Source organism: Serratia sp. 4542 (assembly GCF_016805595.1).
Taxonomy (GTDB): domain Bacteria; phylum Pseudomonadota; class Gammaproteobacteria; order Enterobacterales; family Enterobacteriaceae; genus Serratia; species Serratia nevei.
The window spans coordinates 228,477-282,897 of record NZ_RXKV01000003.1 but is presented as its reverse complement, the minus strand read 5'-3'; the positions used below and the strand labels follow the sequence as shown (position 1 = coordinate 282,897).

Below are 54,421 nucleotides of genomic sequence, written 5' to 3'. Positions count from 1 at the left end.
AAGCCACCTTCCTGCGCTATCAGCAGCAGGGCCGGCACGACGCGCGCCTGCCGGTGAAAGTCGGCCTGGTGGGCGAAGACGGCACCCCGCATCAGGGGCTGGTGGATTTCACCGATAACCAGCTGAACGCCGGGACCGGCACCATCCGCATGCGCGCCCTGCTCGACAACCGCGATCGCCGCTTCACGCCGGGGCTGTTCGCCCGGGTACAGATGCCCGGCAGCGCCGAGTTCAACGCCATGCTGATCGACGATAAAGCGGTGATGACCGACCAGAACCGCAAGTTCGTTTACATCGTCGATAAAGACGGCAAGGCGCAGCGCCGCGACATCGACGTGGGCCGCATGGCCGAAGGGTTACGCATCGTGCAGAAAGGGTTGGCAAACGGCGATCGGGTGATCGTCGACGGCATGCAGAAAGTGTTTATGCCGGGCATGCCGGTCGACGCGAAAGCCGTCGCCATGAACCCTATCGCCTCCGCACTTAACTAAGCTCCCAGCAGAGACTTCTGACCCATGGACTTTTCCCGTTTTTTCATCGACCGGCCGATCTTTGCCGCGGTGCTGTCGATCCTGATTTTTGTCGCCGGGGCGATCGCCATCCCGCTGCTGCCGATCAGCGAGTACCCGGACGTGGTACCGCCCAGCGTGCAGGTGCGCGCCGAATACCCGGGCGCCAACCCGAAAGAGATCGCTGAAACGGTGGCCACGCCGCTGGAAGAAGCGATCAACGGCGTCGAAAACATGATGTACATGAAATCGGTCGCCGGTTCCGACGGCGTGCTGGTGACCACCGTCACCTTCCGCCCCGGCACCGATCCCGATCAGGCGCAGGTGCAGGTGCAAAACCGCGTGGCACAGGCCGAAGCGCGCCTGCCGGAAGACGTGCGCCGCCAGGGCATCACCACCCAGAAGCAGTCCCCGGCGCTGACGCTGGTGGTGCATCTGGTCTCGCCTTCCGGCAAGTACGATTCGCTGTACCTGCGCAACTACGCCACCCTGAAGGTCAAGGATGAGCTCGCCCGCCTGCCGGGCGTCGGCCAGGTGCAGATCTTCGGCGCCGGTGAGTACGCGATGCGCATCTGGCTCGATCCGAACAAGGTCGCCGCGCGTGGCCTGACCGCCTCCGACGTGGTGAGCGCCATGCAGGAGCAAAACGTGCAGGTCTCCGCCGGCCAGCTCGGCGCGGAGCCGATGCCGACGCGCAGCGACTATCTGCTGTCGATCAACGCCCAGGGCCGCCTGCAAAACGAAGAAGAGTTCGGCAACATCATCCTCAAGAGCGGCGACAACGGCGAGATCGTGCGGCTGCGCGACGTGGCGCGCATCGAAATGGGCTCCGGCAGCTACGCGCTGCGCGCCCAGCTCAATAACAAGGATGCGGTCGGTATCGGCATCTTCCAGTCGCCGGGCGCCAACGCCATCGAGCTGTCGGACGCAGTGCGCGGCAAGATGGCCGAGCTGGCGACCCGCTTCCCGGACGGCATGAGCTGGAAATCGCCTTACGATCCGACGGTGTTCGTGCGCGATTCGATCCGCGCGGTGGTGGATACCCTGCTGGAAGCGGTGATCCTGGTGGTGCTGGTGGTCATTCTGTTCCTGCAGACCTGGCGCGCCTCGATCATTCCGCTGCTGGCGGTCCCGATCTCCGTGGTCGGCACCTTTGCCGCGCTGTATATGCTGGGCTTTTCGCTCAATACCCTCAGCCTGTTCGGGCTGGTGCTGGCGATCGGCATCGTGGTGGATGACGCCATCGTGGTGGTGGAAAACGTCGAGCGTAATATCGAAGAGGGGCTGTCGCCGCTGGCGGCGGCGCACCAGGCGATGCGCGAGGTCTCCGGCCCGATCATCGCCATCGCCGTGGTGCTGTGTGCGGTGTTCGTGCCGATGGCGTTCCTCTCCGGCGTTACCGGCCAGTTCTACAAGCAGTTCGCCGTCACCATCGCCATCTCGACAGTGATCTCCGCCATCAACTCGCTGACCCTGTCGCCAGCGCTGGCGGCGCGCTTGCTTAAACCGCACGGCGCGCCGAAAGATCTGCCGTCGCGCCTGATTGACCGGCTGTTCGGCTGGCTGTTCCGGCCGTTCAACCGCTTCTTCGCCAGCGGCTCGCAACGCTATCAGCGCGGCGTCTCCCGCGTGCTGGGCCGGCGCGGCGCGGTGTTCGTCGTCTACCTGCTGCTGCTGGCCGCCGCCGGCGTGATGTTCAAGACCGTACCCGGCGGCTTTATCCCGACGCAGGACAAGCTGTACCTGATCGGCGGCGTTAAGATGCCGGAAGGCGCCTCGCTGGAGCGCACTGATGCGGTGATCCGCAAGATGAGCGCCATCGGCCTGAGCGTGGACGGCGTCACCGATGCGGTGGCCTTCCCCGGCCTGAATGCGCTGCAGTTCACCAATACGCCGAATACCGGCACGGTGTTCTTCGCGCTGGAGTCGTTGAGCACCCGTACCCGCACCGCGGCGCAGATCAACGCCGAGATCAACGCGCGCATTTCACAGATTCAGGAAGGCTTCGCCTTCTCAATCATGCCGCCGCCGATCCTCGGCATTGGCCAAGGCTCCGGCTATTCGCTGTACGTGCAGGATCGTGCCGGGCTGGGCTACGGCGCGTTGCAAACGGCGATCAACACCATGTCCGGCGCCATTATGCAAACGCCGGGGATGGGGTTCCCGATCTCCTCGTATCAGGCCAACGTGCCGCAGCTGGACGCCAAAATCGATCGCGACAAGGCCAAGGCGCAAGGGGTACCGCTTAATGCGCTGTTCAGCACGCTGCAGACCTACCTCGGTTCGTCTTACATCAACGACTTCAACCGCTACGGCCGCACCTGGAAGGTGATGGCGCAGGCCGACGGCCAGTTCCGTGACAGCGTGGAGGACATCGCCAACCTGCGCACCCGCAACGACAAGGGCGAAATGGTGCCGATCGGCAGTATGGTCAGCATCGGCACCACCTACGGCCCGGATCCGGTGATCCGTTATAACGGCTTCCCGGCGGCGGACCTGATCGGCGACGCCGATCCGCGCGTGCTCTCCTCTACCCAGGCGATGGGCGCGCTGACGCAGATGGCCGGCAAGCTGTTGCCGAACGGCATGAACATCCAGTGGACCGATCTGAGCTACCAACAATCGACCCAGGGCAACGCCGCGCTGGTGGTGTTCCCGGTGGCGGTGCTGCTGGCGTTCCTCGCGCTGGCGGCGCTGTACGAAAGCTGGACGCTGCCGCTGGCGGTGATCCTGATCGTGCCGATGACCATGCTGTCGGCGCTGTTCGGCGTGTGGCTGACCGGCGGCGACAACAACGTGTTCGTGCAGGTCGGGTTGGTCGTTCTGATGGGGCTGGCCTGCAAGAACGCCATTCTGATCGTCGAGTTCGCCCGCGAGCTGGAAATGCAGGGCAAAGGCATCGTCGAGGCGGCGCTGGAGGCCTGTCGCCTGCGGTTGCGGCCGATCGTGATGACCTCCATCGCCTTCATCGCCGGCACCATCCCACTGATCCTCGGCCACGGTGCCGGCGCCGAGGTGCGTGGCGTCACCGGCATCACGGTGTTCTCCGGCATGTTGGGGGTCACCCTGTTCGGGCTGTTCCTGACGCCGGTGTTCTACGTCACCCTGCGGCGCCTGGTGGCACGCAAAGCGCAGCCGCAGACGGCGTAATCATCGTCTTAACATGCAAAAAGGTCGGGCATTGCCCGACCTTTTTTATGCATGCGAACCGCGATTATTTATCGGCGGCTTCGGCCTCTTGCTCGGCGGCGTATTCCGCGCAGACGCGCTTGTCGCCCCGCTCCAGTTCGGCCAGAGAATCGGCCACGGTGTGGCGGGCCAGCACCGCAAGCGAGGCCTGCTCGGCCTCGTTCACCACCGATTTGAAATACCAACAGGCGTTGGCGCTCACCAGGCAGCGGGCCGGCACTTCAGGGCGGGAAGCCCAGATGCGCTTGTCGTCGATCACCGCCAGATAGATGTCCCGCAGGGTGATCTCTTCCGCCGGGCGGCCGAGATGGATAGAGCCGTTTCGGCCCAGGGTGGAAACGATGATGCCGTCTTTGGTCAGCGGGACCATCAGTTTGCGGATAAAGCTGGGGTTGGCTTCCAGAGCGGCGGCGAGGGTGGCGCTCGTCGAACGCATGCCCTGCTTCTCAGCTACGGCGACGCTAAGGACCATTTGCAACGCTGTCGGAAAGCGAAAATCTAACATGTCGTTATCTCTGCGAGACGAAATACTCGGGTTTTACCGGTGCGGCGATTGGCACCGAACACACCGCTTAATTGCACAATAATATAACAAACGCGGGGGCTTTTTTGAAGTTTTGCCCAGTGATATGGCACGCAGACATTAGAACGATCGCAAATTTTTGGGCAGGCAGAAAACAGAAACCCGCGTCAATGTTAACGCCGCTCGCTTAACCGGGTTAAACGATCAGAACTAACACTGCCCGCGGGCTTAATTCGAATGTGGCGATCAGGCTCTGTTCAGCACCAGCTGGCCGTTTTTATCCAACGGGATTTGCGTGCCCGGATCGTGATCCATGCGGATCTTGCCCTGCTGATTACCGATCTTGTAGGTCACGTCATAACCCAGCATTTTCTGAGACTTGTCGTAGACCGTTTTGCAACGCTGCTGAACGCTGGTGCTGACGTCGTTGTTCTGCATCGCCCCTTGCACCTGGTTGCCGGCATAGCCGCCGCCCAGCGCGCCGACCACGGTCGCCACGTCGCGCCCGCGACCGCCGCCGAACTGGTGGCCGATCACGCCGCCCGCCACTGCGCCCAGCACAGAGCCGGCGATGCGGTTTTCATCCTGTACCGGCGCACGGTGCGTAACGGTGACGTTGCGGCATTCCTGACGCGGCGTTTTGATGGTTTCTTTAATCGGCGTTGCGGCGAGCACCTGCGCGTACTGCGGACCGGCAGAAAAGACGTCCAGGCTGGCTACCGCGGCAATCCCCAGAGCGGCAGCGATACCAATCCCAACACCGGCTAACATTGACTTGTTCACAGGAAACCTCCTGAAAGTGTTACCACGCATTTTGTCCGGGGTCTGTGACCGGCTGCACCGCGCTTATTATTTTGCGCATGGGCGGCTTGCGGTATCCCGGTTTACGGCGTGCGCGACGCGCCGTCTGTAAACGAGGTAAAGTCTGCACAATGATTTGAGGGCCCGCAATAAGACAAGGGGACCAAAAATGCGGGAAAACGGCCGTTTCGCCGCTGTTTAGGAGGAATCTTAAGAATTTTACCCATACTAACGACAGCTTATGCTGAAGAATCAAGCAACCGCCGCCGTTCGCCTCGCGCCGCCATAAAAAAAACCCGCGCGGGCGAACCGGCGCGGGTTGGTCGACAAAGGCAGGATCAGTGCATTTTCAGACGCGGGCGGATCACCCGGTTGATGCCGCCTACCAGCATCATCAGGCCGGTTTTGATGTAGCCGTGCAGCGCCACCTGGTGCATGCGGTACAGCGAGATGTAAACGAAGCGCGCGATGCGCCCTTCCACCATCATCGAACCGCGCATCAGGTTGCCCATCAGGCTGCCGACGGTGCTGAAGCGCGACAGCGACACCAGCGAGCCGTGGTCTTTATACACGTATGGCTTCAGCGTCTGGCCGTTCATCAGCGCCAGAATATTGGTGGCGCAGCGCGAGGCCATCTGGTGCGCCGACTGAGCGCGCGGCGGCACAAAACCGCCGCCCTCTTTCGGGCAGGAGGCGCAGTCGCCGATGGCGAAGATGTTCGGATCGCGCGTGGTCTGCAGCGTCGGCTCCACCACCAGCTGGTTGATGCGGTTGGTTTCCAGGCCGCCGATGTCTTTCATGAAGTCCGGCGCCTTGATGCCGGCCGCCCATACCATCAGATCGGCATCGATGAACTCGCCACCTTTGGTGTTCAGGCCTTTGGCATCGGCGCTGGTCACCATGGTGTTGGTCAGCACGCGCACGCCCAGTTTGATCAGCTCCTGGTGCGCCGCAGCGGAAATGCGCGGCGGCAGCGCCGGCAGAATGCGCTCGCCGGCTTCCACCAGCGTCACGTTCAATGCGCTGTTGTCCAGGCCTTCGAAACCGTAGCTGTGCAGCTGCTTCACCGCGTTGTGCAGTTCGGCGGACAGCTCAACGCCGGTGGCGCCACCGCCGACGATGGCGATGTTGACGCGCTCTTTTTGCCCCGGCTGCGCCGAGAACTTCAGGAACAGGTTGAGCATTTCGTTGTGGAAGCGACGCGCCTGATGCGGGTTATCCAGGAAGATGCAGTGCTCTTTCACGCCCGGCGTACCGAAATCGTTCGAGGTGCTGCCCAGCGCCATCACCAGGATGTCGTACGGCAGTTCGCGCGCCGGCACCAGCTCGCCGCCCTGCTCGTCGCAGATCTGCGCCAGCTGCAGCGTTTGCGTCTCGCGGTTGATGTTGGTCAACGACCCCAGTTGGAAGCTGAAATGGTGGTTGCGCGCGTGCGCCAGGTAGCTGAGCGCATCCACGCCGTCATCGAGGGAACCGGTCGCCACTTCATGCAGCAGCGGTTTCCACAAATGGCTGTGGTTGCGATCCACCAGCGTGATCTCCGCTTTGTTCTTGCGGCCAAGTTTATGGCCCAGGCTGGTCGCCAGCTCCAAGCCACCGGCGCCGCCGCCAACAATAACGATTTTCTTCTTTGGCGTTGTCAAAATAACCCCCTAAATGTGAACCATTTGTTATTCCAGGGTAAATAAATAATATCCTTAGAATACATAGGGTTCGCTTAAAATAAATCGGCTCTCTAAGGCCAGAATAACATGCGAGGTTATTTGGTCATACCAAAATTGACGTACATCAAATTTTTTTGGTTAAAGGCTGGACGCGGGGATTTTTTGGGGATTGTGATTCAAATAGTTAGCGCTGAGTCACAGTTTTAAATTTTGCCGATTGCCACGAAAAACTTTACCTTGGCGTACAAAAAAGCCGCACTTTCCGTCGGTACAAAACGGGGAGCGCGGCTCGCGGCGGCGTTATGAAACTGTTAACCCAGCGCCTTGAACGCCTTGAGCCGCTGCAGATGGGGTGAGATGTTTTTGAACTTGTGCGTCTGCTGTTCATCCCAGACGATTTCGTAGTAGTGATGCAGCAATTCGGCGCTGCGCCGGTTATCCAGCACCTCGTCGTGCCGCGACAGCACCACCAGACAGCGGTCGCGGTTCTTCTCGCGGAAATCCTCCACGCACTTGGTGGCAATATCGCGATACTCTTCCGGCCGGTCTATCTTGCCGTGCATGTGCTCTTCCGGGTACAGATTGGGGTTGAACATCGCCTGGCGAATGCCGCACAGGAAGCCGATGCGCTCCGCCCAGAAGCCGCCGAGGCCGACCCCGCAGATCAACGGGTGCGCGTCGCCGCCCTGCTGCACCGCCTTGTCCACCTCTTTCAACAGATGCTGCATGTCGTGACGCGGATGCAGCGTGCTGTAGCTGATGAAGCGCACGTCCGGATCGATAAACTGCAGCTGTAACACCTTTTCATGATTGCCGGGACTGGTGGAATCGAAGCCGTGCAAATAGATAATCATGTGGATCCTCGCAACAAGCCAAGGGCCGCGGGCGCGGCCCTCATCATTTCCGCTCTGCGCCGCGATGCGGCGCCTGGATTCACCCTTGCGAACGCTGCTTGTGCTCCTCCCAGCGTTCGCTCAGCGCGCTGAGCGCCTTGTGCGCCTGCTGCCAGCGCTCGGAGTCGCGCAGTTCCTGACGGGTGAACTGACCGCGATGATATAACCGCTTCACCTTCTCTGCTTTGACCGGGGACAGGTTATCCAGCACGCTGACCGCACCTTCGCGGTGGTTGCACACCAGGATCATGTCGCAACCGGCATCGAGCGCCGCCTGGCCGCGCTCGGCGTAGCTGCCCATAATGGCGGCGCCTTCCATCGACAGATCGTCGGAGAAAATTACGCCGTCGAAGCCCAGCTCCTGACGCAGGATCTGCTGCAGCCAGTAAGGCGAGCCGCTGGCCGGACGCGGGTCCGCTTCAGTATAGATGACGTGGGCCGGCATGACGGCGTCCAACAGCTGGCGGTTGATCAGCTCGCGGAAGATCGCCATGTCGTGCTCGCGGATCTGCGCCAGCGGCCGCGGATCGCGCGGGGTTTCCTTGTGCGAATCGGCGCTGACGGCGCCGTGCCCCGGGAAGTGTTTACCGGTGGTTTTCATGCCGGCGCTGTGCATGCCGAGGATAAAGCGTTCCGCCATCGCCAGCGCCTGCTGCGGATCGCTGTGGAACGAACGCTCGCCGATCGCCGCGCTGCCGTGGCCGATGTCCAGCACCGGCGCAAAACTGATGTCGATATCCTGTGCGATCATTTCCGCCGCCATCAGCCAGCCGGCCTCCTGCGCCAGCCGGCCGCCTTCCTGCGCATCGTGCAACGCGGCGAACGACTGCGCCGCCGGCAGGCGGGTGAAGCCCTCGCGGAAGCGCTGTACGCGCCCGCCCTCCTGATCCACCGCCACCACCAGCCGATCGTGCGAGGCGGCGCGGATCTGGCGCACCAGCTCACGCAGCTGCTCCGCATCGTGGAAGTTGCGGGTAAACAGGATCAATCCGCCAACCAGCGGGTGTTTCAAAATTTCGCGTTCTTCTGCATCCAGCTCGTAGCCGGCGACATCTAGCATTACTGGGCCCACGGGCACCTCACTTCATTATTGTTCGTTCAGAATTCGGATGGTGATAAACAAAGCCGCCGGCGCACCGCCGCGCCCCAGCGCAAAAATTCGGCGTCGCCGCTCTGCTGCCAGCGCACTTCGAACCACAGCAGCATCAGATAATCGACCCACGGCAGCCAGCGGTGCACCTGCGCCTGCAGCCGGGCGACGTCGTGATAGCCCTGGCGCGCGTAGTGCTGCAAAAAGCGCTGCTGCTGGCCGGCCGACCAACCGTTGCCGCGAAACAGCGCGGCGATATCCAGCGCCACGTCGCCGTCGGCGGCATATTCCCAGTCGATCAGCCGCAGCCCTTCGCCGGTGGCGAGCAGATTGCCCGGATGGATGTCCATGTGCAGCGGCGCCAGGCGCAGCGGCCGTGGCGAGGCGCTGCGTAAAAAATGACGCTGCAGGCGCAGCCAGTCAGGGGTTAAACGCCGCCTATCCAGCTGCTGCCAGTAGCGGCGGAACTGCCGTCGCAGATCCAGTCGGTAACCGCTGAGCGGCCGCCGGTGCAGTTCCGCCGCCATCGCCGCCAGCTCGCCGCGCTGATTCAGCGCCGCAAACTCGGCATCGGTGACGACGTCACCTTCGAGCCATTCAAGGATAAGCCACTGATTATTCTGTGTGAAAACCCGTGGCCCCAGCCCCGGCGCGCAGCGGCGCAAGACCCGCGCTTCCCGCCGGCGGCTCACGCCCAGCGCGCGTTTTTCCGCACTGTGCTGCCGCGCCAACAGCGTGATGCCCGCGCCGTCGATGCGCCAGCTCTCGCCGGTCAGCCCCTGCACCGGGCTGAAATGACAACCGGCGGTATTCACCGCCGGCAGTCTGGTTTCCATCAATCGTCGCAGCGCGGCCTCAGCGTTTAACGGCGCCATTGCCCGACCAGACGATCTCGCCGGTTTGCACCAGCATCAGCTGCATATCCAACGCCGGCGACTTCACGTCTCCGCTGACGTCGCTGTACAGCACGTACTGCGCGCCGACGATGCGCGCCAGGCCAATCGCCTTGCTGCGCGAACCGAAGCTGTCATCCGCCGACAGGCCCAGCGTTTGTCGGGCGCTGGTCAGCTTCGCTTCCGGCACCACGCTGAAGGTGGAATTCGACGCCAGCGCCTTGTACAGCGCCGCGGTAGCTTTGCCCATCTGCAGCGAACCGTTGGTATTGTTCTTGACGCTGTCCAGCAGCAGCACGCTGCCGGCCGTGACGCCATCGGCCTTCAGCATCTGCCCCACCAGCGGCTGAACGCTGCCCAGCCAGTCAAGCTGCTGGATTTTCGGCGGCTGCGGCACCGGCTCGGTGGTTGGCGGCTGTGGCTGCTCGACCGGCGGCTTCGGTTGATCTGGCTCGACGGTGACCGGCGGCAGCGGCTGATCCGGCTCAGGCGGACGCGACAGACAGCCGCTCAGGGTTAATGCGGCCAGCGCCACTAAGACGTACTTTTTCATGCTTTTTCTCCAAACCTGGCAAGCGCTTACAGGTACAGATACAGACGCGCGCTTTTGGCGTCCAGGTTGCCGTTAATCGAGTAGATTTTGGCGTCCGAGTCGGGCGCCACGACGATCTCGCGCGGTTTCTCGAAGGGGCGAATATCCAGCCCCTGCGCGTCGTACCAATAGAAACGATAATGCACGGTGACCGGCGTCGATTGGCTGTTGTTGAGCACCGAGGTCGCCATCACCCGCCCGGAGGCGTTCGAAATCGAGGGCGTATCGGCCAAAATGCCGGCGGTCAGCACCGAAGGATCCATCACCACCGTTTGGCGTTGATTGACCGCGATGCCGGACGGCGAGCTGCACCCCATCAGCAACGCGGCGGGCAACGCCAACGCCACCAGACCACGCAGAGTTTTTTTACCGCGCATGATTTCCTCGCTTAACGTGACAACAGCGGCCCCAGCGAGCGGCCACCGACCAGGTGCATATGAATATGATAGACCTCCTGACCGGCGTGGCGGTTGCAGTTGACGATCAGACGATAGCCGTCTTCGGCGATGCCTTCCTGTTCGGCGATCTTCGCCGCGGCGGTGATCATGCGGCCCAGCGCGGCTTCGTGCTCCACGGTCACGTCGTTGACGGTTGGGATCAGCACGTTGGGAACGATCAGCACATGGGTGGGTGCCTGAGGGGAGATGTCACGGAAAGCGGTGACCAGTTCATCCTGATAAACCACATCAGCAGGGATTTCGCGGCGGATAATTTTACTGAAAATCGTTTCTTCGGCCATCTGGCGTTCCTTTTTACACAATTAGCTGTACGCAGTATGAGTGACAAATTCTACTGCTTTCAACCTGATTGCGCACTTTCCGCGTCGAGTGCTGCAGATTCGCGCAGGCCGGCGCCCCGCTTGTGCATCTTTTCACTTTGGTTATTCACTATTGTTGCTTTACTTGCCCCGTGCCGCCGCCAATAGTAACCCCATGATTAACAAAGAGTAGAGGGTGTTATGCCACTGAGGATTTCGGCGCTGTGCGCGCTGTTGCTGAGCGCTGCCGTTCAGGCGGCCACGGCGGGCGGTATCGATCTGCAGGCTAACCGAGAGCCGATACGCGCAGAGCCGAACCCGGCCGCTATCGCACTGATTCCGGCGAATTTTCACTTTGCGGTGCCCGGCAAGCTGACGGTGGCGGTGGCGTTCGAGAACTCCCCGCCGCTGGCGCTGTTCGCCGAAGACAATAAAACGCTGATCGGCAGCGATCCGGACATCGCCCGCCTGGTGGCCGACAGCCTCGGGCTTGAGCTGAATCTGGTGCCCACCTCCTGGGAAGATTGGCCGCTGGGCATCAGCGCCGGCAAATACGATGCGGCGATCTTCAACATCGCCGTCACCAAACAGCGCAAGACCAAATTCGACTTCGCGACCTATCGGGTGGACACGCTGGGCTTTTACGTCAAATCCACCAGCCACATCACCTCGATCAACCGGCCGCAGGACGTCGCCGGGCTGCGGATCATCGTCGGATCCGGCACCAATCAGGAAAACATTCTGCTGGGGTGGGATAAGCAGAACCGCGCCGCCGGGCTGCCGCCGGTGCAGCCGATCTATGTGACCGACGACGCCGCCACCAACCTGAGCATTCAGTCTGGGCGCGCCGACGCGTTCTTCGGCCCCCACTCCACCGGCGCCTACAAGGCGGCGCTGACCGGCAAGACCAAAATGGTCGGCATCGGCCCCAGCGTGGCCTACGTCGCGGTCACCACCAAAAAAGGCAACGGGTTGGTGAACGCCATCAACGCCGCCATCAACGGCGTCATCGTCAGCGGCGAATACGCGCAGGTGCTGGAGCGCTGGGGCGAAGGCGACGAAAAGGTCGAGCGCTCCGCCATCAACCCGCCGGGCATCGGCGACTAGCCGCCGATCAGCTGCGGCGCGTGCCGACGCATCCACTCGGCCAGCGAGTCCAGCGTCGGCCGCAGCGATTTGCCGAGCGCAGTGACCTGATACTCCACCCGCGGCGGCACTTCGGGATACACCTGCCGCGTCACCAGGCCGCGCTGCTCAAACAGCCGCAGCTGGCGCGTTAGCTCTTTTTGCGCAATGGGCGCCACCGCCCGCTGCAGTTCGCTGAATCGTACCGGGCTGTCGATCACGATCAGCCGGTACAGGATCGGTATCGCCCACTTGCCCGACACCAGATTGACGAAGTCCACCATCGGGCAAGGTTCGCCCGCCGTCGGCAACGCCGCCAAATTATTTTCCGCCGCTAATGGCGCTTGCGCCGTCATTTCATCCCACCTCGCCCTTTAGTATCCAAAAGGTGCCTACTATGCAAAAGGAACTATAGCGCAAATAATGCCGCAACTGACGCTAAAGAGGAATCGGTTATGTCACGACTGCAAGGCAAATACGCATTGATTACCGGCGGCACCAGCGGCATCGGGCTGGAAACCGCCCGCCAGTTCATCGCCGAGGGCGCGACGGTAGCGATCACCGGGCGCAGCCAAAGCGCCCTGGACGCGGCGGGCCAGGCATTGGCGGGCAAGGCACTGTTGCTGCTGAGCGACGCCGGCGATATCCCGCAGCAGCGCGAACTGGCGCAGCGGCTGGGGCAACGGTGGCCGCGGCTGGACGTGCTGTACATCAACGCCGGTGACGTTACGCATCGCCCGCTGCAGGAGTGGGATGAGCAGAGCTATCAGCGGCTGATGGACATCAACCTGAAGGGGCCGTTTTTTCTGATCCAGGCTTTGCTGCCGCTGCTGGCCAACCCGTCTTCGGTGATCCTGTGCGGTTCGGTCAGCGCCCATATCGGCCTGCCGCAGAGCAGCGCCTATGCCGCCAGCAAAGCCGGCTTGCTGTCGCTGGCCAGAACGCTGTCCGGCGAGCTGCACGCGCGCGGCATTCGCGTCAACGGCCTCAGCCCCGGCCCGACCGAAACCCCGGCGTTGGGTAAGCTGGGGTTGGCGGAAGCGGATGAGCAGGCATTGCGCGACGATATCCGCGCGCTGGTGCCGATCGGCCGCATGGGCAGCGCACTGGAGCTGGCCAAAGCGGCGGTGTTTCTGGCGGCGGACGAGTCGGCATTTATGGTCGGCGCCGAGCTGCAGATGGACGGTGGCGTGGGGAATTTATAATTTAATTTAGCGACGCGGCCGCACCCCGCGCGGCCCATAAGATCACCCCAGCCCAGGGATCTCGACGCCGAAGGTCTGCAACAGCAGCACCACGTTGAGCAGCACGATCACCACCGTGCCGACCACCGCCGCCAGGCTGGTCCAGCGGCCGTTGGCGAACTCGCCCATGATGTCGCGGCGGCGGGTAAACATCACCAGCGCGATCATCGGCGCCGGCAGTGCCAGGCTCAGCACCACCTGGCTGTAGACCAGCGCGTCGGTGGCGTTGACGCCCATCGCCACCACGATAAACGCCGGCACCATGGTGACCAGGCGGCGCACCCACACCGGAATGCGGAAGCCAACGAAGCCCTGCATGATCATCTGCCCGGCCATAGTGCCCACCACCGAGCTGGAAATGCCGGAGGCGATCAGCGAAGCGAGGAAGATACCGGCGGCCGCCGCACCGAACAGCGGCGTCAGCGTATGGTAGGCGGTGCCAATTTCGGCCACGTCGCTGTTACCGGCGTGGAAGGCACTCGAGGCCATGATGACCATCGCGATATTCACCAGCCCGGCGAGCGCCAGCGCGATCACCACCTCAATATTGGAGAAACGCAGCAGCTTACGCCGCTCGCCGTTATCGCTGGCCGGGCTGCGGTGCTGGGTCAGCCCCGAATGCAGGAAAATGGCGTGCGGCATCACGGTGGCGCCGATAATGCCGACGGCGATGGTCAGCGCCTGCGCGTCCGGCAGCTGCGGCGTCACCATGCCGATCCCAGCCGCCTGCCAGTCTACCGGTACGATGAACATCTCGACCAGGTAACACAGCGCGATGATCCCCACCAGGCCGCCGATCATCAGCTCGACCGGGCGGAAACCTTTTTTTTCCACCATCAACAGCGCATAGGTGATCACCGCCGTCACCCCCATTCCCGCCAGCAGCGGCATATGGAACAGCAGCGCCAGCGCGATCGCCCCGCCGAGAAACTCTGCCAGATCGGTGGCCATCGCCGCCACTTCGCTGAGCAACCACATGCCGATCACTACCGGCCGTGAAAACTGCTCGCGGCACATCTCCGCCAGATTGCGGTTGGTGACGATGCCCAGCTTGGCCGACAGCGCCTGGAACAGCATGGCGATCAGGTTGGCCATCACCACCACCCACAGCAGGCTGTAGCCGTATTTCGCCCCGGCCTGAATGTTGGTGGCGAAGTTGCCGGGATCCATATAGGCAATAGAGGCAATCACCGCCGGGCCGGCGAACAGCAACGGCGTAAAGGCGCCGCGCTTGCGTCCGGCAAGGGCGGCGCCAATCGCAATGTTGGTCCGTTCGGTTAACGATGGAGTGGTTGCCGCATCACGCATGAAGTACCCTCAATCTTTCACTGGTTATTTTTCCACCTATCATGCTGACAATGTAGCATCGGCTACACTTTATGCAACAGGCGAAATTCATTGGCTTTGTGTAGAGATATTTCTAACTACCACAATGCGTGGCATCGAATTGATAATGTGTGCTATTTGGACTAACTTAGGGCAACCCTCCCCGCATTGCCGGGAGATGCCATTTTTATGCTTACAGGACGCCCCACGCTATGGTTACCCGCGCGCCAGATAACGCCGACCGCCACGCCCAGACCGACATGCCGGACGAGGCCGAGCACGCCCTGCGTTTTAGCCGCGCCCGCGAAGCGCAGTCCAATGCGCTGATCGAAGATTACGTTGAGCTGATCGCCGATTTGCTGCAAAGCACCCGCGAAGCCAGAACCACCGACATCGCGCGCCGCTTCGGCGTGTCTCACCCGACGGCGATCAAAAATATCGCGCGGCTGAAAAGCGCCGGGCTGGTGGAATCGCGCCCTTATCGCGGGGTGTTTTTAACGGAAGAAGGCGAGCAGCTGGCGCAGAAGGTGCGCCGCCGTCACCGCATCGTGGTCGATCTGCTGATGTGCGTCGGGGTGCCGAGCGAAACCGCCGAGCTGGACAGCGAAGGGATTGAGCACCATATCTCGGACGAAACGCTGGCGGTGTTCGAGCATTACCTGCAAAAGCACGCCAAACCCTGACTCCTGGAGCGCCGATGAGCTACGCCGTGCGGCAAATCCATGATCTGCGCCTGGTGGTTTTCGCCGAAGCCGGGCCGCCGTTGAAAGACGAAAACGACGTCAGCCTGTTTATCGCGCCCGCCTTTGAACACGATGCCGGGATGATTGCCCTCCCCGTCAACCGCCTCGACGCCGCCTTCTTCCAACTCAGAAGCGGCGTGGCCGGCGCCGTATTGCAGAAATTCATCAACTACCGCCTGCGCGTGGCGCTGCTGGGCGATATCACTCCCTGGCTGGCACAAAGCAACGCGCTGCAAGATTTTGTGCGTGAAGCCAATCGCGGCGAACAGGTCTGGTTCCTCCCTTCTCTCGCCGAGCTCGAACAGCGGCTTGGCGCCTGACGGCAGGCAATAAAAAGGGAGGCTTTCGCCTCCCTTGGTAACTCCCCTGCCTGAATCAGTGATTACGGATGTATTCGTCCATATCGGTTTTCAGGTTGTCGGACTTGGTGCCGAAGATGGCCTGCACGCCGGAACCAGCGACGACTACGCCGGCTGCGCCCAGTTTCTTCAGGCCCGCCTGGTCAACTTTGGACACGTCGGCTACGCTGACGCGCAGACGGGTGATGCAAGCATCCAGGTTAGTGATGTTTTCTTTACCGCCAAAGGCCTGAACCAGCGCCGCGGACATTTCGGAACCGCCCTGCGCAGTCTGCTCGGCAGCGGTGTCTTCACGGCCCGGGGTTTTCAGATCCAGCTTGGCGATCAGCACGCGGAAGATGGTGTAGTACACCAGACCGTAGACGATGCCGACGATTGGGAACAGCCAGATTTTGCTGCTGTTGCCGCTCAGTACGATAAAGTCGATCAGGCCGTGCGAGAAGCTGGTGCCGTCACGCATGCCCAACAGGATGCAGATTGGGAACGCCAGGCCGGCCAGGATAGCGTGGATCACGTACAGGATCGGCGCGACGAACATGAAGGAGAACTCGATCGGCTCGGTGATACCGGTCAGGAACGAGGTCAGCGCGGCGGAGATCATGATGCCGCCGACTTTCGCGCGGTTTTCCGGTTTGGCCGAGTGCCAGATAGCGATGGCTGCAGCAGGCAGACCGTACATTTTGAACAGGAAGCCGCCGGACAGTTTGCCCGCGGTTGGGTCACCCGCCATGTAGCGAGGGATGTCGCCGTGGAATACCTGGCCCGCCGCGTTGGTGAATTCACCAATTTGCATTTGGAACGGTACGTTCCAGATGTGGTGCAGACCGAATGGCACCAGAGCACGCTCAACCACGCCGTAAATGCCGAAGGCCACGACCGGGTTCTGATAAGCCGCCCACTGCGAGAAGGTCTGGATAGCCGTACCGATCGGCGGCCAGATGAAGGACAGCACTACGCCCAGAACGATCGCCGCCAGACCGGAAATGATCGGCACGAAGCGCTTACCGGCAAAGAAGCCCAGGTATTCCGGCAGTTGAATGCGGAAGAAGCGGTTGAACATATAGGCCGCGATGGCACCGGAGATAATCCCCCCGAGCACACCGGTATCCGCCAGGTGTTTGGCCGCAATCTCTTCAGCCGGCAGGTGCAGCACCAGCGGCGCAACCACCGCCATGGTTTTCACCATGATGCCGTAGGCCACCACCGCCGCCAGCGCGGAAACGCCGTCGTTGTTGGTGAAGCCCAAAGCGACGCCGATGGCGAAAATCAGCGGCATGTTGGCGAAGACCGAACCGCCCGCTTCCGCCATCACGTGGGAGACTACCGCAGGTAGCCAGCTAAAGTTGGCGGAGCCGACGCCCAGCAGGATACCTGCGATAGGCAACACGGACACCGGCAGCATGAGCGATTTACCTACTTTTTGCAGGTTTGCAAATGCGTTCTTGAACATAGTTGAGTGTGCTCCTGAGTAATAATGCTTTGCTACTTCTTGTCGCGATAATTCGCGCTGCAAGGGGGGGAGAAAAACCCCTGCAATTCAGGGTGTCTGAGCACCCCTTGAATTTATTACGCAGAGTAAAATAAATAGCCTGCGCAATGTTTGATGACAATCACGTTTCGATGATCGAGCCGCGGTAACTTTGCATAAACCGGCTGTTTTTTGGCAAAACGGGCCAAAAAACACGCATCAATCACCCTGAAACGGGAGGGAACCTTACCCGTTTCAGTGATTAATTACGAGCTTAAAAAAAATTACGCAGACAATGACCTACAGCTATAGCCTAGGTCAAAGATCACAGATCGAGGTGAAATAAGCGTGAAAAGTTGGCGGTGGTCGCTTCGGCCAGTTGTTCCAGGCTGACGCCCTTCAATACCGCCATGTATTCAGCCACATCGCGCACATAGGCGGGTTGGTTTTCTTTGCCGCGATGCGGCACCGGCGCCAGATAAGGCGAATCGGTTTCCACCAGAATGCGATCCAGCGGCACATAGCGGGCCACCTCACGCAGCTGTTCGGCGTTGCGGAAGGTCACGATGCCCGAGAAGGAAATGTAGAAGCCCAGATCCAGCAGCGCTTCGGCCGTGGCCAGATCTTCGGTGAAGCAGTGAAGTACGCCGCCGCAGTCCTGTGCCTTCTCTTCACGCAGGATCGCCAGCGTGTCCGCACGCGCATCGCGGGTGTGGACGATCACCGGTTTGTTCAGATCCCGGCCGATGCGGATATGTTCGCGGAAAGAGTCCTGCTGCAGCTCAAGATTGTCTTTCTGGTAGAAGTAATCGAGCCCGGTTTCCCCCAGCGCTACCACCTGTTCCGCCGCCGCCAGGCGGCGCAGCTCGGCGTAATCATACCCCTCTTCCAGATTGAGCGGATGCACCCCGCAGGAGAAGGCCACGTCGTTGCGCTTGCCGATCAGCTCGGTCATGGAACGGTAGCCCGGCAGCGTGGTGGCGACCGCCAGCACATAGCCGACGTCGCGCGCTTTGGCCTTGGCCAGCGCATCGTCCACATTCTGGTGCAGCGTTTGATAATCCAGACTGTCGAGGTGGCAATGAGAATCGACTAACAACATAATGTTTAACTCTTTTACTTTACAGCGAATGAGGGTGGGAATAGCCGGCGGCGCCGAGCATCTGTTCCCAGCGAAGTAACTGTTCGGTCAGCAGCAGCTCGCGATTGACGCCCACCACGCTGAGCAGCTGATGGCGACAGTTCAGCCACTGCTGCACGATCTGCTGCAGCGAGGCGCTGCTCAGCAGGCTGGCCAGCTGATGCACCAACGGCTGCTGATCCTGATTCAATACATACTGATGCGCGCCCTGCTGCCACTTCATCGCGTCCACCAGCAGCGCGCACAGCCAGTGCAGGCGCTCGGCGACGTCTTCATGGTTCAACACCGGCAGCAGCGACAGCATATCGCGCTGCGGCAGCGCGGCGCTCAACGCGGCGCACAGGGCGCTGCGCTGTTGCCACTGCTGCGGCTGCAACAGCTGTTCGGCGGCCAGCGGCGCGCCGTCGTGCAGGCGCAGCGCCGTGAGGCGGTCCGTCTGAGATCCGGCCGCCTGTCGGCCCAGCCACTGCAGGCTGAGCTGCTCATCCGGGCTGGCCAAATGCCAGTACAGGCAGCGGCTGCGCAGCGTCGCCATCAGCCGCGACGGCTCACGGCAACCCAGCAGAAAATAGGTTTTCTCCGGCGGCTCTTCCAGCGTTTTAAGCAGCGCGTTGGCCGCCGCCTCGGTCAGCTGTTCCGCCTGCGGCAGCCAAATCACTTTAGCGCCGCCCTGCTGCGCGTGGGCGTAAAGCGTTTCAATCACCTGACGGATCGGCTCAATGCCCAGGCTGCTCTTGCCCTTTTCCGGCGCCTGCACGTGATAATCCGGGTGGTTCCCCGCCAGCATCAGCCGGCAGCTGTGGCACTCGCCGCAGCTTTTTTCACCGTTGCGCTGCTGGCAGATCAACCAGCGGCTCAGGCCGTAGGCCAGCGCGTCGTCACCGTTGCCCGCCGCCGCGTGCAGCAGCAGCGCATGATGGCCGCGGCCGTCGGCGTACTGCCCAACCAGCTGGCGATAAGGGCCGTTCAGCCACGGGTACCAGTTCATTATGCGCCTTCCTGCTGCCGCAGCCAGTGGCCGACGCAGTCGCGGATCGCCGCGGTCACCTGCTCCAGCGGCTGGGCGGCGTCGACGGTGACGATGGTTTTATCCTGCGCCGCCAGCTCGAGATAGCGAGCGCGGGTGCGCTCGAAGAACGGCAGCGCTTCCTGTTCGATGCGATCCAACTGACCGCGCGCCTGTGCGCGTTGCAGGCCGACCAGCGGCGGCAGATCGAGATAGACCGTCAAGTCCGGGCGAAAATCCCCCAGCACGGTGTCGCGCAGCGAGCTCATCAGCTGCGGATCCACGCCGCGGCCGCCACCCTGGTAAGCCTGTGAAGAGAGATCGTGGCGATCGCCCACCACCCAGGCGCCGCGCGCCAGGGCCGGTTTAATCACGGTTTCCACCAGCTGCACACGCGCGGCGTACAGCATCAATACTTCGGCCTTGATGGTCGGCAATTCGCCGTCGATGCCGCGCTTGAACAGATCGCGCAGCTTCTCCGCCAGCGGCGTGCCGCCCGGCTCGCGGGTGAAGACGATGTCGCTGACGCCGTGTTCGCGCAGCACATTGACCACCGTATCGCGCGCGGTGGTTTTACCCGCGCCTTCCAGCCCTTCGATAACAACGAATTTACTTTTCATTCTTTTCCTTTAACGCCTGACGGTACACGCGCACCGCCTGGTTATGGCTCGCCAGATTGGTGGTGAAGGTATGCCCACCCTTGCCGTCGGCGACAAAATAGAGATAAGGCGTTTTGGCCGGATTGGCGGCCGCCTGCAGCGAGGCCTCCCCCGGCATGGCGATCGGCGTTGGCGGCAGGCCGGCGATCACATAGGTGTTGTACGGCGTCGGCGTCTCCAGATCCTTGCGCGTGATGTTGCCATTATAGCTTTCGCCCATGCCGTAGATCACCGTCGGATCGGTCTGCAGGCGCATGCCGATGCGCAAGCGGTTGACGAACACCGACGCGACCTTGCTGCGCTCTTCCGGCACCGCGGTCTCTTTCTCGACGATCGAGGCCATGGTCAGCAGATCTTCCGGCGTTTTATACGGCAGACTGGTGTCGCGTCCGGCCCAGGCGGCCTGCAGCGCTTTGTTCATGCGCACGTGTGCGCGTTTGAGCAGCGCGACGTCGCTCATGCCGGCGGTATACTGATAGGTATCCGGGTACAAATGCCCTTCCGGCGTTTCTCCCGCAGGAATGCCGAGCGCTGCGGCAATCTCCGCTTCGCTCTTGCCCGCCAGGGTGTGTTTCAGGTATTTGGACTGCTGCAGCACCTGCTGCCAGTCACGCAGGCGTGAGCCTTCGATAAAGCGTGCGGTGAACTGCGCCTCTTTGCCGCTGGCCAACAGTTTCAGCATCTGGCGCACCGTCATGCCCGGCGTGAACCGGTAGGTACCGGCTTTAAACTCCGCCAACTCCGGCTCCAGCTTCAGCAGCCACTGGAACCAGCGCCCGTTGCGCACCAGTTTATCGCGCACCAGTAGCCCTTCCAGCGCTACCCGGCCGGTGCCGGCCGGCAGTTTGAAGATGGTTTCTTGCTGGATAGCCAGCGGCGTATCGGCAAAGCGTTCGATCTTCTGGTAGCCCCAAAACAGCAGCGCCAATACCAGAACAACAATAACAGACAGGACCTTCAGCTTTCTTTTCTTCATCAATCAGCCATGGTTAACAGTGTGGACGCAAAAAATCATACAGCTGGCGCGAAGCATAACGCCATGATTGCGCAGCGTTTACCGGCAGCAGCGGCATCAGCGCATTGCTCACCAGCACTTCGTCGGCATCGGCCAGCGTCTCCAGCGGTTCACTGACGCACTGCAGACGGTATTCCGAGCCCGCCAGCAGCGCGATCACCCGCCGCCGCATCAAGCCCGCGACGCCGGCCTGGCTCAGATCCGGGGTAAATACCGCTTTTCCCTTACGCCAGAACAAATTAGCCGCACAGCATTCCACCAGCATACCGGCAGTGTCAAGCACCAGCGCCTCGTCGGCGACCGTCTGGTCAAGATGCGCGCGGATCAGCACCTGCTCCAGGCGGTTCAAATGCTTCAACCCCGCCAGCAACGGATTGCGCGCCAGCGCCACCGGGCTGAGCGCAAGCGTGATGCCCTGCTCGCGCCACTGCAAATAGTGCGCAGGGTAGCTGCTGCGGGCGACGATACGCGTCGGGTTTTCGCACCCCGTCGGGCTGTAACCCCGCCCGCCGCTGCCGCGCGTCAGTATCGCTTTGACCACGCCGAGCGGAATTGATTCGGCCGCCAGCGCCATCTCCCGCTCGAAAGCCAGCCAATCGGTGGCAGGCAGCATCAGCCGCTGCGCCGCTTGCTGCAGCCGCTCCAGATGCCAGGGCAGCAGCTCGATTTTACCGTCGATAACCCGGGCGGTAGTAAAGCAGCCATCGCCGAACTGCAGGCCACGATCGCTCGGCGCCAGCGCATCGTGGCGTTGTCCGTTAATCCAGTACATGCTTCCTCCTGTTGCCGGGCTATTTCATTACGCTCGCAGGATAGCAGGCGGCGAGACGATACGCAGCCCCGCCGGCGGCCAAACGGCGGGCGTAAAAAAGCCCGGTTAAAAAACCGGGCTTTCGTCAGCTATCCGCAGCGCGAGTTACACTCGGCGGAAGATCAGCGAGCCGTTGGTGCCGCCGAAGCCGAAGGAGTTACACAGGGTGAACTCCATATCGCTGACCTGGCGCGCTTCGTGAGGCACGAAGTCCAGATCGCAACCTTCATCCGGGTTATCCAGGTTGATGGTTGGCGGTACCGCCTGATCGCGCAGCGCCAGCACGGTGAAGATAGACTCGATCGCGCCTGCCGCACCCAACAGGTGGCCAGTCATCGATTTGGTCGAACTCACCAGCACGCGGTGGGCATCGGCGCCGAAGACGGATTTCACCGCCTGCGCTTCCGCCTGGTCACCCGCCGGCGTAGAGGTGCCGTGCGCATTGATGTAGCCGATTTGTGACGGGGTCACACCGGCGTCAAGCAGGGCATTTTCCATCGCCAGCGCAGCGCCCGCGCCGTTTTCCGGCGGCGACGTCATGTGATAAGCATCGCTGCTCATCCCAAAGCCCACCACTTCGGCGTAGATTTTCGCGCCGCGTTTTTTCGCGTGCTCGTACTCTTCCAGCACCATCATGCCGGCACCGTCGCCCAGCACGAAGCCGTCGCGGTCTTTATCCCACGGACGGCTCGCCGCCTGCGGGTTGTCATTACGGGTGGACAGGGCGCGAGCTGCGCCAAAGCCGCCGACGCCCAATGGGGTGCTGGCTTTCTCTGCCCCACCGGCCAGCATCACGTCAGCATCATTGTAAGCAATGATACGCGCCGCATGGCCGATGTTGTGCACACCTGAAGTACAGGCGGTGGCGATGGAAATGCTTGGGCCACGCATGCCGTACATGATTGTCAGGTGGCCTGCAATCATATTCACGATGGTGGATGGCACGAAGAACGGACTGATTTTCCGTGGGCCACCGTTAACCAGTGAACTGTGGTTTTCTTCGATCAAACCCAGGCCGCCGATGCCGGAACCGATCGCGGCTCCAATGCGGGTGGCGTTAGCCTCGGTGATGTCCAGGCCTGCATCCTGCATGGCTTGCATGCCGGCAGCGATACCGTACTGGATAAAGGCGTCCATCTTGCGCGCATCTTTGCGAGAGATGAAATCCTCAGAATTAAAATTCTTTACCAGGCCAGCAAACTTGGTCGCATAGGCAGTGGTATCGAAATGGTCGATCAGGCTGATGCCACTCTGACCGGCAAGAAGAGCGTTCCACGTGGACTCTACCGTATTGCCGACAGGAGACAACATGCCCAGTCCGGTCACAACTACTCGACGCTTAGACACGTTTGTCCTCCAGGGAGGGAAAAATATGACACTAGGGATAGAAAAAACTTAGGCGGTCGAACGACCGCCTAGATATGTTCTCTTACTGCTGGCTAGCGTTGATGAAATCAATAGCTGCCTGAACAGTAGTGATCTTCTCAGCTTCTTCGTCTGGAATCTCGGTGTCGAATTCTTCTTCCAGTGCCATTACCAGCTCAACGGTGTCAAGAGAATCAGCGCCCAGATCTTCAACGAAAGAAGCGTTGTTCAAAACTTCTTCCTGTTTAACACCCAGTTGCTCAACAATGATTTTCTTAACGCGTTCTTCGATAGTGCTCATACTCTTAAATTTCCTATCAAAACTCGCTTTCGCGATGGTTTTCGTAGTGTATAAAATGCTGAAAAAGATGCAACTAAATCCCGGCTGGTCAAACCACGATTTTACGCTATTTTGCGGTTTTTGCCTCAAATAACGCAAATGGTTTTCACATTTTTTAAATCATGTACATGCCGCCATTGACATGTAACGTTTCACCGGTGATATAGCCGGCCTCATCAGAGGCCAAAAATGCAACAGCGCTGGCGATTTCTTTAGCATCGCCCAGCCGGTTGGCTGGAACTGATGACAAAATGCCTGCGCGTTGATCATCTGTCAACGCCCGTGTCATGTCCGTCTCAATAAAGCCAGGTGCCACGACGTTGACCGTAATGCCACGCGAAGCAACTTCACGTGCCAAAGATTTGCTAAAACCAATCAGACCGGCTTTAGCCGCCGCGTAGTTCGCCTGCCCTGCGTTCCCCATGGTGCCGACAACGGAACCGATGGTGATGATACGGCCAAACCGCTTTTTCATCATAGCGCGCATTACCGCTTTTGACAGGCGGAATACGGAAGTCAGGTTGGTGTCGAGGATATCCTCCCACTCGTCATCCTTCATACGCATCAGCAGGTTATCACGCGTGATGCCGGCATTATTCACTAAAATGTCGATTTCGCCAAATTCGGCGCGAATCGATGCCAGCACGCTGTCGATAGATTGCGCATCAACAACGTTCAACATAAACCCTTTACCGTTTGCGCCCAGGTAGCTGCTGATCGCTTCAGCGCCGCTCTCGCTGGTTGCGGTGCCGATCACTTTGGCGCCGCGTGCCACAAACGTTTCTGCAATAGCTCGGCCAATACCGCGGCTCGCGCCGGTGACCAGAACGATTTTACCTTCGAAGCTCATCATTTTCCTCTTTATTGTTCAAGCGCCGCCGACAGGCTGGCGGTGTCGTTCACCGCCGCAGCCGTCAGGGTGTCAACAATACGTTTAGTCAGGCCGGTCAGCACTTTGCCCGGCCCCACTTCCAGCAGCGACGTCATTCCCTGTGCTGCGATAAATTCTACGCTCTCGGTCCAACGTACCGGGCTGTACAGCTGACGCACCAACGCGCTGCGGATCGCTTCCGGATCGTTTTCGGTACGCACGTCGACATTGTTCACCACCGGCACCTGCGGCGCGTTGAAGGTGATGTCCTGCAGCGCCACGGCCAGCTTGTCGGCGGCCGGCTTCATCAGCGCGCAGTGCGAAGGCACGCTTACCGGCAGCGGTAGCGCACGTTTGGCGCCGGCGGCTTTGCAGGCGGCGCCTGCGCGCTCAACCGCTTCTTTGTTGCCGGCGATGACCACCTGGCCCGGCGAGTTGAAGTTGACCGGAGAAACCACCTGCCCTTGCGCAGACTCTTCACACGCTTTGGCGATCGCGTCGTTGTCCAGACCGATGATGGCGTACATCGCGCCGGTGCCTTCCGGCACCGCTTCCTGCATCAGCTTGCCGCGCAGCTCGACCAGACGGATCGCCGCCTTGAAGTCCAGCACGCCGGCGCAGACCAGCGCCGAGTATTCGCCCAGGCTGTGGCCCGCCATCAGCGCAGGCGCTTTACCGCCCTGCTGCTGCCAAACGCGGAAAATCGCCACCGAGGCGGCCAGCAGAGCCGGTTGGGTCTGCCAGGTTTTGTTCAGCTCTTCCACCGGGCCTTGCTGCACCAGCTGCCACAGGTCGTAACCCAGGGCGGAAGAGGCCTCGCCGAAGGTTTCTTCGACGATCGGAAACTGTGCGGCCAATTCGGCCAGCATGCCAACGGTCTGTGACCCTTGGCCCGGGAAAACAAAAGCAAATTGCGTCATTTTTTCTTCCTGTCCAAATCAGAAACGAACCAGCGCCGAGCCCCAGGTAAAGCCGCCGCCGAAGGCTTCCAGCAGCACCAGTTGGCCACGCTGAATTCGCCCGTCGCGCACGGCTTCGTCCAGCGCGGAAGGCACCGAGGCGGCAGAGGTGTTGCCGTGACGATCGAGCGTCACCACCACTTTGTCCATTCCCATGCCCAGTTTTTTCGCCGTTGCGCTGATGATGCGCAGGTTGGCCTGGTGCGGTACCAGCCAATCCAGCTCGCTGCGGTCCATGTTGTTGGCCTGCAACGTCTCATCGACGATGCGCGCCAGCTCGGTAACCGCAACCTTGAAGACTTCGTTGCCCGCCATGGTGACATAGGCCGGCTTGTCTTGATTCTGACGATCCTTGTACGGCAGCGTCAGCAGGTTGCCGTAGCTGCCGTCGGCATGCAGATGGGTAGACAGAATGCCCGGCGCTTCAGAAGCCCCCAGCACCACCGCCCCTGCGCCATCGCCAAACAGAATGATGGTGCCGCGATCTTCAGGATCCAGCGTGCGCGACAAGACGTCCGCGCCGATAACCAGCGCATGTTTGACCGCGCCGTTTTTCACGTACTGATCGGCCACGCTGAGCGCGTAAGTAAAGCCGGCGCAGGCCGCAGCCAGATCGAACGCCGCGCAGTCTTTGATGCCCAGCATTTGCTGCACCAGGCACGCCGCGCTCGGGAACGCGTGAGTGGTCGTGGTGGTCGCCACGACGATCAGCCCAATGTCTTCTTTAGCCACACCTGCCATTTCCAGCGCTTTCTCAGCGGCCTGGAAGCTCATCGTCGCAACGGTTTCATCCGCAGCGGCGATGCGACGTTCGCGGATACCGGTACGCGTGACGATCCACTCGTCAGAGGTATCCACCATTTTTTCCAAATCAGCATTGGTGCGCACTTGTACGGGCAAATAACTCCCCGTACCGAGAATCTTTGTATACATGTACGATCAGTCACTCTTAGGTAATACAGCCTCAAGGCGCGCAGCAATCCTTTCCGGGACTTGCCGCTGCACCGCCTGCACAGCCTGTTCGATTGCGACTGCAAACGCGTGAGGGTTCGCAGCGCCGTGGCTCTTGACTACGGTGCTGCGCAATCCTAACAGACATGCGCCATTATACTGGTCGGGGTTCAGGTGGCCGAACCGCTTAACCACCCGTTTTTGCAACCAACGGCCCAACAATTTCAGCCACCACGCTTGCTTGTTTCCGTCGCCGGACGATTTCAGCAGCGATAAGAACACCCTGACCACCCCTTCCATGGTTTTCAGGGTGACGTTGCCCACGAAGCCATCGCAAACCAACACGTCGGTCTTACCGGTGAGCAGTTCGTTTCCTTCCAGGTAACCAATATAGTTGATTGCCGGAGTATTTTTTAGCACAGCGGCCGCTTCGCGGATATTATCCAGGCCTTTGGTCTCTTCTTCGCCAATATTCAGCAGCGCCACCCGCGGTTGCGCAATGCCGATCACCTCTTCCGCCATCACCGCGCCCATCACGGCAAACTGCACCAGCATGGTGCTGTCGCACTCGACGTTGGCGCCCAGATCCAGCACCACGGTTTTACTGCGTTGCTGATTCGGGATCGCCGTCATCAGCGCTGGGCGTTCGATGCCCTCCAGCGGCTTGACCAACAGCTTCGCCAATCCCATCAGCGCACCGGTATTGCCGGCGCTGACGCAGCCCTGCGCGTTTCCGCTGCTGAGCTGCTCGAGCGCAATGCGCATCGACGTGCCGCGGCTGGCGCGTATCGCTTGTGAAGGTTTGGCGTCGCCGGCAATCACGGACTCGGCGGGCACGACTTGCAGACGCTCCAGAAGAACCGGATCGGCGTGGGCAAGCAAAGGGGAGATGACGTCGGGATTGCCGACCAGCAGGAGATGAAGCTGTAAATTAGAGGCCAGTGCCTGCAACGAAGCAGGCACTGTGACGCAGGGACCGAAGTCCCCGCCCATTGCATCTAACGCCAGGGTTAGACGAGTCAAGGTATCGCTACTTAGCCGATAACCTTGCGACCGCGGTAGAAACCGTCGGCAGTGATGTGGTGACGACGGTGAGTTTCACCGGATACTTTGTCTACAGACAGAGTAGTCGTGGTCAGAGCATCGTGAGAACGACGCATGCCACGCTTGGAACGGGTTGGTTTATTCTGTTGTACGGCCATGGACCTTACTCCTCAATTACTTACGCTTTAAACTGGCTAATACGGCAAACGGATTCGGTTTCTCCGCCTCGGGAGGCAGTTGGCCGAATACCATGTCCGCTTCGGACACTTCACAGTGTTCAGATTCATGTACCGGAACGACAGGCAGTGAAAGAATAATTTCGTCTTCAATCATTGCCAACAGATCGACTTCGCCAAACTCGTCAACTTCGATCGGTTCGTACGCTTCCGGTAATGCCTCAGCCTGCTCATCATTGACGACCGGGCTAAAACAATATGTTGTGTGAACCTGATGTTCGAACGGGACTCCACAGCGTTGGCACATCAACGTTACCGTGACGTCCGCATGCCCTGTTATCACCGCGAGGCGCTGATTGTCGATATTGAACGACAACGACACCTCGACATCACTGTCCACACTGACCACGGAGTCGGCAACACGAGTAACCTGCTCAGGCGCATAGACACCAGCATAGTCCAGGCGTTTCTGAGCGGTACGTACCGCATCAATGGTCAAGGGTAATTTTACCTTTTGCATAGGGCGCGCATATTAACTTTGTAACGACATAGAGTCAAAGAAAAAGGCCGTAAAACGGCTCCTTTCACCAATATTCGCTTCCACAGCGGCCGACAGTTTAAAATGCCGTACCCATTTACGCTACGGTTTGCGAAAAAAATTATGCAGAGATTGCTTTTAGCCTCCACCTCCCCCTATCGAAAAATGCTGCTGGAGAAGCTGCAGCTACCCTTCGACTGCGCCGCACCCGAGGTGGATGAAACCCCACTGCCGGGTGAAACCGCCGAAGCGCTGGTGCTGCGCCTGGCGGCGGCGAAGGCTCAGGCGCTGGCCCTCGCCTATCCCGAGCATCTGATCATCGGCTCCGATCAGGTCTGCGTGATCGATGGCAACATCACCGGCAAGCCCCATACCGAGGAGAACGCCCGGGCGCAGCTGCGCCAGGCCAGCGGCCAGGCCGTGACTTTTTATACCGGCCTGGCGCTGTACAACGGCCGTAGCAAGCAGCTGCAGGCCCTGTGCGAGCCGTTCCACGTGCATTTTCGCGCGCTGAGCGAAACGGAGATCGCTGCCTATGTTCGCCTGGAGCAACCGCTGAACTGCGCAGGCAGTTTTAAGAGTGAAGGATTGGGGATCGCACTGTTCGACAGGCTGGAAGGCCGGGACCCGAACGCCCTGATCGGCCTGCCGTTGATCGCGCTGTTGGAGATGTTGCGGGCTGAGGGCATCAACCCGCTGGTCTGACGCGGATTACTTGGCCGCCTGCCGGCGCAGCACCTGCAGGCAGTGGCGCAGCTCTTCGTCCATCGGCGCTTCGATGCGCATCGTTTCGCCGGTGGATGGATGCTCAAAGCGCAGCGCTGCGGCGTGCAGGAACAACCGCTTCAGGCCGGTACCCGCCAGCTGGCGATCGAACTCGCGGTCGCCATAGCGATCGTCAAAGGCGATCGGGTGCCCGGCATGCAGCGTGTGCACGCGGATCTGGTGAGTGCGCCCGGTTATCGGGCTGGCCTTCACCAGGGTGGCGAATTCGTAACGCTCTTCCACCTTGAAGCGGGTTTCCGAAGGCTTGCCTTCGCTGCTGACGCGCACGATGCGCTCACCGCTTTGCAGAATGTTTTTCAGCAGCGGCGCCTGTACGGCCTTGCAGTGGGATTGCCACTGGCCGCGCACCAGCGCCAGATAATCCTTCTGCATCCCCTTCAGCCGCAGCTGTTCGTGCAGCGAGCGCAGCGCGGAGCGCTTCTTGGCCACCAGCAGCACGCCGGAGGTGTCGCGATCCAGACGGTGCACCAGCTCGAGGAAACGGGCTTCCGGGCGCAGCGCGCGCAGCCCTTCGATCACGCCGAAGCTCAGGCCGCTGCCGCCATGCACCGCGGTGCCGGAGGGCTTGTTGAGGATCAGCAGGTGGTCGTCTTCATAAAGGATGCAGTCGGCCAATGCGGCTACCTTATCCAGCTTGGCCGACACCGGCGTCTCTTCGCGCTCGGCCACCCGTACCGGCGGCACGCGCACCACGTCGCCGGCCGCCAATTTGTATTCGACCTTGATGCGCCCTTTATTGACCCGCACCTCGCCCTTACGCACGATGCGATAAATCATGCTCTTCGGCACGCCTTTCAGGCGAGCGAGCAGAAAGTTGTCGATTCTCTGACCGGCTTCGTCGTCGGAAATCGTGATGAATTGTACTGCTGGATTGTTCGTTTTCATGGTGCGGGATTCTAAATAGAGCGCGTGAATAGCGCCACATCTTTTTCTGTGCTTAACTGTCTCTCTGACGGCGGGCGAAACCCCAGCGGACAATAAGGCAGCAAGCCGATTTGAACGTTTGCGATTTCTTCCGCAGTTAAGGAAAAGTCACCTTGCTATAACGGCATCAGCAGTGGAATAATGCAGTCACTTTCCGCGTTGATTCTCGTTAAACAGGGAAAACGGTGGAATTATAAAATTTGTCTGATCGCGCAAAAACGCAGCAATGGCGTAAGACGTAATGCGAAATCAAACAATTAGCGGGCTGCGGGTTGCAGCTTGGCCGGCAAATGGAATCAGATCTGTCGACGTAAATCAGAGGCTATTCCCCTAGTAAAAGTGCTGTCTTTCACAAAGAAAAGCAGGCTTACCGAGATAATGCGCCCCTATGCAGGCGACAACCGTGAGGTTGACGGCTTTGCGAGAAGACACGGGGCTTTCGGTTTAACTCCGGCCATGAGGTTATTTTGCCCGCAGCTTTGTCGATAATGTAAAAATAACGAGTAAGTTAAGATGAAAAGAATGTTGATTAACGCAACTCAGCAGGAAGAGTTGCGTGTTGCCCTCGTAGATGGACAGCGGCTGTATGATTTGGATATCGAAAGTCCGGGTCATGAGCAGAAAAAAGCGAATATTTACAAAGGCAAAATCACCCGCATTGAACCAAGTCTTGAAGCAGCGTTCGTGGACTACGGCGCAGAACGACATGGTTTCCTCCCCCTTAAAGAAATCGCCCGCGAATACTTCCCTAGCAATTACTCTTCCCATGGCCGCCCGAACATCAAAGATGTGCTGCGCGAAGGCCAGGAAGTCATCGTTCAGGTAGACAAAGAAGAACGTGGCAACAAAGGCGCCGCCTTGACCACCTTCATCAGCCTGGCGGGCAGCTATCTGGTGCTGATGCCGAACAACCCGCGTGCCGGTGGTATTTCCCGCCGCATCGAGGGCGACGATCGCACCGAGCTGAAAGAAGCGCTCTCCTCGTTGCAACTGCCGGACGGCATGGGCCTGATCGTTCGCACCGCGGGCGTAGGCAAATCCGCCGACGCGCTGCAGTGGGATCTCTCCTTCCGTCTGAAGCACTGGGAAGCGATTAAAAAAGCCGCCGAAGGCCGCCCTGCGCCGTTCCTGATCCACCAGGAAAGCAACGTTATCGTGCGCGCCTTCCGCGATTACCTGCGCCCGGACATCGGCGAAATCCTGATCGACAACCCGAAAATTCTCGATCTGGCCAAAGAGCACATCGCTGCGCTGGGCCGCCCGGATTTCAGCAGCAAAATTAAACTGTACAGCGGTGAAATCCCTCTGTTCAGCCACTACCAGATCGAATCGCAGATCGAATCCGCCTTCCAGCGTGAAGTGCGCCTGCCGTCCGGCGGCTCGATCGTCATCGACAGCACCGAAGCGCTGACCGCCATCGACATCAACTCCGCCCGCGCAACCCGCGGCGGCGACATCGAAGAGACGGCGTTCAACACCAACCTGGAAGCGGCGGACGAGATCGCTCGCCAGCTGCGCCTGCGTGACCTTGGCGGCCTGATCGTCATCGACTTCATCGACATGACGCCGGTTCGCCACCAGCGCGAAGTGGAAAACCGCCTGCGCGACGCCGTGCGCCAGGACCGTGCGCGCATCCAGATCGGCCGCATTTCCCGTTTCGGCCTGCTGGAAATGTCCCGTCAGCGCCTCAGCCCGTCGCTGGGCGAGTCCAGCCACCACGTGTGCCCACGCTGTAACGGCACCGGCACCATCCGCGACAACGAATCGCTGGCGCTGTCCATCCTGCGCCTGATCGAAGAAGAAGCGCTGAAGGAAAACACCAAAGAAGTTCACGCTATCGTGCCGGTTCAGGTCGCTTCGTACCTGCTGAACGAAAAGCGCGAATCCGTCAGCGCGATCGAAAAACGCCAGGGCGGCGTGAAAGCCGTCATCGTGCCGAACGATCAGATGCAAACCCCGCACTACTCGGTGCTGCGTGTGCGTAAAGGTGAGGAAACCTCTACCCTGAGCTACCTGCTGCCGAAGCTGCATGAAGAAGACATGGAGCGCCCGCTGGAAGATGCGCCGATGGAACGCAAGCGTCCGGAGCAACCGGCCCTGGCTTCCTTCTCCCTGTCCGCCGATGCGCCGCCGCCGGCTGAAGAAACTGTCGCCGTGGCCAAGCCTGCCGCTGCCGCCGCCAAGGCCCAAGCCGCAGCGTCGGTCGCCGCCAAGCCGGGCTTCTTGGGCCGCCTGTTTGGGGGTCTGAAGAGCCTGTTCGCCGGTGAAGAACAATCTGCCGTCGAAGAAGCCAAACCGGCCGAAACGCCGAAGGCGGAAGGCAACGGTGAAAACCGTCGTCAGGATCGTCGCGGTCAGCGCCGTCAAGGCACCGGCCGTAAAGAGCGCGGTGAGCGTGGTGATCGTCCGGAGCGCGGCGAGCGTAAAGAGCGCGGTGAAGGCCGTGACAATCGCGAGCGCGACAACCGTGAACCGCGTGAGAACCGTGAAGGCCGTGAATCGCGTGAATCCCGCGATGAACAGCGCCGTAACCGCCGCAACCAGCAGCAGAACGCACCGGTCGCTGAGGAAACCGCCTCGGAAGAAAGCGCTAAAGCGCCGCGCGAAGATCAGCAGCAGCGTCGTGAGCAACGTGCTGAACGCCAGCGTCGTCGTCAGGAAGAGAAGCGCCAGGCTCAGCAGGAAGTGAAAGCGCTGGAAAGCGTTAACACGGTCGAGAGCACCGACGAAGAGCAGGAAGAACGCCAGCAGCAGAACATGCAGCGCCGTCAGCGCCGCCCTCTGTCGCAGAAAGTGCGCATCCTGTCTGCGGAAGAAGAACTGCAGCGTGCAGCGGAAGAGCTGTTGGCGCCGAAAGCGCCGGTCGCGAAAGCCGAAGACGCGCAGCCGACCGCCGACGACAGCGTCAAGCTGCTGCCGGAAACCGTTGCCGCTCAGCCGGAAGACGATACCCAGGGCGAAAACCGCGGCAACGGCGAAGGCATGCCGCGTCGCTCCCGTCGTTCACCGCGTCACCTGCGCGTCAGCGGCCAGCGCCGCCGCCGTTACCGCGATGAGCGTTACCCGCTGCAATCCCCAATGCCGCTGGTGGGCGCGTTCGCTTCGCCGGAAATGGCGTCGGGCAAAGTCTGGGTAAGCTACCCGGTTGCTCAGGTTGAAGAAGCCGAAGTGCAGGCCGAAGTCGTAGAACAGGCAGCCGCACCGGTTGTCGCCGCAGCGGTTGAACAACACAGCGTTGCAGTGGAAGAAACTCAGGCTGCGGCCAGCGTCAACGAGCCGGCACCAGAAGCTGCCGTTGAAACTGCAGCCGTCACCGTAACGGAAGAAGTTGCAGCCGTGGCACCGGTCATCGCCACTCCGGCCGAGCAAACCCCGGCACCGGTGGAAACCGCACCGGCACCTGCCGCAGTTGAAGAGCCGAAAGCGGAAGAGACTGCCCCGGCAGTGGAAGCCGAGCCGGTAGCTGAAGCCGTAACTGCAGAACCTGTGGTTGAAGCCAAGCTGGTGGAAGAGAAGCCTGTGGTCGAAACTGCACCGGTAGAAGCCACGCCAGCGGAAGAAACGCCAGTGGCAGAAGCCGCACCTGCGCCAGCCGCCGTAGAAGCCGCTCCGGTCGAAAAAGTCCCAGCGCCAATCGCCGCGGAACCTGCGCCTGTGGTTGCTCAGCAGCCGGCACCGGTGAAAGCCGTGCAGGACGTGCTGTACAAACACATCGCCACTGCGCCGATGACCAAAGCGCCTGCGCCGGCCTACGTGCCGGAAGAACGCAAGCACAGCGACTGGCAGCGCCCTTCCTTCAACTTTGAAGGCAAAGGCTCGGCAGGCGGCCATTCGGCGGTGAGCCAGGCGACTGCGCCGGCCACCAAGCCACAGCCGGTTAACGAATGAGTTAATCTGCAACCCTAAAAAAAACCCGCCATCGGCGGGTTTTTTCTTGCCTGTAAAAAGGCTCAGGCTATCTTTTTCAGTTTCTTGATGTCCAAAACGTCCAACTTGCCGTCAAGCCGGCTGACGAACTGCTGAAAATGCGCCGTCTCATTATGCTTATCCAGCGCTTCGCTGCTGGTCCAACGCTCAAAGAACACGAAGACGCCCGGCTTTTCCAGATCGCGATGTAAATCATACTGCAGGTTGCCCAACTCCTGGCGGCTCGGCTCGATAATATCGTGCACCGCTTCGCTGACGGCGGCTTCAAATCCCGCTTTCGCTTGCAGGGTGGCGATAACGCGTACTTCCATTGCTTTCTCCCTTTCCACTTGATGAAGGTCGACGGTATTGGCGTCGGCATCGTTGAAATCTCTGCCACTATGCGCCCGCCGCCCTATTGATTTCAACTTGTCGCCAACAAACAGATGCATCTCAGGCACTTTCCGCTTATCCTTACACCCCGGCGTGAATAAACCCATTATTCGCTTTTCATTAGACGTATTTGACCGCCGGAGCCTAGCTAGATGACCGCACAACCTCAAGTTCTGAAAATCCGCCGCCCAGACGACTGGCATATCCACCTGCGTGACGACGAGATGCTGAAAACGGTGGTGCCCTATACCAGCCAGGTATTTGGCCGGGCGATCGTGATGCCGAACCTGGTTCCCCCCGTAACGACCGTGGCCGCCGCGCGCGCCTACCGCGATCGCATTCTGGCGGCGGTCCCGCAGGGCCACAACTTCACTCCGCTGATGACCTGCTACCTGACCAACTCCCTGGCGGCCAGTGAACTGGTCAACGGCTTCGAGCAAGGGGTGTTTACCGCCGCCAAGCTGTATCCGGCCAACGCTACGACCAACTCCAGCCACGGCGTCAGCGACGTGACCGGCATTTACCCGCTGTTCGAACAGATGCAAAAAATCGGCATGCCGCTGCTGATCCACGGCGAAGTGACCGATCCTGCCGTCGATATTTTCGACCGCGAGGCGCGCTTTATCGAACAGGTCATGGAACCTATCCGCCGCCAGTTCCCAGAGTTGAAGATCGTCTTCGAGCACATCACCACCAAAGAAGCGGCGCAATATGTGCAGGCAGGCAATCGTTTCCTCGGCGCCACCATCACGCCACAGCACCTGATGTTCAACCGCAACCACATGCTGGTGGGCGGCATTCGCCCACACCTGTTCTGCCTGCCGATCCTCAAGCGCAATGTCCACCAGGAAGCGCTGCGTCAGGCGGTCGCCAGCGGTTCGGATCGTTTCTTCCTCGGCACCGACTCCGCGCCGCATCTCAAGCACCGCAAAGAATCCAGCTGTGGCTGCGCCGGCTGCTTCAACGCGCCGAATGCCATCCCGGCTTACGCTGCCGTGTTCGAACAACTCGGCGCGTTGGAGCACTTTGAAGCCTTCTGCTCGCTCAACGGCCCACGCTTCTATGGTCTGCCGCTCAACGAAGACTTCATCGAGCTGCAGCGCGTGCCGACCACCCAACCGGAAGAGATCGCCCTGGGCAATGAATCCGTGATCCCCTTCCTGGCCGGTGAAACCCTGAACTGGTCGCTGAAAAACTGATATTTTTGCTTCGCCCTCTTGCCCCCGCACCCGGTTAACTGTATAAATAAACAGTAAATCGCTTCGGGGGCAATTATGCGTGTTGAAGTCACTATAGATAAAACCCGGCCGCTGCCGGCGGGTGCCATTGAGGCACTGACCGGCGAACTGGGCAAGCGGGTCAATAGCCAGTTTCCAGACGCCGTCGTGCAAGTACGTTATGCCGGCGCCAACGGCCTCTCCGTGCTGGGAGGCGCCAAAACCGACCGGGATCTGATCGAGGAAATCCTTCAGGAAACCTGGGAAAGCGCGGACGAGTGGTTCAGCGCAGAATAACACTGCAATGCTGTTTTTGCCGGGGGTCGCTCTCCGGCTTTTTTGTTTCTGGCGCCCTGCCCATTCATCGCTTACCCTTACTTTGGAACAAAATCCGCCTCAGCGCTGTATTTAACGCAAAGGAGTAAGCATGGCCCCGGACAAGGTGAAATCCGAAGACGCGATGACGTTTGGTGAACTGCTGGCGCTGATTGCCGATCAGAAAAGGCGCTTGAACGTATTGGAAGTGGCTTTCTCTTATCTGGCCTTCAGCCTGGATGACAAAGCCAACCAACTGCTGATCCACAGCCTGAAGCTGGAATCGCACAGCCAAAACCGCGACGCCGAAACGCAGAAACATTTCGCCCATTTGGCCGAAGAGCTGGAAAAATGCCTGCACGGTTCACCGCCGCCAGCCGGCGCGGAATAATGCCCTGCGCTTTATTCATCCAAAAATTCGCATACCGGTTTGTAGAATAATTGTTCAAATAAATATTTATTTTGCAAATTTCGGTGACAACCCCCTCCACCGATGAAAGCGGATGCGTATACTGTAATTGCTCTCATGATGATGAGCCGCATTGATCCTCGTTAGTCACTCACGGTAGTTACTACTCAATAAGGGGTCTTTATGGACAGAAATGATGAAGTAATTCAGACGCACCCGCTTGTCGGTTGGGATATCAGTACTGTCGACGTTTACGACGCCATGATGATACGCCTTCATTACCTGTCTTCACTAGACCAAACGCCAGAAGAAGCCCAAGTAGACAGAACGCTTTGGCTGACCACAGATGTCGCCCGTCAATTAATCAATATCTTAGAGGCCGGCATCGCCAAGATTGAAGCTACGGATTACCAGGATCTTGATCGCAGAAAACATTGATTCATCGTCCCCTAACCCCTGAGGCGCCGCGACCCATTCCCGGCGCCTTTTTCTTTGCCTTTCGCCGTTCAATCAGTGCATTGCGCTCGGCAACCTTTTATCATGGGGCGATAAGAAATCGCTATCAGAGAGGGTGGGCACGTGGAATATGATTTGATTGTGGTGGGCAGCGGTTCAGTCGGCGCGGCGGCAGGGTATTACGCTACCCGGGCCGGCTTGAAAGTGCTGATGATCGACAGCGCCATTCCCCCGCACCGCAACGGCAGCCATCACGGCGATACCCGCATTATCCGCCACGCTTACGGCGAAGGTGAAAAGTACGTGCCGCTGGTGCTGCGCGCACAGGCGTTGTGGAATGCGCTGATTCAACAATCCGGCGAGGAACTGTTCCAGTCGTGCGGCGTGATCAATTTGGGGCCGCAGCACTCCGAATTCATTCGCAATGCTCAGCAGAGCGCGCAGAAATTCCGCCTGAACGCACAAACCCTCAGTGCCGAACAGATCGCTCAACGCTGGCCGGAATTCCGTGCGCCGGAAGGTTACGTCGGCGTTTTCGAGCCGGACGCCGGCTTCCTGCGCTCCGAGCTGGCGGTGGCCAGCCTGATCAAGCTGGCGAAAGAGGCCGGCTGCAGCCAGCTGTTCAACTGCCCGGTCAGCGCGGTGGAGCCTATCGATGGTGGCGTTGCAGTCGTCACCGGCGAAGGGCGTTTCACGGCGCGAAAAGCCGTGGTCACCGCTGGCACCTGGGTGAAAGCGCTGTTGCCGCAGCTGCCGATTGCGCCATTGCGCAAGGTTTTCTCCTGGCATCAGGCGGACGGCCGCTACAGCGTGAACAATCGCTTCCCGGCCTTTACCGTCGAAGCGCAGGACGGCACGCACTATTACGGCTTCCCGGCGGATAACGACGGCCTGAAAGTGGGTAAACACGACGGTGGGCAGCCGATGGACGCCCCCGAGCAGCGCAAACCCTTCGGTAGCTACGCCAGTGACGGCACCGAAGTTTTCTCCTTCCTGCGGCAGTTTTTGCCGGGTGTAGGCGTATGTTTACACGGCGAAGCCTGCAGTTATGACATGAGCCCCGACGAAGACTTTATTATCGATACCCTGCCGGAGTGCGATCGCCTGATGGTCATCAGCGGATTGAGCGGCCACGGCTTCAAGTTCGCCAGCGCGCTGGGTGAGATTGCCGCCCTGTTCGCGCAGGACAAAGCGCCGCCGGTCGACGTCTCCAGCTTTGGTCTGAAACGATTTAGCTAAGCGAAAGGTTTCTCTGTCCAGGTTGCCGTCGTGCCCTGGACAGCAAAATTTGGCAGTTACAATTTATTAACCTGCTAACTCTTTTAAATACCAAGTAAAAATTCTGATAACGGAAATTTCTTGCATTCAGCATTTGAATTTCCGAATTGAACACTTGCAGTGTAAGTCCTATTTTACAGAAGATATGCTCCATCGGCTTTCAACAAGGACGTCACCATGAAACTACTTGTCGTGGACGAATGCTGCTTCACCCGGGTCGGTATAGCCAGCTACTTTGCTGATAGTGGGATTACAACGATCAAGTGCTGCCACAGCATTGAGTACGCTACGCCGCTGTTGGCCAGCTTTCAGCCGAGCCACATTCTGGTGAACCTCAGCAACCAGTGCCGCTATAACGAAGCGGACGCACAGCTGCTGGCGTTTATGGAAGCCAGTCAGTCTGCCTTGCTGTTTATCTATCTCGATACGCCTTACCCCTACAGCGAAACGCCAATGCGCATCGCCGATAACGCGTTCCTGTTCAATAAAAGCATTCTGCCACTCACCTTGCGCACGCTGCGCGAAAATCCGCTGGCGCTGGCCGATGACGGCGAAGAGCGTTCCCTGTTCAGCCCGCAGGAACTGACGGTGATGAAATATTGGATGGCAGAAATGCCCAACTACCGCATCGCGAAAAAGCTGCAGATCAGCTCGCATACGGTGTATGTGCACAAGCGTCACATCACGGAGAAGATCAACGCGCGCAACCGGCTGGAGTTCTACTCGCTGTATAACGTGCTGCGTTATTTCTACCCGCCCAGCGCACCAACGAATTCGACGCCGCTGGCGCTGCTGGCGGTGTAACATCAAGCCTGCGATAACGCAGGCTTTTTTATCGCCACTCTTCCAGCGCTCACGCGCGCCCCGCTATAAAAGGTGCCGAGAAAAGGACTATAATCAAAGGTCTCTTTCTTCAGGCGGCTGAAATGTTAAACCGAATACTGGCGGCTATCGTCAACAACGTGCGTGAGCACCTGGTGCTGTATCTTTGTCTGTGGCTGGTGCTGCTGGCGCTGGATGTCTTTTTTTTCTTCGTGATGTAACCCATGCCGTCGTCATTTCCCCGATTGAGCTTCAGCCGCTTCGGCGATCCCGCCCAGGTGCTGGCGCTGCAGCAGACGAGCAGGCCGCCGCTGCGCCCCGGCCGGCTGCTGCTGCAGATGCGCTATGCCCCGATCAACCCTTCCGACCTGATCCCGATTCACGGCCAATACGCGCACCGCATCGCCCTGCCGCAGGTGCCTGGCTATGAAGGCGTAGGCGTCATCGTCGATCCGCAAAGCGGACGCTCGACCGGCCGACGCGCACTGGCGGTAGCGGGTGACGGCAGCTGGCAAACCTTCGTCACACTGCCTGAAGAACGGGTGGTCTGGGTACCGGACGACATCGACGACGCCAGCGCGGCGCAAATCTATATCAACCCGCTCACCTGCTGGGTGCTGCTGACGCAATGGCTGCCGCTCAACGCCGGCGACGTGCTGCTGCTCAACGGCGGCGGCTCCGCCGTTAGCCTGCTGCTGGCACAGATGACGGCGCTGCGTGGCATTCGTCTGGCGGTGGTGGTGCGTAACCTCACTCATCGCCCGGCGCTGCTGGCCGCCGGCGCCTGGCGCGTTATTGAGGCGCCGCAGCTGGCGCAAATGACCCACTTTGGTGCCCGCGCCGCTATCGACTGCATCGGCGGAGAAGACGGATTGCAGCTGGCGCGGGCGGTTCGCACCGGCGGCGACTTTGTGGCGCTGGGCCTGCTGGGTGGGCGCCAGGTGGACTGGCGGCGCGTGGTGGACGAATTGAAGCTGCGTGCTTCGCTGTTCCACCTGCGTAAATGGAATGCGCAGGCGGCACCGGCGCAGTGGCAAACGGCGTTTTATCAGCTATTCCAGCTGCTGCGGCGCGGCCAGCTGGCGTTGCGCCAACCCGCCGCGATTTACCCTTTGCAACAGTACGCAGCGGCGCTGCAACACGCTGCGCAGCCCGGTGTGAACGGCAAGATCTTCCTCACTCCGGCGGCGCCGGAGGCTGACGCGGCGGGCGGCCGTCGCCCAGGATAACCGCAAGCCGATAACCGCCCTCGGTGGTTTCCAGCGCGATGCGCGCCACGATCGTCAGCGGCACTGACAGCAGCATGCCGACCGGGCCGAGCAGCCAGCCCCAAAAAATCAGCGACAGGAATACCACCAGCGTCGATAACCCCAGCCCGCGCCCCATCACCCGCGGCTCGAGGATATTGCCGATCACCATGTTGACAGCGATAAAGCCGCCCGCCACCACCAGCGCATCACCCAATCCGTTGAACAGCAGCGCCTGAATCAGCGGCGGAATGGCGGCCAATACCGAGCCGATATTGGGAATATAGTTGAGCAGAAACGCCAGCAGCCCCCAGATAAAGGCGAAGCGTACGCCGACCGCCGCCAGGAAGATCCAGACGATCACCCCGGTGGCCAGGCTGATGATGGTTTTAATCACCAGATAACGCGTCACGCCGTCCAGCGCCCGCCGCATCGCGGCGAGGCCTTCATTCGGCTTATCCAGCGCCTGCTGCAGCTTATAAGGCAGCAGCTGCACTTCGAACAGCATAAACACCACGGTCATCAGCAGCAGGAAGACGTTGGTCATGGCGCCAGACAGGTGCCCCAACATGCGGGTAACCAGATTCATCGCCGCGCTGGGATCGACATATTGCAGCATCGCTTCGCTGGAGAGGCTGATATTGAAGCGATCGGCGTAATACTGCAGCTCGCGCAGTTTCTCGATCATCATGCCGCGGTACTGCGGCAGCGAACGGGCGAACTCGTTCAGCGAAGCGCCCAGCATGCCGATGAACAGCATCACGACCACAATCACCGCCGTCACCAGCAGCGTCACCCCAAGGATGCGCGGCACCCGTCTGCGTTCCAGCATCGCCACCAGCGGGTTCAGCACCATGGCGAGGAACACCGCCAGTAGAAACGGCACCACGATGTCGGCGGCGGCTTTTACCCCAGCCAGAATGATCACCAACATCGCCAACAGGACGGCCAAACGCAGGCTGTTGTCGGTTACACGGGTTCGGCCCATGACGTTTCCTTGTTATTTCACTGGGTTAGCCGGCCATCAAGAGCCGATGTTTGACGCTAATGGTAGCAAAGTCCGCCGTTATGCCGCAGAGGATTTCGCGTAACCGTTCGAAAAAATTAATCTTTCCGCCCTGCTCTTCGCCGCGAGAAATAGGCATAACCTTTGCCAACAAATAATCCCACCGAGCAATTTATGGACGGTTTACGTAAAATGACAAAAGCTGACATTAATAGATAATAAGCATAATTTTCAACAACTAGCATAATCGTTACGTGAAAGAAATAATATCATCTTCAACGATTTATCTGATGAATTCCGAACATCTCAAACAAATTCACTGACTAATATTTCTAAGAAGTAACATAGTTAAATTTATTATTGATTTTATGTTTCCTAAAGTTTAATTATTGCAGCCAGCCAATCGGTAATCGAAGGAAACAGGATGCTCTGGAAAAATACCGCCGATCGTTTCGGCCATGTGTCAGTGTTGATCCACTGGCTGGTGGCGCTGACGGTGTACGGCATGTTCGCACTTGGTCTGTGGATGGTTACGCTGGGCTATTACGACGTCTGGTACCACCAGGCGCCGGAGATCCACAAAAGCATCGGCGCGCTGCTGTTCATCGTCATGGTGATCCGCGTGATCTGGCGCTTTGTCTCGCCGCCGCCCAAGCCTCTGGCCAGCTATGGTCGCCTCACTCGCGTCAGCGCCATTCTCGCGCATCTGGCGTTGTACGCCGTGTTGTTCGGCATTCTGATCAGCGGCTATCTGATCTCGACCGCCGACGGCCAACCGATCAGCGTATTCGGCTGGTTCGACGTGCCCGCCACCGTGACCGGCATGGCGGAGCAAGCCGATACCGCCGGCGCCATTCACCTTTACCTGGCCTGGGCCGTGGTAGTGCTCTCGGTACTGCACGGGCTGGCCGCGCTTAAACATCACTTTATCGATCGTGATGTCACTTTGAAACGGATGCTGGGTAGCAGCGCCGATTAACCTTTGGATTTATGGAGATTGCTATGTTGAAAAAGACCGTATTGGGCCTGACCGCAGGCGCCCTGCTGCTGAGCGCCGGTTCCGCACTGGCGGCGGACTACAAGATCGACAAACAGGGCCAGCACGCCTTTATCGAATTCCGCATCCAGCACCTGGGCTACAGCTGGCTGTACGGCAGCTTTAAAGACTTCGACGGCGGCTTCACCTTCGACGAAAAAGATCCGTCCAAGGACAAGGTCAACGTGACCATCAATACCGCCAGCGTCGACACCAACCACGCAGAACGCGACAAGCACCTGCGCAGCGCCGAGTTCCTCAACGTAGAGAAGAACAAGCAGGCCAAGTTTGAATCCACCGACGTGAAGAAAAGCGGCGACGGTTATGCGGTGGTCGGTAACCTGACGTTGAACGGCGTGACCAAGCCGGTCACGCTGGACGCCAAACTGATTGGCCAGGGCAACGATCCGTGGGGCGGCTACCGCGCCGGCTTTGAAGCCAACGGCAAGATCAAGCTGAAAGACTTCGGCATCACCACCGATCTGGGCCCGGCGTCGCAAGACGTTGAGCTGATCATCTCCGTAGAAGGCGTGCGCGAGAAATAAAAAAAGCCCGGCTTGGCGGCCGGGCTTCTCATTTCCTCAGGCTCAGCGCGCTGGGCCTTCTTCTTCCGGTGCCGGAATGTGCATCGTAGTCTGCAACAAGCCTTTCGACTTATTGAAGATCTTGACGCCGTTTTCACGGCCGGCACGGCGCGCGCGCTGCTCTTCGCGCGGCAGCTTCAGCTCTTCGCGGCAAATCTCGCTGCAGCACCCTTCAAACTTGGCGGCGCAGCTCGGGCACTGAATGAACAGCAGATGGCAGCCGTCGTTCTTGCAGTTGGTGTGGGTGTCGCACGGCGCACCGCACTGGTGGCAGTTGGCGATCACATCGTCGGAGATGCGCTCGCCCATGCGCTCATCGAACACGAAGTTTTTGCCGATAAACTTCAGCGGCAACCCCTGCTCTTTCGCTTTGCGGGTGTACTCGATAATCCCGCCTTCCACGTGGTAGATGTTTTTAAAGCCGTTGTGCAGCATATAGGCGCTGGCTTTTTCACAGCGAATGCCGCCGGTGCAGTACATGACGATGTTTTTGTCTTTGCTGTCCTGCAGCATCTCCACCGCCATCGGCAGCTGATCGCGGAAGGTATCCGACGGTACCTCGATGGCGTTTTCGAAGTGACCGACTTCGTACTCATAGTGGTTGCGCATATCGACGAACACCGTATTCGGATCGTCGATCATCTGATTGACGCGATCGGCCTGCAGATACTCGCCGACGTTGCTTGGGTCAAAGCTCTCGTCATCGATGCCGTCGGCCACGATGCGCTCGCGCACCTTGAGGCGCAGCACCCAGAAGGATTTGCCGTCGTCTTCCAGTGCGATGTTCAGGCGCACCTGATCCAGCGCCGGGTGCGAGGCGAACAGCGCAGCTTTGAACGCGTCGAAATTATGCTGCGGCACGCTGATCTGCGCGTTGATGCCCTCTTTCGCCACGTAGATGCGGCCGAACACCTTCAGTTTTTCGAACTGAACGTACAGGCTGTCGCGAAACGCTTTGGGATCGTCGATGGAGAAGTATTTGTAAAAAGAAACTGTGGTGCGAGGCTCGGTTTCCGCCAGCATGCGCGCCTTCAGTTCCTCGTTAGAAATTCGGTTATGTAACACTGGCATGGTGTACTTTCCTGTCTTTCGGGAGGTGACTGATTATCGCGCGCAGCCTGCCGGCTCGCGCGCGGCGCACATCATACCCGAAAAACCGCCGCCGCGCAGCCCCGCCATCATGCCTACACGGTTGCTCCTGAATAATGCCCGGCCATGATATTGCCGTTGGCCTTTAGCGGGAAATATTGTGGAAAAATCCGGCACCTGATGCATATTTAACGCCGACAAGGGGATTTTAATGCGTTGTGTTTTCCCGGAGCACGAGAAAAATGCCACAATAGTCGCAAACAAACGGCAGAAACGAACCTTGCGGCCGAACTCACCCGGCTGCCAGACCATGCTATGACTCTGTCATTACACTTAAACAACCGTATTCAAACAGAGAACCCATGACTCAAGTTCCTACTTTCAATCGCTCCTTATTGCACCCACGCTATTGGCTGACCTGGGTCGGCATCGGCTTGCTGTATCTGCTGGTGTTGCTGCCTTACCCCGTCATCTACTGGCTCGGCACCTCGATCGGGCGGTTTGCCATGCGCTTTCTCAAGCGCCGCGTCGCTATCGCCCAACGCAACCTCGAGCTCTGTTTTCCCGACATGCCGCAGGCCGAACGCGATGCGCTGGTGGTAAAGAATTTCGAATCGGTCGGCATGGGGCTGTTTGAAACCGGCATGGCGTGGTTTTGGCCTAACTGGCGCATTGAGCGCTGGTTCAAGGTCAGCGGCCTGGAGCACATCCAAAAAGCGCGCGACAACCATCAGGGCGTGCTGCTGATTGGCCTGCACTTTCTGACGCTGGAGCTGGGCGCGCGCATCTTCGGCATTCACAATCCGGGCATCGGCGTTTACCGCCCGCACGACAACAAGCTGATGGACTGGCTGCAAACCTGGGGACGTATGCGCTCCAACAAGTCGATGCTGGATCGCAAGGACGTCAAAGGCATGATTCGCGCCCTGAAACAGGGCGATATCATCTGGTATGCGCCGGATCACGACTACGGCCCGCGCAGCAGCGTTTTCGTGCCGCTGTTCGCGGTCGACAAAGCCGCTACCACCACCGGCAGCTACGTGCTGGTACGGATGGGCAAACCGGCGATCATTCCGTTCACCCCGCGCCGCCTGCCGGACGGCAAAGGGTATGAGCTGATCATGCAACCGGCGGTGGAAAACTTCCCGCTGGATAACGAAATCGAGGCCGCCGCCTTTATGAATAAAGTGGTGGAAAAAGAGATCCTGATGGCGCCTGACCAATATATGTGGCTGCATCGTCGCTTCAAGACCCGCCCGGAAGGCGAGCCTTCGCTCTACTGATAAAGTAAACCCGCCACCGGCGGGTTTTTTATTGCGCGCCTCTTGAGAATCGACGGCGAGGGTGGGATGGTAAAGCCTTTCGCCAACCTGGAGCCGCTATGTACATTGTCAGCCTGACCTACCATCGCCCGATCGCCGAAGTCGACAGCCACCTTGACGGGCACATCGCCTGGCTTAAGAAATATTTTCAGGACGGCACCTTCGTCGCCTCCGGCCGCAAAAATCCCCGCACCGGCGGCGTGATCCTGGCCAAGGGCATTAAGCGTGCGCGGCTGGACGCCATCCTGGCCGAAGATCCCTTCAACGCCGTGGCTCACTACGAGGTCACCGACTTTAGCGCCACCACCACCGCCGCCGGTTTCGAGGCGCTGGCCGGACTATAAAACGCTGTAAATTCCGCGCGCTAAGCGCGGAATAAGGTTTAAACGTCTTTTTTAAAACTTTATTTCATTTTTTGCCCAATCTTTGTCCCCTCGTTTGCCGTCGCCGCGCTGGCGGCGCATACTTACCAAGCTAACTTTCACGTTTTGCCCCTTCATCTTGCCGCCGGCAAAACGCGTCACCTTTCGGCAGTGGATATTTATGGCTTCGGCAGCAGAACCCGTTAACTGGAAACGCAACCTTTTCGTCGCCTGGGTAGGGTGTTTTCTCACCGGCGCCGCCTTCAGCCTGGTAATGCCGTTTCTGCCGCTATACGTAGAGACGCTGGGCGTAACCGGCCATCAGGCGCTCAATATGTGGTCCGGTCTGCTGTTCAGCATCACCTTTCTGTTTTCCGCTATCGCCGCGCCATTTTGGGGTGCCCTGGCCGACCGACGCGGCCGTAAACTGATGCTGCTGCGCTCCGCATTGGGCATGGCGATCGTCATGATGCTGATGGGCATGGCGCAAACGATCTGGCAATTTCTCGCGCTGCGAGCGGTGCTAGGGCTGCTTGGCGGGTTCATACCCAACGCCAACGCGCTGATCGCCACCCAGGTGCCACGCAACCGCAGCGGCTGGGCGCTCGGCACCCTATCTACCGGTGGCGTAGGCGGTGCGCTGATCGGCCCGCTGATCGGCGGCCTGTTGGCCGACCTCTATGGTCTGCGCCCGGTGTTTTACATCACCGCCACGGTGCTGTTCGTCTGCTTCGTGCTGACGCTGCTGTATGTCAAAGAGCAGTTCACCCCGGAACAAAAACGCGACATGTTGCACGCACGGCAGGTGTTTGCCTCGCTCAAAAACCCGAAACTGGTGCTCAGCCTGTTCGTGACTACCATGATTATCCAGATCGCCACCGGCTCGATTGCGCCGATCCTGACGCTGTATGTGCGCGATCTGGCCGGCGCCACCCATAATCTGGCGTTTATCAGCGGGCTAATCGCCTCGGTGCCCGGCGTCGCGGCATTGATGAGCGCCCCACGTCTGGGCAAGCTGGGCGATCGCATCGGCCCGGAGCGCATTCTGATATGTATGCTGATCGTCTCGGTGCTGTTGCTGATCCCGATGGCCTTCGTGCAAACGCCGTGGCAGCTCGGGGTGCTGCGCTTTCTGCTGGGGGCGGCCGACGGCGCGCTGCTGCCGGCGGTACAGACGCTGCTGATTTACAACTGCACCAATCAGGTGGCCGGCCGCATTTTCAGCTATAACCAGTCGTTCCGTGACGTCGGCAACGTCAGCGGCCCATTGCTTGGCGCCGCGGTCTCCGCCGGCTACGGTTTTCGCGCGGTCTTCGGCGTCACCGCTTTAGTCGTGCTGTTCAACGCCGGTTATTCCTGGTGGTGTCTGCGGCGGCGGCCGGGCTACATGCGGGAAGACACGCTGCAGGAAGAACAATAGCTGCATTTATCGCCAATTTCCGCCATTGGCCGGATCAACGCCGCGTTTCCCCTACTTTTAATAATGCTTCCTTCGGGCCTGCGAATTTTCGGCCCACTCGGAACATTCTTACCTCAACATCTTGTTTATCAACAATTAATTAACTTTCAGCGCATAAAACCCGCTGTCAATCATATTCCCGCCACAACCAACAGAAAAACCAGAAAAGGAGATGCTTGTCGACTTTTCGTCTAAAAAATGGGATACAGGTACTAGACAAAACCAACGACCAGTTATCAAATGGTTAAATAATATCACGCCAGATGTGAACCATCGGCCAAGTGAAAAAAGGTCAGCACGCTTTCCACGGTTTATCAGCGTTGCAGCCGCGGTTTTGTCGGGTAATCCGCATTGGGCGGATCGCCTTCATTAAATACACATACAACCACAGTACGGGCTGCAGCCATGCAGCGCCTTTTTATTGGGAAATCGTTATGCAATCCTCTGTCAATAAGTCAGAAAGCCGGACCTTCTTCGGCCATCCCTATCCGCTGGGTTCTCTGTTCTTCACCGAAATGTGGGAGCGCTTCTCGTTCTACGGCATCCGTCCGCTGCTGATCCTGTTTATGGCCGCCACCGTGTACGACGGCGGCCTGGGTCTGGCACGTGAGAATGCTTCCGCTATCGTCGGCATTTTCGCCGGCAGCATGTACCTGGCGGCGCTGCCGGGCGGCTGGCTGGCGGACAACTGGCTCGGCCAGCGCAAGGCCGTCTGGTACGGTTCGATCCTGATCGCCCTCGGCCACCTGTCGATCGCCCTGTCCGCGGTGATGGGCACCAACCTGTTCTTCATCGGCCTGATGTTCATCGTGCTCGGTTCCGGCCTGTTCAAAACCTGTATCTCGGTGATGGTCGGCACGCTGTACAAGAAAGGCGATGCGCGCCGTGACGGCGGTTTCTCGCTGTTCTATATGGGCATCAACATCGGCTCGTTCATCGCCCCGTTGATCTCCGGCTGGCTGATCAAGTCACACGGCTGGCACTGGGGCTTCGGCATCGGCGGTATCGGGATGCTGGTGGCGCTGGTGATCTTCCGGGTGTTCGCCGTACCGGCGATGAAACGCTATGACCGCGAAGTGGGCCTGGATTCCACCTGGAACAGCCCGGTCGCGAAGAAAAAAGGCGTCGGCGCCTGGCTGCTGGCATTGGCGGTAGTCCTGGCTGCGGTCATCGTACTGATCGCTCAGGGCACCATCGTCATCAACCCGGTTGAGGTAGCCAGCGTGCTGGTGTACGTCATCGCCGCGTCGGTCACCCTGTATTTCATCTACCTGTTCGCCTTTGCCGGCCTGAGCCGCAAAGAGCGTGCACGCCTGCTGGTGTGCTTCATCCTGCTGATCTCCGCCGCGTTCTTCTGGTCGGCGTTTGAACAGAAGCCAACCTCGTTCAACCTGTTCGCCAACGATTACACCAATCGCATGGTCGGCGGCTTCGAGATCCCGGCGGTGTGGTTCCAGTCGATCAACGCCCTGTTCATCATCCTGCTGGCGCCGGTGTTCAGCTGGGCCTGGCCTGCGCTGGCGCGCAATAACGTGCGCCCGAGCAGCATCACCAAGTTCGTGATCGGTATCCTGTGCGCCGCCGGCGGCTTCGGCCTGATGATGCTGGCCGCGCAGAACGTGCTGAGCAACGGCGGCGCTGGCGTATCGCCGATGTGGCTGGTGGGCAGTATCCTGATGCTAACGCTGGGTGAACTGTGCCTGAGCCCAATCGGGCTGGCCACCATGACGCTGCTGGCACCGGAGAGAATGCGCGGGCAAATGATGGGGCTGTGGTTCTGCGCCAGCGCGCTGGGCAACCTGGCTGCCGGCCTGATCGGCGGCCACGTCAAGGCCGACCAGCTGGATATGTTGCCGGATCTGTTCGCTCGCTGCTCCGTCGCGCTGCTGATCTGCGCCGCCGTGCTGATCGTACTGATCGTGCCGATTCGCCGCATGCTGGAAAATACCCAGTCCAAGAGCGCGCAAAAACCGGCGACAAGCGCCTGACGGATAACCCGTTTTTATCTCGCAAACCGGCGCTCGAGGCGCCGGTTTTTTTATGCTTGCCAGGCCTGATGTTGCAGGACCACCCGGTAGCCGTCAGGATCTTCAAAGGTTTGCCCCGCCCTATCCCAATAGGGGTTATAGGCGACGACCGCCAAGAATCCCGCCGCCCGCATCCGCTCACACCCGGCTCGCCATTCGTTCTCATCCGGCAGGTAAAACACCAGCAGATGATCCTGCGTCGGCGCCTGCCCGACCCGCACCCCGCGATGCTGCGTGAACTCCAGATGGTAGGCATGCTGCGGATGCCCGATCATAATGCCGTCAAAGCCCTGATGATCGACAAACTCGCCTAGCCTTTCAAACCCCAACCCGCGGCAATACAGCGTGGCAATCTCTTGCAACCGATCGGTCGGGCGCGCAATGCGCAGCACCGCCTTGGCTATCGACATGAACGCCTCCACCTCATGATAATCTCATACAGCGCCATGCCCGCCAGCATCGCCAGCAGGAACGGCCATACCCGTTGTATTTCCGCCCCCGCCAACACCCAGGCCGGGCCAGGGCAAATGCCCGCCATGCCCCAACCGATGCCGAACAGCGCGCTGCCCACCAGCAAACGGCGATCCACACGCCCGGCGGCCGGGATCTGCAGCGGTTCCCCCAACAGGCTCCGCTGGCGTCGGCGCGCCCACATAAAGGCCGGCGCCGCCACCGCAATCGCCCCAACCATCACCAACGCCAGCGAAGGATCCCACTGGCCGGTAATATCGAGAAAAGCCAGTACTTTAGCGGGATTGGCCATGCCGGCGATAATTAACCCCAGGCCGAAAATCACGCCGCTCAGCAGCGCCAACAGAGACTTAAGCATCTTCACCCTCCCAGCAGATGGCGCATCAGCCACACGGTCGTAAAGCCCAGCAGCATAAACACCGCCGTGGCGGCCAACGATCGCGGTGCCAACCGCGCGACGCCGCACACGCCGTGCCCGCTGGTGCAGCCGCTGCCCAACCGGGTACCCACCCCCACCAACAGCCCCGCGATCGCCAGCCAGCCGCTGCCGGCCGCAATCTCACCAGGAGGCAAAGCCGCCGCAGCAGCATACAGCCAGGGAGAAATCAGCAACCCGCCAAGAAATGCGGCGCGCCAGCCCCGCTCCCGGCCGCCCGCGCTCAATAAGCCGCCGGTAATGCCGCTAATGCCGGCGATGCGGCCGTTGAACAGCAGCAGCAGCGCTACCGCACCGCCGATAATGGCCCCGCCCGCCAGCGCGGAATAAGGCGTGAAGTGTTGCCAGTCAATGGTCATCGCGGTTCTCCGGCTGTGGGCAATACAGTTGATACAGGGTCGTTAGCAGCGCCAGCGCTTTGGCATCGGCCACCGCATAGTAAATCTGCTTGCCGGCTCGCCGGGTGGAGACCAGCCCTTCCTCCCGCAGCACGCCAAGCTGTTGGGATAACGTCGGCTGGCGGATAGCCAGCGCCTGCGCTAGCTCGTTCACTGCCATCTCGCCCTGACTGAGTCGACACAGCAGCAGCAGCCGATCTTCGTTGCCCAAGGTGCGCAGCATCGCGCCGGCCTGCGCCGCCGCCTTGCGCATCGCGTCGATATCCATCACCCCTCCAATCAATCTATAAAATTATATAATATTATTTTATAAACTATTTATCTGCCGCGTGCCACAGGCTGGTGTGGAACCGCGCCGCATGGCATGCTGTCATCCCCCTTTTTGCCGCGCGGAGGCCGCTAACGATGCTGCTGTTTCATGACGTTCTGCCGGTCGATCAGCCCGTCCGGCCGTTGGCTAAGGATTATCGCCACGGCGACAGCGAGCCGGATCACTACCATAACTGCGCGCAGCTGATTCACAGCCTGAGCGGCGTAGTGCAGGTCACGACCCGGCTCGGCAGTTGGGTGGTGCCACCCGGCCGCGGCGTCTGGGTACCGGCGAAAATGGTGCACAGCCTGCGCATCACCGGCCAGGTGGCAGCCAGGACGCTGTTCGTCGATCCATTGGCGCGCGCCGATCTGCCGGCCCAATGCCAGGTGGTGCAGGTTTCGCCGCTGCTGCGCGAGTTGATTATCTGTGCGATGGAGATTGCGCCCGGCTACCCAAGCGGCGGGCGCGATGAGCGCGTGATGGAATTGATCCTGGATGAGTTGAGAATGCTGCCGATCCTGCCGTTGCACCTGCCCGAACCGCGTGAGGCCTCACTGCTTGCCCTGTGCCGCCATATTCAGACCACGCTGGCACAGCCCTGGACGCTGGAACAGGCGGCCGCTCATCTCAGCGTCAGCGGACGCACCCTGTCGCGGCGCTTCCAGCGAGAAACCGGGCTGCATTTTAGCGATTGGGTGCGGCGCGCCCGTTTGCTGGCGGCGTTGAACGCGCTGGCGACCGGCCGCTCGGTGTTGGAAGTGGCGCTGGATCTTGGCTATGACAGCCCCAGCGCGTTCAGCGCCATGTTCCGCCGGTTATTGGGGGTCGCGCCCAGCGACTATTTCAGCCGGACCGCGCCGACGACAGATAGCGCCCGGCAACGTTGAACAGCGCCTGCAGCGAAGCGCTGGCGGAGTCAACGTCGATGCCTACGCCGTAGGTCGCCTCACCTTGCGGCAGCGTACAGCGGATATAGGCCACCGCTCGGCTATCACTCTGATGCCCCAGCGTGTGCTCGTGGTAATCCTCGATCGCCAGCGGCAAGCCGAAGCGCTGACGCAGCGCATCCACCGCGCTGGAAAGCAGACCGTTGCCGGCCCCCTGCAGACGCAGTGTCTCTCCCTCGCAGGCAACTCGCGCGTTGAAGCTGTAGGCCTCTACCCCATGACTTTGCGTCTGGTAGCTCAGCAGTTGCAAGCACGGCTGCTCCACCAGCCCATAGGTGTCGCGGAATAAGCGCCACAGCTGTGCGCCGCTCATTTCCTTCCCGCTGCCGTCGGTCGCGCGCTGCACTACCTGGCTAAAATCAATCTGCAAACCGCGCGGCAACGCCAGCCCATGATTTTGTTCCAATAGCCAGGCAGCCCCGCTTTTACCGGACTGGCTGTTGACCCGGATCACCGCCTCATAGCTGCAGCCGACATCGGCGGGATCGAGCGGCAGGTAAGGCACTTGCCACCAGCCATCTTGTCGCTGCCGTTGCGCGGCGAAACCTTTTTTGATCGCATCCTGATGCGAACCGGAGAAGGCGGTAAACACCAGCTCACCGGCATAAGGATGGCGAGGATGCACCGGCAGCTGATTGCACTGCTCCACCACTTCCACCACCTGTTTCAGGCGGCTGAAGTCCAGGCCCGGCGCCACGCCCTGGGTATAGAGATTCAACGCCAGCGTGACCAGATCGACGTTGCCGGTACGCTCTCCGTTGCCGAACAGGCAGCCTTCGACCCGATCGGCACCGGCCAGCAGCGCCAGCTCCGCGCAGGCCACGCCGGTACCGCGATCGTTATGCGGATGTACGCTGATCGCCACATCGGCACGACGGCTGAAGTGACGGCAGAACCACTCAATCTGATCGGCATACACATTGGGCGTACTCACTTCCACCGTCGCCGGCAGGTTGATGATCATCGGCCGCTGCGGCCCCGGTTGCCACACCTCCGCCACCGCCTCGCAGATCTCCAGCGCGAACTCTAATTCAGTAAAACAGAAGGTTTCCGGCGAATACTCGAAGCACCAGGCGGTATCGGGCTGAGCCTCGCAATGCCGGCGAATGCGCCGCGCGCCGTTCACCGCCAGCGCCACGGTTGCGGCCTTATCCTGGCGGAACACGATGTCGCGAAACATCGGCGCCGTGGCGTTGTACAGATGCACGATAGCCCGCGGTGCCCCCAGCAGCGCCTCGAAGGTGCGATCGATCAGATCGTCTCGCGACTGCGTCAGCACCTGAATCGTGACGTCATGCGGGATCAATTGTTCGTCGATCAGCGTGCGCACAAAATCGAAATCCGTTTGCGACGCCGAAGGGAAAGCCACCTCGATCTCTTTGAAACCGCATTGCAACAACAATTGATAGAATTCGCGCTTGCGCGCGTTATCCATCGGCTCCGCCAGCGCCTGGTTGCCGTCGCGCAGATCGCTGGAGCACCAGCGCGGCGCCTGCCGCAGGGTACGCGAAGGCCACTGGCGATCCGGTAACGTCACCGGCGGGAACGGTCGGTATTTGCTTGAAGGGTCGATTAACATGGGCATCTCCTGGCACCTGAGTGAACGATAGCGTCATTATTTCCCGCCATCGCCTCCTCTTCTCCCGCTTTGCGGACAACCGTCGTCGCAAAGCGGACAACAAAAAAATTTGCATCCTGCGCCAGTGAGACAACAATTAGTTTTGACGTTTCTCCCACCGCACCGGCAGTGCGCCGGGCGCTCTACTCTCATTGTCAACGGAGGCGAACATGAGCCTGTATGCAACCCTGGAAGAAGCCATCGAGGCCGCACGTGAAGAGTTTATCGACACCGCCGAAGGCGGCGGCGATGACGAACCGCCGGTGCCGCAGCAGTTCAATCTGCAAAAGTACGTAATGCAGGATGGCGACACGATGTGGCAAGCGGAGTTCTTCGAAGAAGAAGGCGAAGCGGTGGAATGCCTGCCGCTGCGCAGTGGTGCGGCGGCGCAGGCGATCTTTGACGGTGACTACGACGAGGTAGAGATCACCGCCGAGTGGATAGACGAAAATACCCTGTACGAATGGGAAGAAGGCGACTTCCAGCTCGAACCGCCGCTGGATACCGAAGAAGGCCAGGCCGCAGCCGATGAATGGGATGAACGTTAACCCGCACCACGTTTTTATCGCCAAGGAGGCAGTATGATTATCCGCCGGGCCCGCCCTACCGACTACCCCGCCATTTTGCAGCTGCAGGGGGAAAACGTGCCGGAAGCACTCGACGAACGCCAAAAACGACAGGGATTTATCGTATCGCGCATGAATGAGGCGCAGCTGACGGCGATCAACCGCGGCATCGGCATACTCGTGGCCGAACAGGAGAACCAACTGGCAGGGTTCGTTTGCCTGATGCCCGCCGACGTGCAACCGCGGCCGCCGGTGGTGGATGCGATGCTGGCGACACTCGCCACGCAGTCCTTTGCCGGACGGGCGCTGACTGAGCAGCGGGTGTTTCTCTACGGCCCGGTTTGCCTCGACGCCGCCTGGCGCGGCAAAGGCGTGCTAAAGCGCCTTTACGCCGCGGTCAAAGCGCACACCAGTCATGACTACGACGTGGGCGCGCTGTTTATCGACGACGACAATCCGCATTCGTTGGCGGCTCACGTGCAAGGGTTGGGCATGACGGCGCTGGCGCCTTTCCATTGTGGGCAGAAAGGCTATCAGCTGGTGGTGTTCGCCACCCGCTGAGCAGGTTTATTCATAGGGGCCATGCTGCGCATCGAACGGCAGCATAAAGGTGTCCACCACCATCGACAGCGGCACGTCTATCACCGTGACGTAACGCCAGGGCGTATCGCGCAAATCCCACTGCACGCCGGGATAGTACTGGTGGCCATGCCCCGCACCGGGCACGGTGCGGCTGATGATGCTGCCGCAACCGGTTAAGACCATCACGCCGGCCGCCACGCAGGCCAGCCGAAGGTAGGAAGAGAGCTTCACGACATTGACTCTGAGCAAAGGGTTGTTTCGCGAGTGAACAACGCATCGGCCGCAGTCTATCACAGTTCCCTTTCTCTTCCGGTACCGGCGCGCGTAAGCAAAAGGTAAAAAAAACGGGGAACGCGCCATGCGCATTCCCCGTCTGAGCGTTACCGTTCAGCGATTAACG

62 protein-coding genes (2 of these 62 only partly in view) are annotated in these 54,421 nt (G+C 59.9%); 25 read left to right on the top strand and 37 right to left on the bottom strand.

Annotation, left to right across the window (positions count from 1 at the left end):
- Window positions 1-491, top strand: the end of a protein-coding gene (gene sdeA / locus EKL15_RS03770; RefSeq protein WP_203088834.1) for a multidrug efflux RND transporter periplasmic adaptor subunit SdeA. The gene continues 697 nt to the left of window position 1, outside the view; 491 of the gene's 1,188 nt are visible here — the last part of the coding sequence; its start codon lies beyond the left edge, outside the window; it ends in the stop codon at window positions 489-491.
- A 24-nt stretch (window positions 492-515) separates the two neighbouring features.
- Complete coding sequence (gene sdeB / locus EKL15_RS03765; RefSeq protein ID WP_203088827.1) at window positions 516-3,659, top strand: multidrug efflux RND transporter permease subunit SdeB; 3,144 nt, start codon at window positions 516-518, stop codon at window positions 3,657-3,659.
- Between the two features lie 64 nt (window positions 3,660-3,723).
- On the opposite strand, the gene EKL15_RS03760 is transcribed toward sdeB, so the two are convergent.
- The 9 genes from EKL15_RS03760 to hinT all read right to left on the bottom strand — a co-directional run bounded on the left by EKL15_RS03760 (window position 3,724) and on the right by hinT (window position 10,893).
- Window positions 3,724-4,203, bottom strand: a complete 480-nt coding sequence (locus EKL15_RS03760) for an Rrf2 family transcriptional regulator (protein WP_060432120.1) — start codon at window positions 4,201-4,203, stop codon at window positions 3,724-3,726.
- Window positions 4,204-4,467: 264 nt separating this feature from the next.
- Window positions 4,468-5,004 (bottom strand): glycine zipper 2TM domain-containing protein, encoded by a 537-nt coding sequence (locus EKL15_RS03755; RefSeq protein WP_168166356.1) that lies wholly within the window; start codon window positions 5,002-5,004, stop codon window positions 4,468-4,470.
- Window positions 5,005-5,360: 356 nt separating this feature from the next.
- Window positions 5,361-6,665 carry an NAD(P)/FAD-dependent oxidoreductase gene (locus EKL15_RS03750; RefSeq protein WP_004928794.1) on the bottom strand — a complete coding sequence of 435 codons (1,305 nt, stop codon included), beginning with the start codon at window positions 6,663-6,665 and terminating at the stop codon, window positions 5,361-5,363.
- Window positions 6,666-6,997: 332 nt separating this feature from the next.
- The gene (gene ycfP, locus EKL15_RS03745; protein WP_015377468.1) at window positions 6,998-7,540 is read right to left on the bottom strand and encodes an alpha/beta hydrolase YcfP; all 543 of its coding nucleotides are present in this window, start codon (window positions 7,538-7,540) and stop codon (window positions 6,998-7,000) included.
- A gap of 79 nt (window positions 7,541-7,619) precedes the next feature.
- A complete protein-coding gene (nagZ, locus tag EKL15_RS03740; RefSeq protein WP_033646434.1) occupies window positions 7,620-8,639 on the bottom strand; it encodes a beta-N-acetylhexosaminidase in 1,020 nt (339 codons plus the stop codon).
- 38 nt (window positions 8,640-8,677) lie between these two features.
- Window positions 8,678-9,544, bottom strand: coding sequence for a thiamine kinase (thiK, locus tag EKL15_RS03735; RefSeq protein ID WP_197658842.1), 867 nt, complete (start codon window positions 9,542-9,544; stop codon window positions 8,678-8,680).
- Window positions 9,525-10,115, bottom strand: coding sequence for a penicillin-binding protein activator LpoB (lpoB, locus tag EKL15_RS03730; protein WP_049202785.1), 591 nt, complete (start codon window positions 10,113-10,115; stop codon window positions 9,525-9,527). Before lpoB ends, thiK begins: the two co-directional genes overlap by 20 nt.
- 26 nt (window positions 10,116-10,141) lie before the next feature.
- Window positions 10,142-10,531, bottom strand: coding sequence for a YcfL family protein (locus EKL15_RS03725; RefSeq protein ID WP_060419506.1), 390 nt, complete (start codon window positions 10,529-10,531; stop codon window positions 10,142-10,144).
- 11 nt (window positions 10,532-10,542) lie between these two features.
- On the bottom strand, window positions 10,543-10,893 hold the full coding sequence (gene hinT / locus EKL15_RS03720; RefSeq protein ID WP_004928776.1) for a purine nucleoside phosphoramidase: 351 nt from the start codon (window positions 10,891-10,893) through the stop codon (window positions 10,543-10,545).
- A gap of 219 nt (window positions 10,894-11,112) precedes the next feature.
- On the opposite strand from hinT, the gene EKL15_RS03715 reads away from it, so the two are divergent.
- Window positions 11,113-12,018, top strand: coding sequence for an ABC transporter substrate-binding protein (locus EKL15_RS03715; protein WP_203088818.1), 906 nt, complete (start codon window positions 11,113-11,115; stop codon window positions 12,016-12,018).
- Here the strand turns inward: EKL15_RS03715 and EKL15_RS03710 are convergent.
- Window positions 12,015-12,392: a helix-turn-helix domain-containing protein gene (locus tag EKL15_RS03710; RefSeq protein WP_147839435.1), complete on the bottom strand. Its 378-nt coding sequence runs from the start codon at window positions 12,390-12,392 to the stop codon at window positions 12,015-12,017. The two genes, EKL15_RS03715 and EKL15_RS03710, sit on opposite strands and share 4 nt — an antisense overlap.
- A 99-nt stretch (window positions 12,393-12,491) precedes the next feature.
- Between EKL15_RS03710 and EKL15_RS03705 the strand changes: the two genes are divergently transcribed.
- Window positions 12,492-13,241: an SDR family oxidoreductase gene (locus EKL15_RS03705; protein ID WP_197794391.1), complete on the top strand. Its 750-nt coding sequence runs from the start codon at window positions 12,492-12,494 to the stop codon at window positions 13,239-13,241.
- A 42-nt stretch (window positions 13,242-13,283) separates the two neighbouring features.
- On the opposite strand, the gene EKL15_RS03700 is transcribed toward EKL15_RS03705, so the two are convergent.
- On the bottom strand, window positions 13,284-14,588 hold the full coding sequence (locus EKL15_RS03700; protein ID WP_147839436.1) for an Nramp family divalent metal transporter: 1,305 nt from the start codon (window positions 14,586-14,588) through the stop codon (window positions 13,284-13,286).
- Window positions 14,589-14,818: 230 nt separating this feature from the next.
- Between EKL15_RS03700 and mntR the strand changes: the two genes are divergently transcribed.
- Both mntR and EKL15_RS03690 read left to right on the top strand, forming a co-directional pair.
- Window positions 14,819-15,289: a manganese-binding transcriptional regulator MntR gene (mntR, locus tag EKL15_RS03695; RefSeq protein WP_038875534.1), complete on the top strand. Its 471-nt coding sequence runs from the start codon at window positions 14,819-14,821 to the stop codon at window positions 15,287-15,289.
- Window positions 15,290-15,303: 14 nt separating this feature from the next.
- Entirely contained in the window at window positions 15,304-15,669 is a 366-nt protein-coding gene (locus EKL15_RS03690; protein ID WP_100396548.1) for a DUF4180 domain-containing protein, read from the top strand.
- A 55-nt stretch (window positions 15,670-15,724) separates the two neighbouring features.
- Here EKL15_RS03690 and ptsG read toward each other — a convergent pair whose 3' ends face one another.
- The 14 genes from ptsG to yceD all read right to left on the bottom strand — a co-directional run bounded on the left by ptsG (window position 15,725) and on the right by yceD (window position 28,034).
- Complete coding sequence (gene ptsG, locus EKL15_RS03685) at window positions 15,725-17,158, bottom strand: PTS glucose transporter subunit IIBC (protein ID WP_016928184.1); 1,434 nt, start codon at window positions 17,156-17,158, stop codon at window positions 15,725-15,727.
- Between the two features lie 343 nt (window positions 17,159-17,501).
- On the bottom strand, window positions 17,502-18,278 hold the full coding sequence (locus tag EKL15_RS03680; protein ID WP_100396547.1) for a metal-dependent hydrolase: 777 nt from the start codon (window positions 18,276-18,278) through the stop codon (window positions 17,502-17,504).
- A gap of 19 nt (window positions 18,279-18,297) precedes the next feature.
- Window positions 18,298-19,305, bottom strand: coding sequence for a DNA polymerase III subunit delta' (holB, locus tag EKL15_RS03675; RefSeq protein WP_203088808.1), 1,008 nt, complete (start codon window positions 19,303-19,305; stop codon window positions 18,298-18,300).
- On the bottom strand, window positions 19,305-19,943 hold the full coding sequence (gene tmk / locus EKL15_RS03670) for a dTMP kinase (RefSeq protein WP_033646442.1): 639 nt from the start codon (window positions 19,941-19,943) through the stop codon (window positions 19,305-19,307). The genes holB and tmk overlap by 1 nt, the downstream gene beginning before the upstream one ends.
- Window positions 19,933-20,958 carry an endolytic transglycosylase MltG gene (gene mltG / locus EKL15_RS03665; RefSeq protein WP_100396545.1) on the bottom strand — a complete coding sequence of 342 codons (1,026 nt, stop codon included), beginning with the start codon at window positions 20,956-20,958 and terminating at the stop codon, window positions 19,933-19,935. The genes tmk and mltG overlap by 11 nt, the downstream gene beginning before the upstream one ends.
- Window positions 20,959-20,971: 13 nt before the next feature.
- The gene (gene pabC, locus EKL15_RS03660) at window positions 20,972-21,769 is read right to left on the bottom strand and encodes an aminodeoxychorismate lyase (RefSeq protein WP_100396544.1); all 798 of its coding nucleotides are present in this window, start codon (window positions 21,767-21,769) and stop codon (window positions 20,972-20,974) included.
- A gap of 144 nt (window positions 21,770-21,913) precedes the next feature.
- Complete coding sequence (fabF, locus tag EKL15_RS03655; protein ID WP_049197999.1) at window positions 21,914-23,155, bottom strand: beta-ketoacyl-ACP synthase II; 1,242 nt, start codon at window positions 23,153-23,155, stop codon at window positions 21,914-21,916.
- Between the two features lie 82 nt (window positions 23,156-23,237).
- Window positions 23,238-23,474 (bottom strand): acyl carrier protein, encoded by a 237-nt coding sequence (acpP, locus tag EKL15_RS03650; RefSeq protein WP_004719003.1) that lies wholly within the window; start codon window positions 23,472-23,474, stop codon window positions 23,238-23,240.
- A gap of 154 nt (window positions 23,475-23,628) precedes the next feature.
- On the bottom strand, window positions 23,629-24,363 hold the full coding sequence (fabG, locus tag EKL15_RS03645) for a 3-oxoacyl-ACP reductase FabG (protein WP_016928193.1): 735 nt from the start codon (window positions 24,361-24,363) through the stop codon (window positions 23,629-23,631).
- 11 nt (window positions 24,364-24,374) lie between these two features.
- Entirely contained in the window at window positions 24,375-25,304 is a 930-nt protein-coding gene (fabD, locus tag EKL15_RS03640) for an ACP S-malonyltransferase (protein WP_100396543.1), read from the bottom strand.
- A gap of 18 nt (window positions 25,305-25,322) precedes the next feature.
- Window positions 25,323-26,276: a beta-ketoacyl-ACP synthase III gene (locus EKL15_RS03635; RefSeq protein ID WP_025302411.1), complete on the bottom strand. Its 954-nt coding sequence runs from the start codon at window positions 26,274-26,276 to the stop codon at window positions 25,323-25,325.
- A gap of 6 nt (window positions 26,277-26,282) precedes the next feature.
- Window positions 26,283-27,317: a phosphate acyltransferase PlsX gene (gene plsX, locus EKL15_RS03630; protein ID WP_071845251.1), complete on the bottom strand. Its 1,035-nt coding sequence runs from the start codon at window positions 27,315-27,317 to the stop codon at window positions 26,283-26,285.
- 11 nt (window positions 27,318-27,328) lie between these two features.
- On the bottom strand, window positions 27,329-27,496 hold the full coding sequence (rpmF, locus tag EKL15_RS03625; RefSeq protein WP_004927778.1) for a 50S ribosomal protein L32: 168 nt from the start codon (window positions 27,494-27,496) through the stop codon (window positions 27,329-27,331).
- A gap of 16 nt (window positions 27,497-27,512) precedes the next feature.
- A complete protein-coding gene (yceD, locus tag EKL15_RS03620; protein WP_004927780.1) occupies window positions 27,513-28,034 on the bottom strand; it encodes a 23S rRNA accumulation protein YceD in 522 nt (173 codons plus the stop codon).
- A gap of 141 nt (window positions 28,035-28,175) precedes the next feature.
- On the opposite strand from yceD, the gene EKL15_RS03615 reads away from it, so the two are divergent.
- Window positions 28,176-28,757 carry a nucleoside triphosphate pyrophosphatase gene (locus EKL15_RS03615; RefSeq protein WP_084826406.1) on the top strand — a complete coding sequence of 194 codons (582 nt, stop codon included), beginning with the start codon at window positions 28,176-28,178 and terminating at the stop codon, window positions 28,755-28,757.
- Between the two features lie 6 nt (window positions 28,758-28,763).
- Here EKL15_RS03615 and rluC read toward each other — a convergent pair whose 3' ends face one another.
- Entirely contained in the window at window positions 28,764-29,723 is a 960-nt protein-coding gene (gene rluC, locus EKL15_RS03610) for a 23S rRNA pseudouridine(955/2504/2580) synthase RluC (protein ID WP_038875510.1), read from the bottom strand.
- Window positions 29,724-30,275: 552 nt separating this feature from the next.
- Between rluC and rne the strand changes: the two genes are divergently transcribed.
- A complete protein-coding gene (rne, locus tag EKL15_RS03605) occupies window positions 30,276-33,650 on the top strand; it encodes a ribonuclease E (protein ID WP_203088806.1) in 3,375 nt (1,124 codons plus the stop codon).
- Between the two features lie 62 nt (window positions 33,651-33,712).
- Here the strand turns inward: rne and EKL15_RS03600 are convergent, their stop codons facing one another.
- A complete protein-coding gene (locus EKL15_RS03600) occupies window positions 33,713-34,000 on the bottom strand; it encodes a putative quinol monooxygenase (protein WP_197785523.1) in 288 nt (95 codons plus the stop codon).
- A gap of 213 nt (window positions 34,001-34,213) precedes the next feature.
- Here EKL15_RS03600 and pyrC point away from each other — a divergent pair, with 213 nt between their 5' ends.
- The 8 genes from pyrC (at window position 34,214) to EKL15_RS03560 (ending at window position 39,787) form a co-directional block, all read left to right on the top strand.
- The gene (gene pyrC, locus EKL15_RS03595; protein WP_060440211.1) at window positions 34,214-35,260 is read left to right on the top strand and encodes a dihydroorotase; all 1,047 of its coding nucleotides are present in this window, start codon (window positions 34,214-34,216) and stop codon (window positions 35,258-35,260) included.
- 75 nt (window positions 35,261-35,335) lie between these two features.
- On the top strand, window positions 35,336-35,575 hold the full coding sequence (gene dinI / locus EKL15_RS03590; protein WP_203088804.1) for a DNA damage-inducible protein I: 240 nt from the start codon (window positions 35,336-35,338) through the stop codon (window positions 35,573-35,575).
- 130 nt (window positions 35,576-35,705) lie between these two features.
- Window positions 35,706-35,984, top strand: a complete 279-nt coding sequence (locus tag EKL15_RS03585; RefSeq protein WP_038875495.1) for a hypothetical protein — start codon at window positions 35,706-35,708, stop codon at window positions 35,982-35,984.
- 201 nt (window positions 35,985-36,185) lie between these two features.
- The gene (gene bssS / locus EKL15_RS03580; RefSeq protein WP_004927812.1) at window positions 36,186-36,440 is read left to right on the top strand and encodes a biofilm formation regulator BssS; all 255 of its coding nucleotides are present in this window, start codon (window positions 36,186-36,188) and stop codon (window positions 36,438-36,440) included.
- Window positions 36,441-36,581: 141 nt separating this feature from the next.
- Window positions 36,582-37,697 carry an N-methyl-L-tryptophan oxidase gene (solA, locus tag EKL15_RS03575; RefSeq protein WP_126180784.1) on the top strand — a complete coding sequence of 372 codons (1,116 nt, stop codon included), beginning with the start codon at window positions 36,582-36,584 and terminating at the stop codon, window positions 37,695-37,697.
- 216 nt (window positions 37,698-37,913) lie between these two features.
- Window positions 37,914-38,540, top strand: a complete 627-nt coding sequence (locus EKL15_RS03570) for a LuxR C-terminal-related transcriptional regulator (protein ID WP_038875489.1) — start codon at window positions 37,914-37,916, stop codon at window positions 38,538-38,540.
- A 122-nt stretch (window positions 38,541-38,662) separates the two neighbouring features.
- Window positions 38,663-38,779: a DUF2770 family protein gene (locus EKL15_RS03565; RefSeq protein ID WP_203088802.1), complete on the top strand. Its 117-nt coding sequence runs from the start codon at window positions 38,663-38,665 to the stop codon at window positions 38,777-38,779.
- A 3-nt stretch (window positions 38,780-38,782) separates the two neighbouring features.
- Window positions 38,783-39,787 (top strand): zinc-dependent alcohol dehydrogenase family protein, encoded by a 1,005-nt coding sequence (locus EKL15_RS03560; RefSeq protein ID WP_203088800.1) that lies wholly within the window; start codon window positions 38,783-38,785, stop codon window positions 39,785-39,787.
- On the opposite strand, the gene EKL15_RS03555 is transcribed toward EKL15_RS03560, so the two are convergent.
- On the bottom strand, window positions 39,735-40,793 hold the full coding sequence (locus EKL15_RS03555) for an AI-2E family transporter (RefSeq protein ID WP_203088798.1): 1,059 nt from the start codon (window positions 40,791-40,793) through the stop codon (window positions 39,735-39,737). The two genes, EKL15_RS03560 and EKL15_RS03555, sit on opposite strands and share 53 nt — an antisense overlap.
- A 442-nt stretch (window positions 40,794-41,235) precedes the next feature.
- Between EKL15_RS03555 and EKL15_RS03550 the strand changes: the two genes are divergently transcribed.
- Window positions 41,236-41,790 (top strand): cytochrome b, encoded by a 555-nt coding sequence (locus EKL15_RS03550; RefSeq protein WP_033646456.1) that lies wholly within the window; start codon window positions 41,236-41,238, stop codon window positions 41,788-41,790.
- Between the two features lie 23 nt (window positions 41,791-41,813).
- Window positions 41,814-42,392: a YceI family protein gene (locus tag EKL15_RS03545; RefSeq protein ID WP_060440214.1), complete on the top strand. Its 579-nt coding sequence runs from the start codon at window positions 41,814-41,816 to the stop codon at window positions 42,390-42,392.
- A 42-nt stretch (window positions 42,393-42,434) separates the two neighbouring features.
- On the opposite strand, the gene EKL15_RS03540 is transcribed toward EKL15_RS03545, so the two are convergent.
- Both EKL15_RS03540 and EKL15_RS03535 read right to left on the bottom strand, forming a co-directional pair.
- The gene (locus EKL15_RS03540) at window positions 42,435-43,502 is read right to left on the bottom strand and encodes a rhodanese-related sulfurtransferase (RefSeq protein WP_033638032.1); all 1,068 of its coding nucleotides are present in this window, start codon (window positions 43,500-43,502) and stop codon (window positions 42,435-42,437) included.
- Window positions 43,503-43,535: 33 nt separating this feature from the next.
- Entirely contained in the window at window positions 43,536-43,832 is a 297-nt protein-coding gene (locus tag EKL15_RS03535; protein ID WP_203088788.1) for a hypothetical protein, read from the bottom strand.
- Window positions 43,833-43,882: 50 nt separating this feature from the next.
- Between EKL15_RS03535 and EKL15_RS03530 the strand changes: the two genes are divergently transcribed.
- From EKL15_RS03530 to EKL15_RS03515, 4 genes are all read left to right on the top strand, one after another.
- A complete protein-coding gene (locus EKL15_RS03530) occupies window positions 43,883-44,803 on the top strand; it encodes a Kdo(2)-lipid IV(A) acyltransferase (protein WP_038875457.1) in 921 nt (306 codons plus the stop codon).
- A gap of 98 nt (window positions 44,804-44,901) precedes the next feature.
- Complete coding sequence (locus EKL15_RS03525; RefSeq protein WP_194572879.1) at window positions 44,902-45,186, top strand: YciI family protein; 285 nt, start codon at window positions 44,902-44,904, stop codon at window positions 45,184-45,186.
- A 199-nt stretch (window positions 45,187-45,385) separates the two neighbouring features.
- Window positions 45,386-46,624, top strand: coding sequence for a multidrug efflux MFS transporter MdtG (gene mdtG / locus EKL15_RS03520; protein ID WP_203088786.1), 1,239 nt, complete (start codon window positions 45,386-45,388; stop codon window positions 46,622-46,624).
- A gap of 473 nt (window positions 46,625-47,097) precedes the next feature.
- Window positions 47,098-48,651 (top strand): peptide MFS transporter, encoded by a 1,554-nt coding sequence (locus EKL15_RS03515; RefSeq protein WP_203088784.1) that lies wholly within the window; start codon window positions 47,098-47,100, stop codon window positions 48,649-48,651.
- 50 nt (window positions 48,652-48,701) lie between these two features.
- Here EKL15_RS03515 and EKL15_RS03510 read toward each other — a convergent pair whose 3' ends face one another.
- The 4 genes from EKL15_RS03510 to EKL15_RS03495 are packed head-to-tail and all read right to left on the bottom strand — an operon-like array spanning window position 48,702 to window position 50,263.
- A complete protein-coding gene (locus tag EKL15_RS03510; protein WP_038875445.1) occupies window positions 48,702-49,100 on the bottom strand; it encodes a VOC family protein in 399 nt (132 codons plus the stop codon).
- A complete protein-coding gene (locus EKL15_RS03505; protein WP_084826413.1) occupies window positions 49,091-49,519 on the bottom strand; it encodes a YeeE/YedE family protein in 429 nt (142 codons plus the stop codon). Before EKL15_RS03505 ends, EKL15_RS03510 begins: the two co-directional genes overlap by 10 nt.
- 2 nt (window positions 49,520-49,521) lie before the next feature.
- Window positions 49,522-49,956, bottom strand: a complete 435-nt coding sequence (locus EKL15_RS03500) for a YeeE/YedE family protein (protein WP_060440216.1) — start codon at window positions 49,954-49,956, stop codon at window positions 49,522-49,524.
- Entirely contained in the window at window positions 49,946-50,263 is a 318-nt protein-coding gene (locus EKL15_RS03495; protein WP_194572875.1) for a helix-turn-helix transcriptional regulator, read from the bottom strand. Before EKL15_RS03495 ends, EKL15_RS03500 begins: the two co-directional genes overlap by 11 nt.
- Before the next feature lie 137 nt (window positions 50,264-50,400).
- Between EKL15_RS03495 and EKL15_RS03490 the strand changes: the two genes are divergently transcribed.
- A complete protein-coding gene (locus EKL15_RS03490; RefSeq protein WP_126178817.1) occupies window positions 50,401-51,195 on the top strand; it encodes a helix-turn-helix transcriptional regulator in 795 nt (264 codons plus the stop codon).
- Here EKL15_RS03490 and leuA read toward each other — a convergent pair.
- On the bottom strand, window positions 51,152-52,834 hold the full coding sequence (gene leuA / locus EKL15_RS03485) for a 2-isopropylmalate synthase (protein WP_194572874.1): 1,683 nt from the start codon (window positions 52,832-52,834) through the stop codon (window positions 51,152-51,154). The two genes, EKL15_RS03490 and leuA, sit on opposite strands and share 44 nt — an antisense overlap.
- A gap of 209 nt (window positions 52,835-53,043) precedes the next feature.
- Here leuA and EKL15_RS03480 point away from each other — a divergent pair, with 209 nt between their 5' ends.
- Together EKL15_RS03480 and EKL15_RS03475 are read left to right on the top strand one after the other, a co-directional pair.
- A complete protein-coding gene (locus EKL15_RS03480; protein WP_033638020.1) occupies window positions 53,044-53,421 on the top strand; it encodes a MysB family protein in 378 nt (125 codons plus the stop codon).
- Between the two features lie 33 nt (window positions 53,422-53,454).
- The gene (locus EKL15_RS03475; protein WP_194572873.1) at window positions 53,455-54,000 is read left to right on the top strand and encodes a GNAT family N-acetyltransferase; all 546 of its coding nucleotides are present in this window, start codon (window positions 53,455-53,457) and stop codon (window positions 53,998-54,000) included.
- Between the two features lie 6 nt (window positions 54,001-54,006).
- On the opposite strand, the gene EKL15_RS03470 is transcribed toward EKL15_RS03475, so the two are convergent.
- A complete protein-coding gene (locus tag EKL15_RS03470) occupies window positions 54,007-54,204 on the bottom strand; it encodes a YceK/YidQ family lipoprotein (RefSeq protein ID WP_046688460.1) in 198 nt (65 codons plus the stop codon).
- A gap of 211 nt (window positions 54,205-54,415) precedes the next feature.
- On the bottom strand, window positions 54,416-54,421 hold the 3' end of the coding sequence (gene mdoH, locus EKL15_RS03465; protein ID WP_203088782.1) for a glucans biosynthesis glucosyltransferase MdoH. 2,553 nt of this gene lie beyond the right edge of the window; 6 of the gene's 2,559 nt are visible here — the last part of the coding sequence; the start codon falls outside the window, past its right edge — the gene reads right to left on this strand; its stop codon occupies window positions 54,416-54,418.

What these genes read in the sequence shown, in the direction of transcription:
- sdeB (WP_203088827.1), top strand. Translation starts at nt 516, where the DNA reads ATGGACTTTTCCCGTTTTTTCATCGACCGGCCGATCTTTGCCGCGGTG.
- EKL15_RS03760 (WP_060432120.1), bottom strand. Translation starts at nt 4,203, where the DNA reads ATGTTAGATTTTCGCTTTCCGACAGCGTTGCAAATGGTCCTTAGCGTC.
- ycfP (WP_015377468.1), bottom strand. Translation starts at nt 7,540, where the DNA reads ATGATTATCTATTTGCACGGCTTCGATTCCACCAGTCCCGGCAATCAT.
- nagZ (WP_033646434.1), bottom strand. Translation starts at nt 8,639, where the DNA reads ATGCTAGATGTCGCCGGCTACGAGCTGGATGCAGAAGAACGCGAAATT.
- thiK (WP_197658842.1), bottom strand. Translation starts at nt 9,544, where the DNA reads ATGGCGCCGTTAAACGCTGAGGCCGCGCTGCGACGATTGATGGAAACC.
- lpoB (WP_049202785.1), bottom strand. Translation starts at nt 10,115, where the DNA reads ATGAAAAAGTACGTCTTAGTGGCGCTGGCCGCATTAACCCTGAGCGGC.
- EKL15_RS03725 (WP_060419506.1), bottom strand. Translation starts at nt 10,531, where the DNA reads ATGCGCGGTAAAAAAACTCTGCGTGGTCTGGTGGCGTTGGCGTTGCCC.
- hinT (WP_004928776.1), bottom strand. Translation starts at nt 10,893, where the DNA reads ATGGCCGAAGAAACGATTTTCAGTAAAATTATCCGCCGCGAAATCCCT.
- EKL15_RS03715 (WP_203088818.1), top strand. Translation starts at nt 11,113, where the DNA reads ATGCCACTGAGGATTTCGGCGCTGTGCGCGCTGTTGCTGAGCGCTGCC.
- EKL15_RS03710 (WP_147839435.1), bottom strand. Translation starts at nt 12,392, where the DNA reads ATGACGGCGCAAGCGCCATTAGCGGCGGAAAATAATTTGGCGGCGTTG.
- EKL15_RS03705 (WP_197794391.1), top strand. Translation starts at nt 12,492, where the DNA reads ATGTCACGACTGCAAGGCAAATACGCATTGATTACCGGCGGCACCAGC.
- EKL15_RS03700 (WP_147839436.1), bottom strand. Translation starts at nt 14,588, where the DNA reads ATGCGTGATGCGGCAACCACTCCATCGTTAACCGAACGGACCAACATT.
- mntR (WP_038875534.1), top strand. Translation starts at nt 14,819, where the DNA reads ATGGTTACCCGCGCGCCAGATAACGCCGACCGCCACGCCCAGACCGAC.
- EKL15_RS03690 (WP_100396548.1), top strand. Translation starts at nt 15,304, where the DNA reads ATGAGCTACGCCGTGCGGCAAATCCATGATCTGCGCCTGGTGGTTTTC.
- ptsG (WP_016928184.1), bottom strand. Translation starts at nt 17,158, where the DNA reads ATGTTCAAGAACGCATTTGCAAACCTGCAAAAAGTAGGTAAATCGCTC.
- EKL15_RS03680 (WP_100396547.1), bottom strand. Translation starts at nt 18,278, where the DNA reads ATGTTGTTAGTCGATTCTCATTGCCACCTCGACAGTCTGGATTATCAA.
- holB (WP_203088808.1), bottom strand. Translation starts at nt 19,305, where the DNA reads ATGAACTGGTACCCGTGGCTGAACGGCCCTTATCGCCAGCTGGTTGGG.
- tmk (WP_033646442.1), bottom strand. Translation starts at nt 19,943, where the DNA reads ATGAAAAGTAAATTCGTTGTTATCGAAGGGCTGGAAGGCGCGGGTAAA.
- mltG (WP_100396545.1), bottom strand. Translation starts at nt 20,958, where the DNA reads ATGAAGAAAAGAAAGCTGAAGGTCCTGTCTGTTATTGTTGTTCTGGTA.
- pabC (WP_100396544.1), bottom strand. Translation starts at nt 21,769, where the DNA reads ATGTACTGGATTAACGGACAACGCCACGATGCGCTGGCGCCGAGCGAT.
- acpP (WP_004719003.1), bottom strand. Translation starts at nt 23,474, where the DNA reads ATGAGCACTATCGAAGAACGCGTTAAGAAAATCATTGTTGAGCAACTG.
- fabG (WP_016928193.1), bottom strand. Translation starts at nt 24,363, where the DNA reads ATGAGCTTCGAAGGTAAAATCGTTCTGGTCACCGGCGCGAGCCGCGGT.
- fabD (WP_100396543.1), bottom strand. Translation starts at nt 25,304, where the DNA reads ATGACGCAATTTGCTTTTGTTTTCCCGGGCCAAGGGTCACAGACCGTT.
- EKL15_RS03635 (WP_025302411.1), bottom strand. Translation starts at nt 26,276, where the DNA reads ATGTATACAAAGATTCTCGGTACGGGGAGTTATTTGCCCGTACAAGTG.
- rpmF (WP_004927778.1), bottom strand. Translation starts at nt 27,496, where the DNA reads ATGGCCGTACAACAGAATAAACCAACCCGTTCCAAGCGTGGCATGCGT.
- yceD (WP_004927780.1), bottom strand. Translation starts at nt 28,034, where the DNA reads ATGCAAAAGGTAAAATTACCCTTGACCATTGATGCGGTACGTACCGCT.
- EKL15_RS03615 (WP_084826406.1), top strand. Translation starts at nt 28,176, where the DNA reads ATGCAGAGATTGCTTTTAGCCTCCACCTCCCCCTATCGAAAAATGCTG.
- rluC (WP_038875510.1), bottom strand. Translation starts at nt 29,723, where the DNA reads ATGAAAACGAACAATCCAGCAGTACAATTCATCACGATTTCCGACGAC.
- rne (WP_203088806.1), top strand. Translation starts at nt 30,276, where the DNA reads ATGAAAAGAATGTTGATTAACGCAACTCAGCAGGAAGAGTTGCGTGTT.
- EKL15_RS03600 (WP_197785523.1), bottom strand. Translation starts at nt 34,000, where the DNA reads ATGGAAGTACGCGTTATCGCCACCCTGCAAGCGAAAGCGGGATTTGAA.
- pyrC (WP_060440211.1), top strand. Translation starts at nt 34,214, where the DNA reads ATGACCGCACAACCTCAAGTTCTGAAAATCCGCCGCCCAGACGACTGG.
- dinI (WP_203088804.1), top strand. Translation starts at nt 35,336, where the DNA reads ATGCGTGTTGAAGTCACTATAGATAAAACCCGGCCGCTGCCGGCGGGT.
- EKL15_RS03585 (WP_038875495.1), top strand. Translation starts at nt 35,706, where the DNA reads ATGGCCCCGGACAAGGTGAAATCCGAAGACGCGATGACGTTTGGTGAA.
- bssS (WP_004927812.1), top strand. Translation starts at nt 36,186, where the DNA reads ATGGACAGAAATGATGAAGTAATTCAGACGCACCCGCTTGTCGGTTGG.
- EKL15_RS03570 (WP_038875489.1), top strand. Translation starts at nt 37,914, where the DNA reads ATGAAACTACTTGTCGTGGACGAATGCTGCTTCACCCGGGTCGGTATA.
- EKL15_RS03565 (WP_203088802.1), top strand. Translation starts at nt 38,663, where the DNA reads ATGTTAAACCGAATACTGGCGGCTATCGTCAACAACGTGCGTGAGCAC.
- EKL15_RS03560 (WP_203088800.1), top strand. Translation starts at nt 38,783, where the DNA reads ATGCCGTCGTCATTTCCCCGATTGAGCTTCAGCCGCTTCGGCGATCCC.
- EKL15_RS03555 (WP_203088798.1), bottom strand. Translation starts at nt 40,793, where the DNA reads ATGGGCCGAACCCGTGTAACCGACAACAGCCTGCGTTTGGCCGTCCTG.
- EKL15_RS03550 (WP_033646456.1), top strand. Translation starts at nt 41,236, where the DNA reads ATGCTCTGGAAAAATACCGCCGATCGTTTCGGCCATGTGTCAGTGTTG.
- EKL15_RS03545 (WP_060440214.1), top strand. Translation starts at nt 41,814, where the DNA reads ATGTTGAAAAAGACCGTATTGGGCCTGACCGCAGGCGCCCTGCTGCTG.
- EKL15_RS03540 (WP_033638032.1), bottom strand. Translation starts at nt 43,502, where the DNA reads ATGCCAGTGTTACATAACCGAATTTCTAACGAGGAACTGAAGGCGCGC.
- EKL15_RS03535 (WP_203088788.1), bottom strand. Translation starts at nt 43,832, where the DNA reads ATGGTCTGGCAGCCGGGTGAGTTCGGCCGCAAGGTTCGTTTCTGCCGT.
- EKL15_RS03530 (WP_038875457.1), top strand. Translation starts at nt 43,883, where the DNA reads ATGACTCAAGTTCCTACTTTCAATCGCTCCTTATTGCACCCACGCTAT.
- EKL15_RS03525 (WP_194572879.1), top strand. Translation starts at nt 44,902, where the DNA reads ATGTACATTGTCAGCCTGACCTACCATCGCCCGATCGCCGAAGTCGAC.
- mdtG (WP_203088786.1), top strand. Translation starts at nt 45,386, where the DNA reads ATGGCTTCGGCAGCAGAACCCGTTAACTGGAAACGCAACCTTTTCGTC.
- EKL15_RS03515 (WP_203088784.1), top strand. Translation starts at nt 47,098, where the DNA reads ATGCAATCCTCTGTCAATAAGTCAGAAAGCCGGACCTTCTTCGGCCAT.
- EKL15_RS03510 (WP_038875445.1), bottom strand. Translation starts at nt 49,100, where the DNA reads ATGTCGATAGCCAAGGCGGTGCTGCGCATTGCGCGCCCGACCGATCGG.
- EKL15_RS03505 (WP_084826413.1), bottom strand. Translation starts at nt 49,519, where the DNA reads ATGCTTAAGTCTCTGTTGGCGCTGCTGAGCGGCGTGATTTTCGGCCTG.
- EKL15_RS03500 (WP_060440216.1), bottom strand. Translation starts at nt 49,956, where the DNA reads ATGACCATTGACTGGCAACACTTCACGCCTTATTCCGCGCTGGCGGGC.
- EKL15_RS03495 (WP_194572875.1), bottom strand. Translation starts at nt 50,263, where the DNA reads ATGGATATCGACGCGATGCGCAAGGCGGCGGCGCAGGCCGGCGCGATG.
- EKL15_RS03490 (WP_126178817.1), top strand. Translation starts at nt 50,401, where the DNA reads ATGCTGCTGTTTCATGACGTTCTGCCGGTCGATCAGCCCGTCCGGCCG.
- leuA (WP_194572874.1), bottom strand. Translation starts at nt 52,834, where the DNA reads ATGTTAATCGACCCTTCAAGCAAATACCGACCGTTCCCGCCGGTGACG.
- EKL15_RS03480 (WP_033638020.1), top strand. Translation starts at nt 53,044, where the DNA reads ATGAGCCTGTATGCAACCCTGGAAGAAGCCATCGAGGCCGCACGTGAA.
- EKL15_RS03475 (WP_194572873.1), top strand. Translation starts at nt 53,455, where the DNA reads ATGATTATCCGCCGGGCCCGCCCTACCGACTACCCCGCCATTTTGCAG.
- EKL15_RS03470 (WP_046688460.1), bottom strand. Translation starts at nt 54,204, where the DNA reads ATGGTCTTAACCGGTTGCGGCAGCATCATCAGCCGCACCGTGCCCGGT.